Annotated in this window: 57 protein-coding genes and 3 tRNA genes (2 of these 60 only partly in view); 40 read left to right on the top strand and 20 right to left on the bottom strand. The window is 60.4% G+C overall.

Features of this window, described 5'->3' with window-relative positions; translation table 11 throughout:
* Window positions 1-737, top strand: partial view of a chaperonin GroEL gene (groL, locus tag ACJ8KE_RS13865; RefSeq protein ID WP_004929662.1) — the 3' portion only. It extends 910 nt beyond the left edge of the window; the window shows 737 of its 1,647 coding nt (coding positions 911-1,647); the start codon falls outside the window, past its left edge; it ends in the stop codon at window positions 735-737.
* Between the two features lie 244 nt (window positions 738-981).
* A complete protein-coding gene (locus ACJ8KE_RS13870; protein WP_025305007.1) occupies window positions 982-1,326 on the top strand; it encodes a DUF4156 domain-containing protein in 345 nt (114 codons plus the stop codon).
* A gap of 88 nt (window positions 1,327-1,414) precedes the next feature.
* Here ACJ8KE_RS13870 and epmB read toward each other — a convergent pair whose 3' ends face one another.
* A complete protein-coding gene (gene epmB, locus ACJ8KE_RS13875; protein ID WP_028127561.1) occupies window positions 1,415-2,443 on the bottom strand; it encodes an EF-P beta-lysylation protein EpmB in 1,029 nt (342 codons plus the stop codon).
* A 42-nt stretch (window positions 2,444-2,485) separates the two neighbouring features.
* On the opposite strand from epmB, the gene efp reads away from it, so the two are divergent.
* The 4 genes from efp (at window position 2,486) to sugE (ending at window position 4,016) form a co-directional block, all read left to right on the top strand.
* On the top strand, window positions 2,486-3,052 hold the full coding sequence (gene efp, locus ACJ8KE_RS13880; RefSeq protein WP_004929666.1) for an elongation factor P: 567 nt from the start codon (window positions 2,486-2,488) through the stop codon (window positions 3,050-3,052).
* Between the two features lie 70 nt (window positions 3,053-3,122).
* A complete protein-coding gene (locus ACJ8KE_RS13885; RefSeq protein ID WP_004929667.1) occupies window positions 3,123-3,254 on the top strand; it encodes an entericidin A/B family lipoprotein in 132 nt (43 codons plus the stop codon).
* A 120-nt stretch (window positions 3,255-3,374) separates the two neighbouring features.
* Window positions 3,375-3,506: an entericidin A/B family lipoprotein gene (locus ACJ8KE_RS13890; protein WP_004929668.1), complete on the top strand. Its 132-nt coding sequence runs from the start codon at window positions 3,375-3,377 to the stop codon at window positions 3,504-3,506.
* 192 nt (window positions 3,507-3,698) lie between these two features.
* Window positions 3,699-4,016: a quaternary ammonium compound efflux SMR transporter SugE gene (gene sugE / locus ACJ8KE_RS13895; protein WP_004929669.1), complete on the top strand. Its 318-nt coding sequence runs from the start codon at window positions 3,699-3,701 to the stop codon at window positions 4,014-4,016.
* Here the strand turns inward: sugE and blc are convergent.
* From blc to frdA, 5 genes are all read right to left on the bottom strand, one after another.
* A complete protein-coding gene (blc, locus tag ACJ8KE_RS13900) occupies window positions 4,010-4,543 on the bottom strand; it encodes an outer membrane lipoprotein Blc (RefSeq protein WP_028127562.1) in 534 nt (177 codons plus the stop codon). The genes sugE and blc overlap by 7 nt on opposite strands.
* An 84-nt stretch (window positions 4,544-4,627) precedes the next feature.
* Window positions 4,628-4,987, bottom strand: coding sequence for a fumarate reductase subunit FrdD (frdD, locus tag ACJ8KE_RS13905; RefSeq protein ID WP_016929374.1), 360 nt, complete (start codon window positions 4,985-4,987; stop codon window positions 4,628-4,630).
* A 12-nt stretch (window positions 4,988-4,999) separates the two neighbouring features.
* A complete protein-coding gene (gene frdC / locus ACJ8KE_RS13910) occupies window positions 5,000-5,392 on the bottom strand; it encodes a fumarate reductase subunit FrdC (RefSeq protein WP_025305010.1) in 393 nt (130 codons plus the stop codon).
* 14 nt (window positions 5,393-5,406) lie between these two features.
* The gene (locus tag ACJ8KE_RS13915; protein ID WP_004929676.1) at window positions 5,407-6,141 is read right to left on the bottom strand and encodes a succinate dehydrogenase/fumarate reductase iron-sulfur subunit; all 735 of its coding nucleotides are present in this window, start codon (window positions 6,139-6,141) and stop codon (window positions 5,407-5,409) included.
* Window positions 6,134-7,930, bottom strand: a complete 1,797-nt coding sequence (frdA, locus tag ACJ8KE_RS13920) for a fumarate reductase (quinol) flavoprotein subunit (protein ID WP_028127563.1) — start codon at window positions 7,928-7,930, stop codon at window positions 6,134-6,136. The genes ACJ8KE_RS13915 and frdA overlap by 8 nt, the downstream gene beginning before the upstream one ends.
* A 385-nt stretch (window positions 7,931-8,315) precedes the next feature.
* Here frdA and epmA point away from each other — a divergent pair, with 385 nt between their 5' ends.
* Window positions 8,316-9,293 carry an elongation factor P--(R)-beta-lysine ligase gene (epmA, locus tag ACJ8KE_RS13925; protein ID WP_028127564.1) on the top strand — a complete coding sequence of 326 codons (978 nt, stop codon included), beginning with the start codon at window positions 8,316-8,318 and terminating at the stop codon, window positions 9,291-9,293.
* A gap of 68 nt (window positions 9,294-9,361) precedes the next feature.
* On the opposite strand, the gene mscM is transcribed toward epmA, so the two are convergent.
* The 3 genes from mscM to rsgA form a co-directional block, all read right to left on the bottom strand.
* The gene (mscM, locus tag ACJ8KE_RS13930; protein ID WP_442517288.1) at window positions 9,362-12,709 is read right to left on the bottom strand and encodes a miniconductance mechanosensitive channel MscM; all 3,348 of its coding nucleotides are present in this window, start codon (window positions 12,707-12,709) and stop codon (window positions 9,362-9,364) included.
* 13 nt (window positions 12,710-12,722) lie between these two features.
* The gene (asd, locus tag ACJ8KE_RS13935; RefSeq protein WP_110146626.1) at window positions 12,723-13,616 is read right to left on the bottom strand and encodes an archaetidylserine decarboxylase; all 894 of its coding nucleotides are present in this window, start codon (window positions 13,614-13,616) and stop codon (window positions 12,723-12,725) included.
* 77 nt (window positions 13,617-13,693) lie between these two features.
* Window positions 13,694-14,743: a small ribosomal subunit biogenesis GTPase RsgA gene (gene rsgA, locus ACJ8KE_RS13940; protein ID WP_033638924.1), complete on the bottom strand. Its 1,050-nt coding sequence runs from the start codon at window positions 14,741-14,743 to the stop codon at window positions 13,694-13,696.
* A gap of 245 nt (window positions 14,744-14,988) precedes the next feature.
* Between rsgA and orn the strand changes: the two genes are divergently transcribed.
* From orn to ACJ8KE_RS13960, 4 genes are all read left to right on the top strand, one after another.
* On the top strand, window positions 14,989-15,534 hold the full coding sequence (orn, locus tag ACJ8KE_RS13945) for an oligoribonuclease (protein WP_004929689.1): 546 nt from the start codon (window positions 14,989-14,991) through the stop codon (window positions 15,532-15,534).
* A gap of 192 nt (window positions 15,535-15,726) precedes the next feature.
* Window positions 15,727-15,802, top strand: a tRNA-Gly gene (locus ACJ8KE_RS13950).
* A 66-nt stretch (window positions 15,803-15,868) separates the two neighbouring features.
* Window positions 15,869-15,944: transfer RNA gene (locus tag ACJ8KE_RS13955), tRNA-Gly, on the top strand.
* A gap of 54 nt (window positions 15,945-15,998) precedes the next feature.
* Window positions 15,999-16,074 (top strand) — tRNA-Gly (locus ACJ8KE_RS13960).
* A gap of 311 nt (window positions 16,075-16,385) precedes the next feature.
* Here the strand turns inward: ACJ8KE_RS13960 and queG are convergent.
* Window positions 16,386-17,525 (bottom strand): tRNA epoxyqueuosine(34) reductase QueG, encoded by a 1,140-nt coding sequence (gene queG / locus ACJ8KE_RS13965; RefSeq protein WP_016929367.1) that lies wholly within the window; start codon window positions 17,523-17,525, stop codon window positions 16,386-16,388.
* Between queG and nnr the strand changes: the two genes are divergently transcribed.
* From nnr to ACJ8KE_RS14045, 16 genes are all read left to right on the top strand, one after another.
* On the top strand, window positions 17,524-19,038 hold the full coding sequence (gene nnr, locus ACJ8KE_RS13970) for a bifunctional ADP-dependent NAD(P)H-hydrate dehydratase/NAD(P)H-hydrate epimerase (protein ID WP_123867815.1): 1,515 nt from the start codon (window positions 17,524-17,526) through the stop codon (window positions 19,036-19,038). The two genes, queG and nnr, sit on opposite strands and share 2 nt — an antisense overlap.
* A gap of 10 nt (window positions 19,039-19,048) precedes the next feature.
* Window positions 19,049-19,519: a tRNA (adenosine(37)-N6)-threonylcarbamoyltransferase complex ATPase subunit type 1 TsaE gene (gene tsaE, locus ACJ8KE_RS13975; RefSeq protein WP_028127566.1), complete on the top strand. Its 471-nt coding sequence runs from the start codon at window positions 19,049-19,051 to the stop codon at window positions 19,517-19,519.
* A 7-nt stretch (window positions 19,520-19,526) separates the two neighbouring features.
* Window positions 19,527-21,323, top strand: coding sequence for an N-acetylmuramoyl-L-alanine amidase AmiB (gene amiB / locus ACJ8KE_RS13980; protein ID WP_016929364.1), 1,797 nt, complete (start codon window positions 19,527-19,529; stop codon window positions 21,321-21,323).
* 22 nt (window positions 21,324-21,345) lie between these two features.
* Entirely contained in the window at window positions 21,346-23,229 is a 1,884-nt protein-coding gene (mutL, locus tag ACJ8KE_RS13985) for a DNA mismatch repair endonuclease MutL (RefSeq protein ID WP_442517289.1), read from the top strand.
* On the top strand, window positions 23,222-24,163 hold the full coding sequence (gene miaA, locus ACJ8KE_RS13990) for a tRNA (adenosine(37)-N6)-dimethylallyltransferase MiaA (RefSeq protein ID WP_004933679.1): 942 nt from the start codon (window positions 23,222-23,224) through the stop codon (window positions 24,161-24,163). Before mutL ends, miaA begins: the two co-directional genes overlap by 8 nt.
* 114 nt (window positions 24,164-24,277) lie before the next feature.
* Entirely contained in the window at window positions 24,278-24,586 is a 309-nt protein-coding gene (hfq, locus tag ACJ8KE_RS13995; RefSeq protein ID WP_004933678.1) for an RNA chaperone Hfq, read from the top strand.
* Between the two features lie 98 nt (window positions 24,587-24,684).
* Window positions 24,685-25,965, top strand: coding sequence for a ribosome rescue GTPase HflX (hflX, locus tag ACJ8KE_RS14000; protein ID WP_004933675.1), 1,281 nt, complete (start codon window positions 24,685-24,687; stop codon window positions 25,963-25,965).
* A 68-nt stretch (window positions 25,966-26,033) separates the two neighbouring features.
* A complete protein-coding gene (gene hflK, locus ACJ8KE_RS14005) occupies window positions 26,034-27,284 on the top strand; it encodes an FtsH protease activity modulator HflK (protein WP_004933672.1) in 1,251 nt (416 codons plus the stop codon).
* A gap of 3 nt (window positions 27,285-27,287) precedes the next feature.
* Window positions 27,288-28,292, top strand: coding sequence for a protease modulator HflC (hflC, locus tag ACJ8KE_RS14010; protein ID WP_004933669.1), 1,005 nt, complete (start codon window positions 27,288-27,290; stop codon window positions 28,290-28,292).
* Window positions 28,293-28,353: 61 nt separating this feature from the next.
* Entirely contained in the window at window positions 28,354-28,554 is a 201-nt protein-coding gene (locus ACJ8KE_RS14015; protein WP_004933666.1) for a DUF2065 domain-containing protein, read from the top strand.
* A 98-nt stretch (window positions 28,555-28,652) separates the two neighbouring features.
* Window positions 28,653-29,951 carry an adenylosuccinate synthase gene (locus ACJ8KE_RS14020; RefSeq protein WP_004933663.1) on the top strand — a complete coding sequence of 433 codons (1,299 nt, stop codon included), beginning with the start codon at window positions 28,653-28,655 and terminating at the stop codon, window positions 29,949-29,951.
* Between the two features lie 233 nt (window positions 29,952-30,184).
* On the top strand, window positions 30,185-30,610 hold the full coding sequence (gene nsrR / locus ACJ8KE_RS14025; RefSeq protein WP_004933660.1) for a nitric oxide-sensing transcriptional repressor NsrR: 426 nt from the start codon (window positions 30,185-30,187) through the stop codon (window positions 30,608-30,610).
* 59 nt (window positions 30,611-30,669) lie between these two features.
* The gene (gene rnr, locus ACJ8KE_RS14030) at window positions 30,670-33,144 is read left to right on the top strand and encodes a ribonuclease R (RefSeq protein WP_016929356.1); all 2,475 of its coding nucleotides are present in this window, start codon (window positions 30,670-30,672) and stop codon (window positions 33,142-33,144) included.
* Window positions 33,145-33,205: 61 nt separating this feature from the next.
* Entirely contained in the window at window positions 33,206-33,937 is a 732-nt protein-coding gene (gene rlmB, locus ACJ8KE_RS14035; RefSeq protein WP_004933653.1) for a 23S rRNA (guanosine(2251)-2'-O)-methyltransferase RlmB, read from the top strand.
* A 116-nt stretch (window positions 33,938-34,053) separates the two neighbouring features.
* Complete coding sequence (locus tag ACJ8KE_RS14040; RefSeq protein ID WP_048796295.1) at window positions 34,054-35,682, top strand: isovaleryl-CoA dehydrogenase; 1,629 nt, start codon at window positions 34,054-34,056, stop codon at window positions 35,680-35,682.
* Between the two features lie 66 nt (window positions 35,683-35,748).
* Window positions 35,749-36,147, top strand: a complete 399-nt coding sequence (locus tag ACJ8KE_RS14045; protein WP_016929354.1) for a DUF350 domain-containing protein — start codon at window positions 35,749-35,751, stop codon at window positions 36,145-36,147.
* On the opposite strand, the gene ACJ8KE_RS14050 is transcribed toward ACJ8KE_RS14045, so the two are convergent.
* Window positions 36,144-36,419, bottom strand: a complete 276-nt coding sequence (locus ACJ8KE_RS14050; protein ID WP_033633541.1) for a DUF1471 domain-containing protein — start codon at window positions 36,417-36,419, stop codon at window positions 36,144-36,146. The two genes, ACJ8KE_RS14045 and ACJ8KE_RS14050, sit on opposite strands and share 4 nt — an antisense overlap.
* 123 nt (window positions 36,420-36,542) lie before the next feature.
* Window positions 36,543-36,851: a biofilm peroxide resistance protein BsmA gene (bsmA, locus tag ACJ8KE_RS14055; protein WP_016929352.1), complete on the bottom strand. Its 309-nt coding sequence runs from the start codon at window positions 36,849-36,851 to the stop codon at window positions 36,543-36,545.
* 127 nt (window positions 36,852-36,978) lie between these two features.
* Here bsmA and yjfP point away from each other — a divergent pair, with 127 nt between their 5' ends.
* Window positions 36,979-37,731, top strand: a complete 753-nt coding sequence (gene yjfP / locus ACJ8KE_RS14060) for an esterase (RefSeq protein ID WP_033638915.1) — start codon at window positions 36,979-36,981, stop codon at window positions 37,729-37,731.
* A 124-nt stretch (window positions 37,732-37,855) separates the two neighbouring features.
* A complete protein-coding gene (locus tag ACJ8KE_RS14065; protein WP_089185221.1) occupies window positions 37,856-38,230 on the top strand; it encodes a hypothetical protein in 375 nt (124 codons plus the stop codon).
* A 99-nt stretch (window positions 38,231-38,329) separates the two neighbouring features.
* On the opposite strand, the gene ACJ8KE_RS14070 is transcribed toward ACJ8KE_RS14065, so the two are convergent.
* A complete protein-coding gene (locus tag ACJ8KE_RS14070) occupies window positions 38,330-38,596 on the bottom strand; it encodes a DUF1471 domain-containing protein (RefSeq protein ID WP_004933636.1) in 267 nt (88 codons plus the stop codon).
* Between the two features lie 10 nt (window positions 38,597-38,606).
* Window positions 38,607-38,813, bottom strand: coding sequence for a hypothetical protein (locus ACJ8KE_RS14075; RefSeq protein ID WP_126186680.1), 207 nt, complete (start codon window positions 38,811-38,813; stop codon window positions 38,607-38,609).
* Between the two features lie 236 nt (window positions 38,814-39,049).
* On the opposite strand from ACJ8KE_RS14075, the gene rpsF reads away from it, so the two are divergent.
* The 5 genes from rpsF (at window position 39,050) to ACJ8KE_RS14100 (ending at window position 40,963) form a co-directional block, all read left to right on the top strand.
* Window positions 39,050-39,448: a 30S ribosomal protein S6 gene (rpsF, locus tag ACJ8KE_RS14080; RefSeq protein ID WP_004933634.1), complete on the top strand. Its 399-nt coding sequence runs from the start codon at window positions 39,050-39,052 to the stop codon at window positions 39,446-39,448.
* An 8-nt stretch (window positions 39,449-39,456) separates the two neighbouring features.
* Window positions 39,457-39,774 carry a primosomal replication protein N gene (priB, locus tag ACJ8KE_RS14085; protein ID WP_049233092.1) on the top strand — a complete coding sequence of 106 codons (318 nt, stop codon included), beginning with the start codon at window positions 39,457-39,459 and terminating at the stop codon, window positions 39,772-39,774.
* 4 nt (window positions 39,775-39,778) lie between these two features.
* Window positions 39,779-40,006 carry a 30S ribosomal protein S18 gene (gene rpsR / locus ACJ8KE_RS14090; protein ID WP_000135199.1) on the top strand — a complete coding sequence of 76 codons (228 nt, stop codon included), beginning with the start codon at window positions 39,779-39,781 and terminating at the stop codon, window positions 40,004-40,006.
* A gap of 39 nt (window positions 40,007-40,045) precedes the next feature.
* Window positions 40,046-40,498 (top strand): 50S ribosomal protein L9, encoded by a 453-nt coding sequence (gene rplI, locus ACJ8KE_RS14095; protein WP_004933629.1) that lies wholly within the window; start codon window positions 40,046-40,048, stop codon window positions 40,496-40,498.
* 111 nt (window positions 40,499-40,609) lie between these two features.
* On the top strand, window positions 40,610-40,963 hold the full coding sequence (locus ACJ8KE_RS14100; RefSeq protein ID WP_016929349.1) for a DUF488 domain-containing protein: 354 nt from the start codon (window positions 40,610-40,612) through the stop codon (window positions 40,961-40,963).
* A gap of 3 nt (window positions 40,964-40,966) precedes the next feature.
* Here the strand turns inward: ACJ8KE_RS14100 and ACJ8KE_RS14105 are convergent, their stop codons facing one another.
* Window positions 40,967-41,641 carry an OapA family protein gene (locus ACJ8KE_RS14105; protein ID WP_097102919.1) on the bottom strand — a complete coding sequence of 225 codons (675 nt, stop codon included), beginning with the start codon at window positions 41,639-41,641 and terminating at the stop codon, window positions 40,967-40,969.
* A gap of 267 nt (window positions 41,642-41,908) precedes the next feature.
* Here ACJ8KE_RS14105 and fklB point away from each other — a divergent pair, with 267 nt between their 5' ends.
* A complete protein-coding gene (gene fklB / locus ACJ8KE_RS14110; protein ID WP_004933618.1) occupies window positions 41,909-42,529 on the top strand; it encodes an FKBP-type peptidyl-prolyl cis-trans isomerase in 621 nt (206 codons plus the stop codon).
* A gap of 100 nt (window positions 42,530-42,629) precedes the next feature.
* On the opposite strand, the gene ACJ8KE_RS14115 is transcribed toward fklB, so the two are convergent.
* Window positions 42,630-44,582 (bottom strand): bifunctional 2',3'-cyclic-nucleotide 2'-phosphodiesterase/3'-nucleotidase, encoded by a 1,953-nt coding sequence (locus ACJ8KE_RS14115; protein WP_261460127.1) that lies wholly within the window; start codon window positions 44,580-44,582, stop codon window positions 42,630-42,632.
* Window positions 44,583-44,837: 255 nt separating this feature from the next.
* Here ACJ8KE_RS14115 and cysQ point away from each other — a divergent pair, with 255 nt between their 5' ends.
* A complete protein-coding gene (gene cysQ / locus ACJ8KE_RS14120; RefSeq protein WP_004933611.1) occupies window positions 44,838-45,578 on the top strand; it encodes a 3'(2'),5'-bisphosphate nucleotidase CysQ in 741 nt (246 codons plus the stop codon).
* Window position 45,579: 1 nt separating this feature from the next.
* On the opposite strand, the gene ACJ8KE_RS14125 is transcribed toward cysQ, so the two are convergent.
* A complete protein-coding gene (locus ACJ8KE_RS14125; protein WP_025159587.1) occupies window positions 45,580-46,137 on the bottom strand; it encodes a YtfJ family protein in 558 nt (185 codons plus the stop codon).
* A gap of 330 nt (window positions 46,138-46,467) precedes the next feature.
* On the opposite strand from ACJ8KE_RS14125, the gene ACJ8KE_RS14130 reads away from it, so the two are divergent.
* Window positions 46,468-46,674, top strand: coding sequence for a DUF1107 domain-containing protein (locus ACJ8KE_RS14130; protein ID WP_004933604.1), 207 nt, complete (start codon window positions 46,468-46,470; stop codon window positions 46,672-46,674).
* Between the two features lie 69 nt (window positions 46,675-46,743).
* Here the strand turns inward: ACJ8KE_RS14130 and ACJ8KE_RS14135 are convergent, their stop codons facing one another.
* Window positions 46,744-48,075, bottom strand: a complete 1,332-nt coding sequence (locus ACJ8KE_RS14135; protein ID WP_004933603.1) for a hemolysin family protein — start codon at window positions 48,073-48,075, stop codon at window positions 46,744-46,746.
* 180 nt (window positions 48,076-48,255) lie between these two features.
* A complete protein-coding gene (gene msrA, locus ACJ8KE_RS14140; RefSeq protein ID WP_086013601.1) occupies window positions 48,256-48,894 on the bottom strand; it encodes a peptide-methionine (S)-S-oxide reductase MsrA in 639 nt (212 codons plus the stop codon).
* A 307-nt stretch (window positions 48,895-49,201) separates the two neighbouring features.
* Here msrA and tamA point away from each other — a divergent pair, with 307 nt between their 5' ends.
* Genes tamA through ACJ8KE_RS14155 form a run of 3 tightly spaced genes read left to right on the top strand, consistent with a single transcriptional unit; the run spans window position 49,202 to window position 55,085 of the window.
* Complete coding sequence (gene tamA, locus ACJ8KE_RS14145) at window positions 49,202-50,920, top strand: autotransporter assembly complex protein TamA (protein WP_374937321.1); 1,719 nt, start codon at window positions 49,202-49,204, stop codon at window positions 50,918-50,920.
* Window positions 50,917-54,735, top strand: coding sequence for an autotransporter assembly complex protein TamB (gene tamB, locus ACJ8KE_RS14150; protein ID WP_089185224.1), 3,819 nt, complete (start codon window positions 50,917-50,919; stop codon window positions 54,733-54,735). Before tamA ends, tamB begins: the two co-directional genes overlap by 4 nt.
* Window positions 54,736-54,737: 2 nt before the next feature.
* On the top strand, window positions 54,738-55,085 hold the full coding sequence (locus tag ACJ8KE_RS14155; RefSeq protein WP_004933596.1) for a gamma-glutamylcyclotransferase family protein: 348 nt from the start codon (window positions 54,738-54,740) through the stop codon (window positions 55,083-55,085).
* Window positions 55,086-55,137: 52 nt separating this feature from the next.
* On the opposite strand, the gene ppa is transcribed toward ACJ8KE_RS14155, so the two are convergent.
* On the bottom strand, window positions 55,138-55,333 hold the 3' portion of the coding sequence (gene ppa / locus ACJ8KE_RS14160) for an inorganic diphosphatase (RefSeq protein WP_004933594.1). The gene runs 335 nt beyond the window's last position; only the last 196 of its 531 coding nucleotides appear in the window; its start codon lies off the right edge, out of view; the stop codon is at window positions 55,138-55,140.

Below are 55,333 nucleotides of genomic sequence, written 5' to 3' on the forward strand. Positions count from 1 at the left end.
AGATCGGTCTGGAGCTGGAAAAAGCCACCCTGGAAGACCTGGGTCAGGCGAAACGCGTTGTCATCAACAAAGACACCACCATCATCATCGATGGCGTGGGCGACGAAGCGACCATCCAGGGCCGCGTTGCTCAGATCCGTCAGCAGATCGAAGAAGCGACCTCTGACTACGATCGTGAAAAACTGCAGGAGCGCGTAGCGAAACTGGCCGGCGGCGTTGCCGTTATCAAGGTTGGCGCAGCGACTGAAGTTGAAATGAAAGAGAAGAAAGCACGCGTTGAAGACGCCCTGCACGCGACCCGCGCTGCAGTGGAAGAAGGCGTGGTTGCCGGCGGTGGCGTCGCGCTGATCCGCGTTGCAGGCAAAATCGCCGCGCTGAAAGGCGACAACGAAGACCAGAACGTGGGTATCAAAGTTGCGCTGCGCGCAATGGAAGCCCCTCTGCGTCAGATCGTGGTCAACGCCGGTGAAGAAGCTTCCGTTATCGCCAACCAGGTGAAAGCGGGCGAAGGCAGCTACGGCTACAACGCTTACTCTGAAGAATACGGCGACATGATCGCGATGGGTATCCTGGATCCAACCAAAGTGACCCGTTCTGCTCTGCAGTACGCGGCTTCCGTGGCTGGCCTGATGATCACCACCGAATGCATGGTCACCGACCTGCCGAAGGCTGACGCACCGGATCTGGGCGCAGCAGGCGGCATGGGTGGCATGGGCGGTATGGGCGGCATGATGTAATCATCCCCCACACGCTTGTGTGCTGAGAACCCCGGTCAAGTGACCGGGGTTTTTTTATGCCTGAGCGCCGCCGCACTGTATTTGATGATATTTTTGCCGCCGGAGGCGATTTAACTGGTAAACTGGTAAGTCATCAGCTGTCGCTCAAGACGTTGGCCCGCTAGCCGTGGCAACGGATGCTTAAGAGATGGCATCGCTTTCTGATAAGCTTTTGCGTAATTCTCAACATCGAATGGGGAACAAGATGCGGATTAAAGCCTTACTGGGTCTTTCGGCAGCGATGCTGCTGGCGGGTTGCAGCACCACTCATGAACTGACCGCTGCGGGTCAGCAGATCAAGTTCACCGACAGCAAGCCGGCGGCGGAATGCCAGCTGCTGGGGGAAGTGACCGGCACCCAGAGCAACTGGCTGTCCGGCAACGGCGGTGAGGGCAGCTCCATGCGCGGTGCGGCCAACGATCTGCGCAACAAGGCGGCGGCGATGGGCGGCAACGTCATTTACGGCGCCAACAGCCCAAGCCAGAACCTGCTCTCCAGCTTCGCGCCGCTGGACAGCAAAATGGTCGGCCAGGTTTACAAGTGCCCGTAAGGCGCTGAGGCCAAACGCCGCACAGAGATAAAAAAAGAGGAATGCCACGGCATTCCTCTTTTCGTTCCATCGGGCCATGTGGCGCGCGTCATTCCTGCATCAGGCGCAGGTCGATCGGCGTTTTGCTCGGTTCGCCGCCCACTTCACGCGTCAGGCGCGGCACCAGATAACCGGACACCTTGCTCAGCAGCGCCTGCATGATGACGCGCGCTTCATCGTCGCTGACCATGAAGTGCGCCGCGCCCTGCACCTTGTCCAGCACGTGGATATAGTAGGGCAGGATGCCGGCGTCGAACAGCGCGTTGCTGAGCGCCGCCAGCGTGTCGGCATCGTCGTTGACGTCGCGCAGCAACACGCTCTGGTTGAGCAGCGTGACGCCGGCGAGGCGCAGCTGGGCCATGGCGCTCCGCAGCTCGCGGTCGATTTCGTTGGCGTGGTTGATGTGCGTGACCATCAGCACCTGCAGGCGCGAGGCTGACAGCAGGCGGCACAGCGCCGGCGTAATGCGCGCCGGGATCACCACCGGCAGACGGGTGTGAATGCGCAGGCGTTTCAGGTGCGGGATGGCCTCCAGTTCGCCGACCAGCCACTCCAACTCGCTGTCTTTGGCCATCAGCGGGTCGCCGCCGGAAAAAATGATCTCGTCGAGTTCCGGGTGTTGGCGGATATAATCCAGCGCCTGCCGCCAGTTGTTCTTGTTGCCCTGATTATCCTGATAGGGGAAGTGGCGGCGGAAGCAGTAACGGCAGTTGACCGCACAGCCGCCTTTGACCAGCAGCAGCGCGCGATTGCGGTATTTGTGCAGCAGGCCCGGCACCACGCTGCGCTGCTCATCGAGCGGATCGGTGGTGAACCCTGGGGCGTTGATGAACTCTTCTCTGGCGGTCAGCACCTGGCGCAGCAGCGGGTCGTTGGCATCGCCGGGGCGCATGCGCGCAGCGAAGGCGCGCGGCACGCGCAGGGCAAACAGCCGGCGGGCATCTCGCCCCTGCGGTAGTTCCGGGTGCGTATTCAGTGACAAAAGCTGCAGTAATTCATCGGGATCGGTAATAACATCGGCGAGTTGATGCAACCAATCTTCTCTATGTGCCGTACTTTGGGTTATAATGTGTGCCATTTTTTTGGCTAAGCTACCAGTTCAAATATTCAGAGGGCCATCATGGCGACTTATTCTAGCAACGATTTCCGTCCGGGTCTTAAAATCATGTTCGAGGGCGAACCTTACGCCGTCGAAGCCAGTGAGTTCGTTAAGCCGGGCAAAGGCCAGGCGTTTGCACGCGTGAAAATGCGTCGTCTGCTGACCGGCACCCGCGTGGAAAAAACCTTCAAGTCTACCGATTCTTGCGAAGGCGCAGACGTGATGGACACCAACATGAACTACCTGTACAGCGACGGTGAGTTCTACCACTTCATGCACCCTGAGTCTTTCGAACAGCATCAGGTTGACGGCAAAACCGTCGGTGACGCGGCCAAATGGCTGCAGGATAACGCAGAGTGCATCATCACCCTGTGGGATGGCCGTCCAATCGCCGTTCAGCCGCCGAACTTCATCGAAGCGGAAATCACCGATACCGATCCTGGCCTGAAAGGCGATACCGCAGGGACTGGCGGCAAGCCGGCGACCCTGAGCACCGGCGCCGTGGTGAAAGTGCCGTTGTTCGTCCAGATCGGCGAAGTGATCAAGGTTGACACTCGCTCTGGCGAATACGTCTCTCGCGTTAAATAAGTTTCAAAACAGAGGAACCCTGGCGGTTCCTCTGTTTTACCCCATCCCCGTTCGTTGGCAGAAAATCCGCATGTTCAAGAAAACGTTGTTGGCCGTGCTCTCCCTGTTGTTCCTTTTCTCCCTCAGCAGTTGCAATACGTTTCGCGGTTTCGGCGAAGACGTTCAGCATCTCGGCGGCGCCATTTCGCGCACGGCCAGCTGACCCGGCCCTTAACCCGATGTATTCGCGCCACAAAGCCGGTGGCGATTCCACTCTCTGCGCCAATTTTGACTACGCTTAGAAAGCCGTACTTTTTCATCAACGACAAATAAGGACTTTCTTATGCTGAAGAAAAGTATTATCGCGATCTTCTCTTTGATGATTTTGAGCTCGCTGACCGCCTGCAACACCACCCGCGGCGTGGGTGAAGACATTCAGGCCGGCGGCAAGGCTATTCAGCGCAGCGCGGAATAATCCGCATTCCACCCGGCGGCGTTCCGGCTGCGGAGAGCCGCCGCATTTCCACCTCTTGCTTGCGCGTTAACGCTGCTGCTATCCTGCCGCAGTGCGGGTGAGGTTGCCCGCCATTCATCACTCAGCTGAACGGGACGACCCGTTTACGCGTCATTTTATCGGGGACGACCCCAGTGGTAGGGAGGCCGTCTCATGGCCTGGATTATTTTGCTTATCGCCGGTTTGCTCGAAGTGGTTTGGGCTATCGGTCTGAAATACACCCACGGTTTTACCCGGCTGACGCCGAGCATCATCACCATCGCCGCAATGGTGGTCAGCATGTTGCTGTTGGCCAACGCCATGAAAACGCTGCCCGCCGGCACCGCCTACGCGGTGTGGACCGGCATCGGCGCGGTGGGCGCGGCCATCATGGGCATGGTGCTGTTGGGGGAATCGACCAATATTGCGCGCATCATCAGCCTGTGCCTGATCGTGGTCGGCATCCTCGGGCTGAAGTTCAGCAGTCACTGATCGGCGGACTGCTGCACCCAGATCAGCGCATCGGTGGCGAAACCGTAGCCCTTGGCTATCTGCAATAAACGGTCGCGTACGCTGGCGTCAAGCGTCGGCGTGCGCGACAGGATCCACAGATAGTCGCGGTTAGGGCCGCAAACCAGCGCGTAGCGATATTCCGGATCCAGGGCTATCACGTTGTAGCCGCCATAGAAGGGGCCGAAGAACGACACTTTCAGCGCCGCGACCTGCGGTGAACCGATAAAGTAGGCTTTGCCTTCGCTTTCTTGCCATTGCTGTTTTTGCGCATTGAAGCCGCGATTGATGACTTTCAGTCCGCCGTCGGCGCGCGGGCCGTAATGGGCGGTCACCTGCTGCAAACCGCGTTCAAAACGATGATCCAGACGAGCGATCTCATACCAGGTGCCGAGATAGCGCTGGCTGTCGAAAGGGGTCACGACCCTGATGTCTTTAGGCGGGGAGACGCTGCAGGCCACGGAGAGCAGGGCGGAAAGCATGACGCTAAGCTTTGACCATAAACGCATCGGTGACTCCTGTTTACCGGGGGCGAGTAGACAGTGTAGCCGATGAGAAAAGGGCGGCCAACGGGCGTTGGCCACCCGAGCGGTTTACAGCGTGATGACGCCGATGACGGTGACGACGCTGAGTATCGCCGCCAGACCGTAGAACACCCATTTGCCTGCCGGCACGTGGATCTTCAGATCGTGCATCGCATGGTGGATGCGGTGCAGGCCGCACCACAGCGGCAGAATGATCATCAGCAGCAGGAACAGGCGGCCGATCAGGCTCTGGCAGAACGCCAGCACGCGCTCGTAACCCAGCGCTTCACCGGGGAACAGCCCCAGCGGCAGCAGAATGCCGACCAGCAGCACGATGGCCGGCGCGACAATCGCGCCCCACATGCCGCCGGCGCCGAACAATCCCCAGAAAACCGGCTCGTCGGAGCGTTTAGGTGCTTGATTTATCATGATTCCTCCGGATTAGAACAGGGCCACGGCCAGGATGACCACGCTGACGACGATCGTGACGGCCCATAGCCCTTTCACGATGGGGCCCGGTCCCATTTTCTCGCTGTTGACCACGATATTGGCGGCCTTCGGCGCCAGATCGAACCAGGTTTTGGTGTGCAGCGCCGCCGCCAGCAGGGCGACGACGTTGATTAACAGCACCAGCGGGTTCTGCAAGAAGCCGACGAAGCCGGCCCAGCTCTCGGCGCCGCCCTTCAGCGCGAACACGCCGTAGAGCAGCACGATGCTGAACCAGACCGCCAGCACCGAGGTGCCTTCACGCAGCATGTAGAAACGGTAGAAGCCGAGCTTTTGCCACCAGGTGGGCGTCATGGTGCGCACATAGGGCTTACGTTGAGTTGTCATGGCAATTTTCTCCCTTATTGCGGCTTCAACATGGCGATCATGAAGTCTTTGGCGCTCTCCACCTTGCCCTGCTGGATGGCGGCGGCGGGATCGACGTGTTTCGGACAGACTTCGGAGCAATAGCCGACGAAGGTGCAGCTCCAGACGCCGTTTTGGCCGTTGAGCTGCGGCATGCGCTGTTTCTTGCCGTGGTCGCGGTTGTCCAGGTTATAGCGGTGCGCCAGCGTGATCGCCGCCGGGCCGATAAACTCGGGGTTGAGGCCAAACTGCGGGCACGCCGCGTAGCACAGGCCACAGTTGATGCAGCCGGAGAACTGGTGGTACTTGGCCATCTGCGCCGGGGTCTGCACGTTCGGGCCATCCTCTGGTTTGCGATCGTTGCCGATGATGTACGGTTTGATTGCCTCCAGGCTTTCGATGAAGTGGGTCATGTCGACCACCAGATCGCGCTCGATCGGGAAGTTGCCCAGCGCTTCGACCTTCATGCCGCCGACGTAGTCGCGCAGGAAGGTTTTGCACGCCAGCTTCGGCACGCGGTTGACCATCATGCCGCAGGAGCCGCAGATCGCCATGCGGCAAGACCAGCGGTAGGAGAGATCCGGCGCCAGGTTATCCTTGATATAGCCCAGCGCATCGAGCAGCGAGGTCTGTTCGTCGTAAGGCACGGCGTAAGTGACGAAATGCGGTTCGGCGTCGCTTTCCGGGTTATAGCGCATGACGTCGATCTTCAGGGTTTGCATCTCAGCCATTTGCCTGCTCCTTATTCTTTTTCTCCTGCGCTTCGGCTTCTGCGCCGTAGACGCGTTTGGCCGGCGGCAGCTTGGTGATTTTCACGTCGCTGTATTCGAGACGCGGCGCGCCCTGCGGGTTATGGAACGCCAGCGTATGCTTGAGGAAGTTGACGTCGTCACGCTCGGTGCAGCCTTCGTCCAGGCGCTGATGGGCGCCGCGCGACTCTTTGCGGTTAAACGCGGAGTGCGCCATACATTCGGCGACGTCCAGGCCGTAGCCCAGCTCGATGGTGTACAGCAGATCGGTATTGAACACGCTGGAGTTGTCGGTGATTTTGACGCGTTTGAAGCGCTCTTTCAGCTCGGCCAGCTTATCGATGGTTTTTTGCATCAGCTCCGGCGTGCGGTAGATGCCGCAGCCTTCTTCCATCGACAGCCCCATTTCGTCGCGGATCTTCGCCCAGTTTTCGTTGCCTTCCTGCTTCATCAGGTTGCTCAGGCGGGTTTCGACGTCGCGGGTTTGCGCATCCAGCGCGCTGCCGTTGGCCGGCGCGGTTTCCAGCGCGCGGCGCGCCGCATGCTCACCGGCGACGCGGCCGAACACCACCAGTTCCGCCAGCGAGTTGGAGCCGAGGCGATTGGCGCCGTGCAGGCCGACGGAGGAGCACTCGCCGACCGCGAACAGCCCCTTGATGCGGGTTTCACAGTTCTGGTCGGTTTCAATGCCGCCCATGGTGTAGTGCGCGGTAGGGCGCACCGGGATCGGATCTTTCACCGGATCGACGCCGACGTAGGCCTTGGCCAGTTCGCAGATGAACGGCAGCCGCTCCAGAAGCTTTTTCTCGCCCAGGTGGCGCAGATCGAGGTAGACCACGTCGCCGCGCGGGGTGGCGATGGTGCGGCCGGCGCGCCATTCGTGCCAGAAAGCCTGCGACACCTTGTCGCGCGGGCCCAGCTCCATGTATTTGTTCTTCGGTTCGCCCAGCGGGGTTTCCGGGCCCATGCCGTAGTCTTGCAGGTAGCGGTAGCCATCCTTGTTCACCAGGATGCCGCCTTCGCCGCGGCAGCCCTCGGTCATCAGGATGCCGGAACCGGGCAGGCCGGTCGGGTGATACTGCACGAACTCCATGTCGCGCAGCGGTACGCCGTGGTGGAACGCCATGCCCATGCCATCCCCGGTCACAATGCCGCCGTTGGTATTGTAGCGGTAAACGCGCCCGGCGCCGCCGGTGGCCATCACTACCGCGTTGGCGCGGATCTGCACGCGGGTGCCTTCCATCATGTTGAGCGCCACCAGGCCGCGCGCCTGGCCGTCATCCACCAGGATATCCAGCACGAAGTGCTCGTCGAAGCGTTGAATTTGCGGGTATTTCAGCGAGGTCTGGAACAGGGTGTGCAGCATGTGGAAGCCGGTCTTGTCGGCGGCGAACCAGGTGCGTTCGATCTTCATGCCGCCGAAGCGCCGCACGTTGACTGAGCCGTCCGGTTTGCGGCTCCACGGGCAGCCCCACTGCTCGAGCTGGGTCATCTCGCGCGGGCACTGATGCACGAAGTGATCGACCACATCCTGCTCGCACAGCCAGTCGCCGCCGGCGACGGTGTCGTGGAAGTGGTAGTCGAAGGTATCGTGATCCTGAGTGACGGCGGCGGAGCCTCCCTCGGCGGCGACCGTGTGGCTGCGCATCGGGTAGACCTTAGAGATCAGCGCGATTTTCAGTTGGGGATTGGCTTCCGCTGCGGCTATTGCTGCACGTAAACCAGCGCCCCCGGCCCCAATAATGGCAAGATCGGCGTTAAAGGTTTGCACTGCATTCCTCCAATGTTCTTGTTAAGAACGGCAAGTTAAATATCTATGCTTAAAATTTAGCGAACTCTTCGGGTGCTAACTAATTGAACCGATTAATGTTGCTTAAAGGTTAAGGATAGATATCTCCCACCAATAATGGGGAATTAACTATACCTAAAGTTAAGTAGTCGAAATTTGATGTGATCGATTGTTTTGTCGATTAACGCTTGCCCAACAGGCTTGCCTGCCTTTTCGCGTGTTCGGCGTGCTTTACCCTTTTTAACGCACTTTTGCCGCCCATTTGTCGGAAATTGGCGTTCTGGCCGGTTGCGCATCGTGAAGAATTTGTTTGGCTGCAAGGATGCGAGTAGACTGCATCCCCTGTTTGATTTCGGAGTTAATTACCATGAGCGAAACGGCAAGCTGGCAGCCTAGTGCACCCATCGCCAATTTGTTGAAACGCGCAGCGATTCTGGCTGAGATCCGGCGTTTCTTCGCCGATCGTGGCGTGCTGGAAGTTGAGACGCCCACCATGAGCCAGGCGACGGTCACCGACGTTCACCTGTTCCCGTTCGAGACGCGTTTCGTCGGGCCGGGGGCGGCAGAGGGCCTGACGCTATACATGATGACCAGCCCGGAATATCACATGAAGCGCCTGCTGGCGGCGGGCAGCGGCCCGATCTACCAAATGGGGCGCAGCTTCCGCAATGAAGAAGCCGGGCGGCATCACAACCCGGAATTCACCATGCTGGAGTGGTACCGTCCGCACTACGACATGTACCGCCTGATGAATGAGGTGGACGATCTGCTGCAACAGGTGCTGGACTGCGAGAGTGCGGAGACCCTGTCCTATCAGCAGGCGTTCCTGCGCCATCTGGACATCGATCCGCTGTCGGCGGAGAAGGCGCAACTGCGTGAAGCGGCGGCCAAACTCGATCTGAGCAACATCGCCGATACCGAAGAAGATCGCGATACGCTGCTGCAGCTGCTGTTCACCGTGGGCGTGGAACCGCATATCGGCCGTGAAAAGCCGGCGTTCGTTTACCACTTCCCGGCCAGCCAGGCGGCGTTGGCGGAGATCAGCACCGAAGACCACCGCGTGGCGGAGCGCTTCGAGGTGTATTTCAAGGGCATTGAGCTGGCGAACGGTTTCCGCGAGCTGACCGACGGCCGTGAACAACAGCAGCGCTTCGAGCAGGACAACCGCAAACGCGCGGAGCGCGGCCTGCCGCAGCAGCCGATCGACTACCGCCTGTTGGCGGCTTTGCAGCACGGCATGCCGGAATGTTCCGGCGTGGCGCTGGGCGTGGATCGTCTGGTGATGCTGGCGTTGGGCGCCGAGAGCCTGAGCGAAGTCTTAGCCTTCCCGGTCGGGATCGCCTGACGTTTCAGGCGGAGAGAAAAGCAAAAAGGGTCGGCATTTGCCGGCCCTTTTTTTATTGCGAGAAACGCTTACAGCCCCCCGGCGTCGCGCTTGGTGTTCGGTGCCGGCGTAGACGGCGGCGTGCGGCCGTTGTTGGTCAACCGCGACAGCGTCTCGGTGCGCACCTGGAACGGCGGGTACGGCAGCGTGATGCCGTGCTCGCGATAACCCGCCAGGATCAGCTGGTGGATCTCATGGCGCAGCGGCATGCGGTGGCCCATCTCGGCGGCGTAAATACGCATCTCGAAGATCTGGATGCCCTGCTGCAGATCGACCAGGTAAACCTCCGGCGCCGGGTTATCCAACACCAGCGAGCAGCGCTCGGCGGCGTTCATCAGGATCTTGGTCACTTCTTCGCTGTTGGCTTCGCCCGGCGCCGGTACGGTCAGCACCACGCGGGTCAGGGTGTCCGACAGCGACCAGTTGACGAACTGTTCGGTGATGAACGCTTTGTTCGGCACGATGATCTCTTTGCGATCCCAGTCCGAAATGGTGGTGGCGCGGGTGTTGATCTTGGTGACGGTGCCGGTCAGGTTGCGGATCGTCACGGTGTCGCCGATGCGGATCGGTTTCTCGAACAGGATGATCAGGCCGGAGATGAAGTTGGAGAAGATCTCCTGCATGCCGAAGCCCAACCCCAGACTGAGCGCGGTAACCACCCACTGCAGTTTTGACCATTCGATGCCGATCCAGGCGAAGCTGAGCACCGCGCCGAACAGCAGCAGCAAGTACTTGGTGATGGTGGTGATGGCGTAGCCGGTGCCCGGCGACAGATCCAGGTGCTGCAGCACCGCCAGCTCCAGCAGCGCCGGCAGGTTGCGCACCAGCTGCATGGTGATGATCAGCACCAGAATGGCGATCAGCACCGCGCCGAGGGTGATCGGATGGGCGGTCTCCACGCCGTTGACCGTCGAAGTCACGTCCCACAGCGAAATGTTTTCCAGGAAGGCGAACGCGGAGTGGATCTCGGACCACAGCACGATCACCGACACCAGCGCGATCAGCGTCAGGATCGATCGCACCAGCCGCAGCGACTGGGCGCTGATGGTGTCCAGATCGAAGTCCGAATCGTCCGGATCGATGGCGCCTTCGGTGCTGTTCGGGGTGTGCGAGGTTTCGTCTTCGCCGCGGGCGCGTTGGGCCAGGATGTCGGCGCGGCGCTGTTTGGCGCGATCGAAAGCGATGCGCCGCCGTTGGATCAGCATCCAGCGGCGGATGATGTGGTAGATGACCAGCAGCAGGAACCAGATCGCCACCGAGGTTTCCAGGCGCGCCAACAGCGCCTGCGCGGTGGTGAGGTAACCGACGGTCGACGCCAGCGCCGCCAGCAGCGGCGCCGACAGCAGCAGCCCCCAGAAGGCGCTGTTGAGCATGTTGTCGCCGGAGCCGTTTTTATCCAGATACAGCGGAATGCCGGCGCGTTTCAGGCTGTGGGTGACCAGCGCCAGCGCCAGACACAGCAGGATAAAGCACAGCCGCCCCAGGGTGTTGGCGAACTCGCGTTCTTTCAGGCTATCGAAGGTGATCAGTGCCATGATCAGCGGCACGATCAGCCAGATCGACATCTTGTAGTAGCGCATGGCGCGCGAAACCTGCTTCGCCGGCCAGCGGAAGTGCACGATGAACAGCCCCTGCGGGTGGGCGAAGGCGGCGCAGATCATGCAGATCCACAGGATCGGCAGCGTGGCGGTCACCCCTTTGCCGATCGCTTCCGCCACCGGGTAGTTCCAGGCGCTCTGCAGGCCGTAACCGAGCGCGGCCCACAGCACCGGCAGCGGCATTGCCACCAGAATCGACCAGAACACGGTGCGCACCGTCAGGAAGAATTCGTCCTGCGTCACCTTGCCGACGCGGCTGCTGGCGCGCTCGAGGAAGGCGTGATAGTGCTTGCGCGAACTGATGCTGAAAATCACCAGCAGCAGGGCGCCGAAGATCGGGATCAGCGTTTCGCGGCTGGTCACCATCATCATGAAGGCGCCGCCGAGCTGCGACAGCGTGTCCAGCGACAGGACGCGGGTCAGATCGTGCGCCACGTTGAGCGGATAAGAGAAGTTGATCGGATTGACGTCCGGCACCCAGAACAGATAGCGGTGGGTGGCGTCGCGGATCTCGTTCAACGCTTCGATCAACTGGGTGTTGGCCACCTTCAGCTTGGTCAGCTCAAGGATTTGGGTGTCGCAACCGGACAACAACGAGTTGAGCAGCTCGCGCTGGGTGCGCAGCTGAGCATCGACGATGCGCTGCTCCTGGTTGGTCAGCGCGCTGCCGTCGTCGCGCTTGAATTCGCGCTGCGACAGTTTTTCCAGCTGGTTTTCAAACTGCAGGCGCTGCACGCGCAGCTGGGCCATGTCGCCGTCCAGCTGTTGCGGCTTGGGCATTTCCGGCAGCGTCGCCACCTGGGCGCGCAGGGTTTCCCCCAGCGCCGACGACGAGCCGAGCCATTGGGCCTGTTCGATGATGGTGCTCAGCGCCTGGCGCACCTGCAGCGTCTGCGCCGCCGCCTGCCGCTGCTGCGACGAAATCAGATCCATGCGCTGCGCCTGGCTGTTCAGCGCGGCGGACAGTTCGCGGTTGATCTGCAGCTGTTGGCTGATGCTTCTTGGCAAATCGCCGTTCTGCTCGGCCAACTGCTCGGTTTTTTCCAGCGCCAGTTCCGCTTCGCGTTGGCGCTGGGCGTTGAGGTTGTTGCGCAGCGCCTGCAGCTGAACGTCTATTTTCTCGTGGCGCTTTTTATAGACCTCGGCGCGCATGCGCGCCAGCTCCTGCCGGTTGTTGGCCGACAGCTGCGCCAGCTCCAGCTCGTCCACTTTGGCTTTGCGCGCCGCAGCTTCGGTCTGCTGCAGGGCCAGGGCGGCCTGCGCGTACGGCGTGGTCGGGTTGGCGGGCTGCGCCTGCAGGCGGCGCTGCACTTCCGTCAGCGCACGGCGGGCGTCGGTCTGCTGCTGCGGCAACTGGCCGAGCGAATCGCTGATTTCCCGCGTGCGATCCTGTTCTTGCTGCAGCAGGCGCGCCTGTTCCAGCAGCAGGCTGCTGGTTTGCAGGATCTGCTGTTCCAGCTCGGCGGCCGGCAGATCGTCGCCGTTCGGCAGGATCTTGTTGCTTTCCAGCACCAACTGACGGCGCAGTTCCTGCGTCATCTTCGGGAAATCGTCGATCACTCTCTGATACTGCTCGGAGCGAGTCTGCGACTCTTTGCGCTCCGTCAGCCAGTTGAGGGCGCTTTGCAGCGCCTCGGTGGTTTCCGCCTGATTCGGCGCGTTTTTGCTGCTTTCCGCCTGCTTCAGCTCCTGTTTGAGCTGGGTCTCGGTCGGCACGGGGGCGGCCAGCGCCGGTTGCCACAGCAGGCAACCGAGCAAAAGCGTGATGATCAGGCGCACGGCGTCGATTCCTTTAGATCGGGGTCTGTGGTGTTTCAGCGGCGGCCGGGATTTCGGCGAAGGCTTCACCCATGCGGGTGACGGTGCCGTTATGCAGCTGCGGCGCGAACTGCACGCTGCCTGCGGTAAACAGGTTGATCACCGTGGAGCCGAGTTTGAAACGGCCCATCTCGGCGCCTTTTTCCAGCGCGATGGCGCCTTCTTCGCCGGCGGCCGGGTAGGTCCAGCGTTTGATGATGCCTTCGCGCGGCGGCGTGACGGTGCCGGCCCAGACGGTTTCGATACTGCCGACGATGGTGGCGCCGACCAGGATTTGCACCATCGGCCCGATGTCTGTGTCGAAGACGCAGATCACGCGCTCGTTGCGTGCGAACAGGTTAGGCACGTTGGCGGCGGTGAGCGGGTTGACCGAGAACAGATCGCCCGGCACATAGATCATTTCGCGCAGTACGCCGGCGCACGGCATGTGTACGCGGTGATAGTCGCGCGGCGCCAGGTAGGTGGTGGCGAACAGGCCGTTGCGGAACTGCTCGGCCAACAGGTAGTTGCCGGCCAGCAGCGCTTCCAGGCTGTAGTGGTGGCCTTTGGCCTGGAAGATTTGGTCCTCGCGGATCGGGCCGAGCTGGCTGATGGCACCATCGGCGGGCAGCGCCAGCCAGTTGGCGTCGGCGATGATCGGGCGCGCGCCATCGCGCAGCGGGCGCACGAAGAAATCGTTGAAGGTGGCGTAAGACGCCAGGTCCGGGTTTTGCGCTTCCTGCATGTCCACGCGGTAGTAGCGGGCGAAGGTTTTGACCACCAGTTGGGTCAGCCAGCCGGCCCGTTTGTCGGCGCCCCAGCCCGCCAGGCGGGTCAGCGCCAGCTTCGGCAGCCAATATTGCAGTTTAATCTTGATGCTATCCAGCACGTTGAACCTCGTGAATCAGGGTAAAGGGCGCGCATTGTAACGAGGGCGCCGCCGTCGTCAATGCCCGCCCGTCAGTGTCAGTCTGCGGCGTCCGTGAAGTTCTTGCGAACCTTCACCTGCGCCATGCTTTCCAGAATGCGGTGGTAATTGTCGAAACGCTCTTCCGCGATGTCGCCTTTTTCCATCGCCGCGCGGATGGCGCAGCCGGGATCGGTATCGTGGCGGCAGTCGCGGAATTTGCAACCGCCTAAATAATCACGGAATTCGACAAAGCCGCGGGTAATTTGTTCCGGCTCCAGGTGCCACAGGCCAAACTCGCGCACTCCGGGGGAGTCGATCACGTCGCCGCCATGCTGGAAGTGGTACAGCCGCGCGGCGGTGGTGGTATGTTGCCCGAGGCCCGATACGTCGGAAACCTGATTTACCAGAATTTGCTCTTCAGACGGCGGCAACAGCGCGTTCAGCAGGCTGGATTTGCCTACCCCCGACTGGCCGGCGAAGATGCTGATGCGCCCGGCCAGCGCCTGTTCGAATTCCGCCATGCCTTCCCGCGTCTGGCTGGAGACTTCCAGCACCCGGTAGCCAATCTTGCGATAGATATCCATCATGCCGTCGACCAGCTTGCGCGCTTCGGCGTCCAGCAGGTCAATTTTGTTGAGCACGATCAGCGGCTCGACTTCGAGCGTTTCGCAGGCCACCAGATAGCGGTCGATGATGTTCAGCGACAGCTCGGGCAGGATCGCCGACACGATGACGATCTGATTGATATTGGCGGCGATCGGCTTCACGCCGTCGTAGAAGTCCGGGCGCGTCAGCACCGAGGTGCGCTCGTGCACCGCTTCCACAATGCCCTTCACCCCTTCATGGGCGCCCAGGCCGGGGCGCCACACCACGCGATCGCCGGTGACCAGCGAACGCAGCGTGCGGCGGATGTTGCAGCGGTGCTGAGTGCCATCCGGCGCCTCAACGTCGGCGTGCATGCCGAAACGGCTGATGACGACGCCTTCCTGCGGCTCGCCCAGCTGGGAATCATCCGGTTCCGGTTTGTTATCGGCGCGCTTCAGACGGCGCTGATGGTTCGCCTGCACGCGGCGTTGCTGACCTTTGGACAGTTTGTTCTTACTCACTGCGCCTCACTTGAATCGGTTTTATACCTTTACGTATACGCACAGCTGCGGCGAGGGACTAGCCCCGGGCGCAGCCTTGAACCCGTCAGGGTATATGTCGCCCAAGGCGACCAAAAAGACTATGATACACGCTATTTTATATTAAATAACCGTTGTTAGCCGCCGGCTGCGGCGCGTTGCCACCGGCGGCGCCCGTCGTCTCGTCCGCACAGCGTTTTTCTCTCGGCTTTTAGGCAGGAAACATCATGACAGGAAACGAAAATAACCTGATTTGGATCGATTTGGAGATGACCGGGCTGGATCCCGAGCGCGACCGCATTATCGAGATCGCCACGCTGGTCACCGACGCCAATCTGAACATCCTGGCGGAAGGGCCGGTGATCGCCGTGCACCAATCCGACGAGCAGCTGGCCTTGATGGACGAGTGGAACGTGCGCACCCATACCGGCAGCGGGCTGGTGGAGCGGGTGAAAGCCAGCCGCCAGGACGATCGCGCCGCCGAGCTGGAAACCATCGCCTTCCTGCAGCAATGGGTGCCGGCCGGCAAATCGCCGATTTGCGGCAACAGCGTGGGCCAGGATCGCCGTTTCCTGTTCCGCTATATGCCCGAGTTGGAGGCCTACTTCCATTACCGCTATCTGGACGTCAGCACGCTGAAGGAACTGGCGCGCCGTTGGAAGCCGGAAATTCTCGGCGGCTTTAAGAAGCAGGGCACCCATCAGGCGCTGGATGACATCCGCGAATCGGTGGCCGAACTGGCTTATTACCGCGAACATTTCATTCAGCTTTAAGGCGATGGCGGCCCCTGCGGGGAAAAAACGTCGTTTTTAGCCGCTTAATTCGCCAATCTGGCGCTTTAATCGGCAATCAAACAAAAATCGCGTTTTTTTGCTTTCAGGGGCTTGCGGCAAAAAGGATTTCTCGTATAATGCGCACCCCGTACCGATGAAGAATTTCGTAACGTTCCACCATCGATACGCCGGGCGGGAATAGCTCAGTTGGTAGAGCACGACCTTGCCAAGGTCGGGGTCGCGAGTTCGAGTCTCGTTTCCCGCTCCAAATTCAACAATGTCGCGATGCGGCATGATGAATAAATAAAGCAGTATCAAGCAGTACCTATGCGACGCGGGAATAGCTCAGTTGGTAGAGCGCAACCTTGCCAAGGTTGAGGTCGCGAGTTCGAGCCTCGTTTCCCGCTCCAAAAATTCAAAGGTCACGCCAGTGTTTGGTGACCGGATGCCAAAAGCATCTCTATGCGGGAATAGCTCAGTTGGTAGAGCACGACCTTGCCAAGGTCGGGGTCGCGAGTTCGAGTCTCGTTTCCCGCTCCAATTTTCTCTTCGTTTCAAACTCAAGTCCAACGCCTTATCCGGCGCGGATTTTTGTCCCGTTTTACACGCCTGCTAAAAATGTTGTGAACAGAGTTATCCACAGCCTCTGCACATAAACTCGCCTGCCTGAAAAATCAACGTCATACAAATTAAATATTTATCTATTTGATTTATATGCTTATTTATTTATCCCAAAACGTTATGCCGATCACTTGCTCTTTTTGTTGCAGTTGAAAGACAACGTGTTTTTATTTTTATGCACAAATCCACAGAGTGAGTCTTCCGGCGATAAGCCCGCGCGGCGCACGCCGTCAGGCGTCCCTCGGCAAACCTTTTTCCACAGCCCGTATCAGCCGTTTTTTCTGTGCCGTCTGCACCTCGATGCCCTGCGCTTCGCGGCGGGCGAGCTGTTGCGCCAGCGCCCAGTGGATATGTTCGTCCAGCATGCTGTCCTGGCCCAAACGCGTGCGCAGCGCGAGCACGACGCCGTCCTCATAAGGCGCATTGCCCAGCGCCACGGCGATATTGCGCAGCCAGCGAAGGTGGCCGATGCGGCGTATCGCCGAGCCTTCGGTGATGCGCAGGAATTTTTCTTCTGTCCAGTTGAACAGATCGATCAGCTGCGGCGCATGCAGCGCGGCGCGCGGGCTGAAATCGTCTTCGTCGGTGAGCTGCGAAAAGCGATTCCACGGGCAGATCAGCTGGCAGTCATCGCAGCCGTAGATGCGGTTGCCGAGCAGCGGGCGGAATTCTTCCGGGATCGCGCCTTCCAGCTCGATGGTCAGGTAGGAGATGCAGCGCCGGGCGTCGACGGTATAGGGGGCGACGATGGCGCCGGTCGGGCAAGTGGTGATGCAGGCGACGCAGCGGCCGCACTGTTCTTCCTGCGGCTGATCCACCGGCAGCGGCAGATCGATCAGCAATTCGCCGAGGAAAAACCACGATCCGGCTTCGCGGTTGAGAATTAGTGAGTGTTTACCAACCCATCCGATGCCCGCCTTGGCGGCCAGCGCGCGCTCCATCACCGGCGCAGAATCGACAAAGGGGCGGAAATTCAACTCGCCGCAGTATTCCTGGATCTGATCGCCCAGTTTTTTCAGGCGCTGGCGCAACAGCTTGTGATAGTCACGCCCCAGCGCGTAGCGGCTGACGTAGCCCAACTGCGAATCTTGCAAGGTGCTGGCGAACGCCGCCTTGGCCGGCAGGTAGTTCATGCGTACGCTGATCACTCGCAGCGTGCCCGGCAACAGTTCGTGAGGGCGTGCGCGCAACATGCCGTGGCGCGCCATCCATTCCATCTCGCCGTGGTACTGCTTGTCGAGCCAGGCCTGCAGCTTCGGCTCTTCAAGGCTCAGATCGGTATCGCAGATGCCAACCTGCTGGAATCCTAGCGATTGCCCCCATTGCTTGATATGTTGGGCGAGTTGATGAAGATCGAGGGGGTGCGTCATGACGGGCCACAGTGAAAAAGCATACGCTGACAGTTTACCACACTCTGTCTGGCCTGCGGATTGGATCCGTCGCTCGGAACCCGCGGCGGCGGCCTCGCTCGGTATTTCTCTTTACGATTTGATGCAGCGCGCCGGTCAGGCGGCCTACGCGCTGGCGCGCAACGCGTACCCTTCCCGCGACCACTGGCTGGTGCTGTGTGGCCACGGCAACAACGGTGGCGACGGCTATGTGGTGGCGCGTCTGGCGAAGGCGGCGGGCGTGCAGGTGACGCTGATCGCCTGCGAAGGCGCACGTCCTTTGCCACCGGAAGCCGCAGCGGCTCGCGAGGCCTGGCAAGCAGCAGGCGGCGACATTCTGCCGGCGAACAGCCGCTGGCCGGCGTCTGTTTCGCTCATCATCGACGGCCTGCTGGGCACTGGTCTGGGCAGCGCGCCGCGTGCGCCTTACGACGCGCTGATCGAGGCCGCCAACCGCCATTCGGCGCCGGTGGTGGCGCTCGATATTCCGTCCGGCCTGCTGGCGGAAAGCGGCGCGGCGCCAGGCGCGGTGGTGCGTGCCGCGCACACCGTCACGTTCATCGGCCTCAAACCGGGGTTGCTGACCGGCCAGGCGCGTGACTGGGTCGGGCAACTTCATCAGAATGCGCTAGGCTTATCGGATTGGTTGGCTAAGCAACCTGAGCAGATTCAGCGGCTTACCGCCGAGGTGTTGCCGCGCTGGCTGCATCCGCGCCGTCCTTGCGCTCATAAGGGCGAGCATGGCCGCCTGCTGTTGGTGGGCGGCGACCGCGGATTCGGCGGCGCCATTCGCATGGCGGCGGAAGCGGCGCTGCGCAGCGGGGCTGGATTGGTGCGAGTGCTTACTCACATTGAGCACGTCGCGCCGCTGCTGGCGGCCAGGCCGGAGTTGATGGCACAGGCGCTGGACGAGGCGACGCTGCGGCAGGCGATGCAATGGGCGGACGTGCTGGTGATTGGCCCGGGGCTGGGCCAGGCTGAGTGGGGCAAAAACGCCTTGAGCGTGCTGCAAACCAGCGATAAACCAGCCTTGTGGGACGCCGATGCGCTGAACTTGCTGGCATTAAATCCCGAGAAACGGCAGAATCGCGTGATGACTCCGCATCCTGGAGAGGCGGCGCGGCTGTTGAGCTGCAGCACTGCGGACATCGAGAGTGATCGCTTACTTGCCGTGCGCAAGCTGACGGCGCGCTACGGCGGCGTGGCGGTGCTGAAAGGCGCCGGTACGCTGATCGCCGATGAGCAGGGGCAGATGGCGATCGCCGACGTCGGCAACGCCGGCATGGCCTCCGGCGGCATGGGCGATGTGCTGTCGGGCATCATCGGCGGTTTGCTGGCGCAAAAGCTCCCGCTGTATGATGCTGCCTGTGCGGGCTGCGTCGTGCATGGCGCGGCCGGCGATCGCGTAGCGGAAAGACAAGGAACAAGAGGCATGTTGGCGACCGATTTACTGCCGGACATCCTTCATTTCGTTAATCCTGAGTGGGCAAAATAGACTTTATCGAATGAAAGAACTCGTTTTACCTCTGCCGGACGAGGCAGCGACTGTCGCTTTGGGCACCACTTTGGCCAAGGCCTGCGATCGCGCCAGCGTCATCTATCTCTACGGCGACCTGGGCGCCGGTAAAACCACCTTCAGCCGTGGCTTCCTGCAGGCGTTGGGGCATCAGGGCAACGTCAAAAGCCCGACCTACACGCTGGTAGAGCCCTATGCCTTGCAGCCGTTGGCGGTGTATCACTTCGATCTGTATCGCTTGGCCGATCCGGAAGAGCTTGAATTCATGGGCATTCGCGATTACTTCGCGCAAGACGCCATCTGCCTGGTCGAATGGCCGCAGCAGGGCACCGGCGTGCTGCCGGAGCCGGACCTGGCGCTGTACCTCAGTTATCAGGGTGAGGGGCGAGAGGCGAAGATTGAGGCGATTTCCGCATACGGCAGCCAGTTGTTAGACCGCATTCATGGATCACAGGGATGATGCTGCAATGACGCAGGTGTTGAAAAAATTTGCGGTCATCATGCTGATCGCCGTGCTGGGGCCGCTCGGCGCGTTGAACGCGCTGGCGGCGTCCTCGCTGTCCGATATCAAAGTGTCGAACGCCCAACGCGAAGCGACGGTGTCGGTGAGCTTCAATGGTCCGCCGGACTATGCGTTTTTCCCGCTGCACGGCCCGGAACGGGTGGTGCTGGACGTTAATCAGAAGGGCAAGGTCGGCGGTCTTCCGCTCAATTTCAGCGGGCAAAACCTGGTGAAAAGCATTCGTTCCAGCGCGCCGAAAGACGCTCAGAGCGTGCGCCTGGTGTTTGATCTGACCCAGCGCGCCAAAACCCGCGTTTCCACTCGCCAGAACGGCGGCGTGCATACCGTGGTGTTCACCATTTCGGCCGAAGGCGGCGCCAATATCGTGGCGCGTAAAGCGCCGGTGCAAACGCCTCCGCCGGTCGCCGTCAGTCAACCGCCGCGTCAGGCGCCGGTCGCGGTGCGTGAAGCGCCGGAGCCGCCGCTGCGCAAAGCGCCGACGGGATCGAATCCCTTTACCCAAAAACAGACCGTGGTCGCAGGCACCGCCACTGAGGTCACGCCGCGCAGCAGCCGCGTTTCCGCCGGTTCCGGCGATCGGGTGGTGGTGGCGATCGACGCCGGCCACGGCGGCCAGGATCCGGGGGCCATCGGCCCGAGCGGGTTGAAAGAAAAGAATGTCACCATCGCCATCGCGCGTCGCCTGCAGGCGATGCTGGACGCCGACCCGCAGTTCAAACCGGTGCTGACGCGTAACGGTGATTATTTCATCTCGGTGATGGGGCGTTCCGACGTTGCGCGTAAACAGGGCGCCAACGTGCTGGTCTCCATCCATGCGGACGCCGCGCCAAACCGCAGCGCCAGCGGCGCTTCCGTCTGGGTGCTGTCCAACCGCCGCGCCAACAGCGAAATGGCCGGTTGGCTCGAACAGCATGAGAAGCAGTCTGAGCTGCTCGGCGGCGCCGGCGATTTGCTGGCCAATAGCCAGGCCGACCCTTATCTGAGCCAGGCGGTGCTGGATCTGCAGTTCGGTCACTCGCAGCGCGTCGGGTACGACGTGGCGGTGAAAGTGCTGCAGCAGCTGCAGAGCGTCGGATCGTTGCATAAACGCCGGCCGGAACACGCCAGCCTGGGCGTGCTGCGTTCGCCGGATATTCCATCGCTGCTGGTGGAAACCGGATTTATCAGTAATAGCACGGAGGAGCGGCTGCTGGGCAGTAGCGCGTATCAGGAGAAGATTGCCAAGGCCATTCATAACGGCCTGCGCAGCTACTTCCTGGCGCATCCGCTGCAAGCCGACCCAAAGGTGGAAAACCGACCGCTGGACGTCGCAGCGGCGGTTAACACCTCAACACCAGACGTGCGTCAGCCGGAGCCTATCGTCAGCCCGGCCGGCGCGAGCCGCAGCGTTAACGGCAAGACCCAGATCCACGTGGTGAAACGGGCGGAGACGCTGTCCGGCATCGCCGACAGCTACGGCACCACCATGGCGGCGCTGCGGGATCTGAACAAACTGAAGAAAGATGGCGTGTGGGTCGGGCAACGCCTGAAGGTGCCGGCGGGGAAAACCGCCGCCGTCACCGCCGTCGCCAAAGCGAAAACGCCGGCGAAAAGGCCGTCTAAACATAAAGTGGCCCGCGGAGATACGCTGTCCTCCATCGCTTCCCGCTACGGGGTCAGCGTCGGCGATCTGAAACGGGTCAATAATCTGAAGTCGGACGTCGCGCCGCTGGATCGGACGCTGACCATTCCGCAGGCCTAGCGTCACCGCTACAGGAGTCAGCATGCCTATCCAGGTGTTACCGCCACAGCTCGCCAACCAGATCGCCGCCGGAGAGGTGGTTGAGCGCCCCGCGTCGGTCGTCAAAGAGCTGGTGGAAAACAGCCTGGACGCCGGGGCGACGCGCATCGATATCGATATCGAACGCGGCGGCGCCAAGCTGATCCGCATTCGCGACAACGGTTGCGGCATCGGCAAGAACGATCTGGCGCTGGCGCTGGCGCGGCACGCCACCAGTAAAATCAGCACGCTCGACGACCTGGAGGCGATCGTCAGCCTCGGCTTTCGCGGCGAAGCGCTGGCCAGCATCAGTTCGGTGTCCCGTTTGACTCTGACGTCGCGCACCGCCGACCAGAGCGAAGCGTGGCAAGCCTATGCCGAAGGGCGCGAGCAGGCGGTGACGGTCAAACCCGCTGCGCACCCGGTCGGCAGCACGCTGGAAGTGCTGGATCTGTTTTACAACACCCCGGCGCGCCGCAAGTTCATGCGCACCGAGAAAACCGAATTCGGCCATATCGATGAAGTGGTGCGGCGCATCGCGCTGGCGCGCTTCGATGTGGCGATCAACCTCAGCCACAACGGCAAACTGATCCGCCAATACCGGGCGGCGAAGGAAGAAAGCCAGCACGAGCGCCGTTTAGGCAGCATCTGCGGCCCGGCGTTTTTGCAGCATGCGCTGAACATCGACTGGCAGCACGGCGATCTGAGCATCCGCGGTTGGGTGGCGGATCCGGCCGGGGCGCGCCAGCTGGGTGAAATGCAGTATTGTTACGTCAATTGCCGCATGATGCGCGATCGTTTGATCAATCACGCCATTCGTCAGGCCTATCAGGATCAGTTGAAGGACGATCAGCAGCCCGCTTACGTGCTGTATCTGGAGGTCGATCCGCACCAGGTGGACGTCAACGTGCATCCCGCCAAGCACGAGGTGCGTTTCCATCAGGCGCGGCTGGTGCACGACTTTATCTACCAGGCGGTGACCACCGTGCTGCAACAGGCCGGTCAGACTCCGTCGCTGCCGCTGGCGGAAACGCCGGACGAAGCGCCCGCGCCGGTCTGGCAGCAGGAAAACCGCGTCGCCGCCGGCGGCAACCATTTTTCTCAGCCTGCGCCGCGCCGTGAAACGCCGCCACCGGTCGGCACCGCCCGCGAGCGGCCGCCGCAGCCGAGCTGGCAAGCGGCGGGCGGTTATCAGAAACGCGAAGGCGAGCTGTACGGTAAACTGATGCAGCCCGCCGCCGAGCCGCCGGCCGAGGCCGCGCCGGAAGTTTCGATCAAGCCGCCGCTGTTCCCGCCGGCGAAAGCCGCAGCGGAAACGCCGTTGGCGGGCGGCCAGCACAGTTTTGGCCGGGTGTTGATGATCCATCCGCCGTGTTATGCGTTGATTGAACAGCGCCAGCAGCCGGCGTTGCTCAATCTTACGGTGGCCGAGCGCTGGCTGCGTCAGGCGCAGCTCAACCCGCCGACGGAAGGGCTGCGGCCGCAGCCGCTGCTGATCCCAGTCAAGCTGACGTTGGAAAAGAGCGAAGCGGCGGCCATCGCGCGGCATCAGGCGCTGCTGACGATGATGGGGCTGGATCTGCAGGCGGATCACGGCCGTGTGACGCTGCGCGCAGTGCCTTTACCATTACGCCAACAAAATTTACAAAAACTGATACCCGAACTGTTAGGCTATCTGGCCGAACATCAGGAGATGTCGCCCGCGGTGCTGGCCACCTGGCTCGCTCGCCGTCTTGGCAGCGAACATGAACAGTGGAACACCTCGCAAGCGATACAATTGCTGACCGACGTTGAACGACTTTGCCCGCAGCTGGTCAAATCGCCACCGAGCGGACTTTTACAACCCGTTGATTTACAGGCCGCACTGGCGGCCCTCAAGCATGACTGACACTGAAATGACACCACGTCCCCCGGCTATTTTCATCATGGGGCCGACCGCCTCGGGCAAGACCGCGCTGGCGATCGCGCTGCGCGAACGCCTGCCGGTGGAACTGATCAGCGTCGATTCCGCGCTGATTTACCGCGGCATGGATATCGGCACCGCCAAGCCGAGCGCCGAAGAATTGGCGCAGGCGCCGCATCGGCTGATCGATATTCGCGATCCCGCCGAAGCTTACTCGGCTGCGGAGTTCCGCGCCGATGCGCTGAAAGAGATGGCCGACATCACCGCCGCCGGCCGCATTCCGCTGTTGGTGGGCGGCACCATGTTGTATTTCAAGGCATTGCTGGAAGGATTGTCGCCGTTGCCGTCCGCCGATCCCGCGGTGCGCGAGCGCATCGAACGGCAAGCGGCGGAGCAGGGTTGGGAGGCGTTGCACCGTCAGTTACAGGCGATCGATCCGGTCGCGGCATTGAGAATTCATCCGAATGATCCGCAGAGACTGTCCAGAGCACTGGAAGTTTTTTTTATTTCGGGTAAAACTTTAACGGAACTGACTAAAATTTCGGGTGAATCGTTGCCGTATCAAGTTCACCAATTTGCGATAGCACCGACCAGCCGTGAGTTGATCCATCAACGCATCGAGCTGCGGTACCATCAAATGTTGGCGGCGGGTTTTGAGACGGAAGCGCGTGCACTTTTCGCACGGGGTGATTTGCATACGGACTTGCCCTCCATTCGCTGTGTCGGTTACCGCCAGATGTGGTCATACTTGTCTGGTGAAATTAGTTACGATGAGATGGTTTATCGTGGTATTTGCGCAACACGTCAGTTGGCTAAACGCCAAATGACCTGGTTACGGGGTTGGGAGTCGGTCCATTGGTTGGACAGTGAAAAGCCGGGAGAGGCTTTGGACTCGGTGACACAGGTTGTTAGTGCATAGGTTGGGTGATTGTGTACAATTGCTGAGTATTCAGCGCGCAAATTTTTTACGTCGTTTATTTTAGAGCCGACAGGTTCTTAGTTACAAACAACAAGCAAATAAGGAAAAGATAGAATGGCTAAGGGGCAATCTTTGCAAGATCCGTTCCTGAACGCATTGCGTCGTGAACGTGTTCCGGTTTCTATTTATTTGGTGAATGGTATTAAGCTGCAAGGCCAGATTGAGTCTTTTGACCAGTTTGTCATCCTGTTGAAGAACACGGTTAGCCAGATGGTGTACAAGCACGCTATCTCTACCGTTGTCCCGTCACGTCCGGTTTCGCATCACAGCAACAACCCGAGCGGCGGTTCAAGCAACTATCACCATGGCAACAATCCGTCTGCGCAGCAACAGCCGCAGCAGGAAAGCGATGACGCTGAATAAAGCGCGTTGCAAGTCAACCATGACGGGGAGCATAAGCAGCCGCGGGCTGTTTATGTCCCCCAAACTCACGGTGAGTGTCCGTTTGAGAGGTTGCACGCTTGTTTGACCGTTATGAAGCCGGTGAGCAGGCCGTACTGGTTCATATCTATTTCTCGCAAGACAAAGATACGGAAGACCTCAACGAGTTCGAATCGCTGGTCTCCTCAGCCGGTGTCGAAGCTTTGCAAGTGGTGACTGGTAGCCGCAAAGCCCCGCATCCGAAGTACTTTGTCGGCGAAGGAAAGGCCGAAGAAATTGCAGATGCGGTGAAAGCCAGCGGCGCGTCTGTTGTCCTGTTTGATCATTCCCTTTCCCCGGCGCAGGAAAGAAACCTCGAGCGCCTGTGCGAATGCCGGGTGATCGATCGCACCGGGCTGATTTTAGACATCTTCGCCCAGCGTGCCCGCACCCATGAAGGTAAGCTGCAGGTGGAGCTGGCGCAGTTGCGTCACATCGCCACGCGTCTGGTACGCGGCTGGACGCACCTGGAGCGGCAAAAAGGGGGGATTGGCCTGCGCGGGCCGGGGGAAACCCAGCTTGAGACCGACCGTCGCCTGTTGCGCGATCGCATCAGCTTGATTCTGCGCCGCCTGGAGCGGGTAGAAAAGCAGCGTGAACAAGGCCGACGCGCGCGGACCCGTGCCGATGTGCCGACCGTATCGCTGGTGGGCTACACCAACGCCGGCAAATCCACCCTGTTTAACCGAATAACGTCTGCCGAGGTGTATGCGGCGGACCAGCTATTTGCCACCCTGGATCCTACGTTGCGGCGCATTGACGTGCCGGACGTGGGGGATACCGTGTTGGCGGATACCGTAGGCTTCATCCGGCACCTGCCGCACGATCTGGTGGCCGCCTTCAAGGCGACGCTGCAGGAAACGCGCCAGGCATCTCTGCTGCTGCACGTCATCGATGCCGCAGATCCGCGCGTCGATGAGAACATCGAAGCGGTGAACACCGTGCTGGCGGAGATAGACTCGGATGAAATTCCTACACTGTTAGTGATGAACAAAATAGATATGCTGGACGATTTTGTGCCGCGTATCGACCGCAACGACGAAAACCTGCCGATCCGGGTGTGGCTGTCCGCCGCCAGCGGAGAGGGTATTCCGTTGCTGTATCAGGCGTTGACGGAGCGCTTATCGGGGGAGATCGCGCATTACGAATTGCGCTTACCGCCACGGGCAGGCCGTCTTCGCAGCCGTTTTTACCAGCTTCAGGCGATTGAAAAAGAGTGGAACGAAGAAGACGGCAGCATTGGCGTGGTGGTGCGAATGCCGATCGTCGAATGGCGTCGTCTCTGCAAGCAAGAACAGGACCTGATTGACTTTATCGTATGATCATATCCTGTTACATTTATGCTTCGCGAAAGCCTGAAGTACCCAATCACAGAATATGGAGCTAAAACATGGCGTGGAATCAGCCCGGTAATAACGGACAGGACCGCGACCCGTGGGGGAGCAGCAATAATAATGGCGGCAACTCTGGCGGTAACAACAAAGGCGGTCGTGATCAAGGGCCACCTGATTTGGACGATATCTTCCGCAAACTGAGCAAGAAATTGAGCGGTTTCGGCGGGGGCAAAGGCTCCAACAGCAATAGCGGCGGCACCGGCACCTCTGGCCCGGGCTTCAGCGGCCGCATTATCGGTATCGCGGCGGTCGCCGTGGTGGTGATCTGGGCCGCCAGCGGCTTCTACACCATCAAGGAAGCCGAGCGCGGCGTCGTGACGCGTTTCGGCAAGTTCAGCCATCTGGTGCAGCCGGGCCTGAACTGGAAGCCGACCTTCATCGACGACGTGCGTCCGGTGAACGTGGAATCCGTGCGCGAATTGGCGGCGTCCGGCGTGATGCTGACCTCCGATGAAAACGTGGTGCGCGTGGAAATGAACGTACAGTACCGCGTGACCAACCCGGAAGCGTACCTGTTCAGCGTCGTCAATGCCGACGACAGCCTGAGCCAGGCGACCGACAGCGCCCTGCGCGGCGTGATCGGCAAGTACTCGATGGATCGCATCCTGACTGAAGGCCGTACCGTGGTGCGTAACGATACGCAGCGCATGCTGGAAGAGACCATCCGTCCTTACAACATGGGCATCACGCTGCTGGACGTCAACTTCCAGGCGGCGCGTCCGCCGGAAGAGGTGAAGGCGTCGTTCGACGATGCGATCGCCGCGCGTGAGAACGAGCAGCAATACATCCGTGAAGCGGAAGCTTACGCCAACGAAGTTCAGCCGCGTGCGAACGGCCAGGCGCAGCGTCTGCTGGAAGACTCCAAGGCTTATAAGGACCGTACCGTCCTGGAAGCTCAGGGTGAGGTGGCGCGCTTTGCCAAGCTGTTGCCGGAATACAAGTCCGCACCGCAGATCACCCGCGAGCGTCTGTATATCGAAACCATGGAAAAAGTGCTGGGCCATACCCGTAAGGTGTTGGTGAGCGACAAAGGCAACAACCTGATGGTGCTGCCGCTGGATCAGATGCTGCGCGGCCAAGGCGCGGCGGCGGAGAGCGGCAACAAGGATACCAGCCTGATTCGCCTCAATCCGAATCCTGCGCCGGCTGCCAACAGCAGCACTCCGCGCACCAGCGGCGGATCGGTTATGGATCAGCGCCGGGCGAATGCGCAGCGTGACGACACCACTCGCGTAGGGAGAGAGTAATCAATGCGTAAGTCTTTTGTAGTTATTGTCCTCGCGGTGCTGGTGGTGCTGTACGCTTCGCTGTTCGTGGTGCAGGAAGGCCAGCGCGGCATCGTGCTGCGCTTCGGCAAGGTTCTGCGCGACGGCGAAAACAAGCCGCTGGTGTATGCGCCGGGTCTGCACCTCAAGATCCCGTTCATTGAGACCGTGAAGAACCTGGATGCGCGCATCCAGACCATGGACAACCAGGCCGATCGCTTCGTGACCAGCGAGAAGAAAGACCTGATCGTCGACTCCTATCTGAAGTGGCGCATCAGCGACTTCAGTCGTTACTACCTGGCGACCGGGGGCGGCGACGTCTCCCAGGCCGAAGTGCTGCTGAAACGCAAGTTCAGCGACCGTCTGCGTTCCGAAATTGGCCGTCTGGACGTGAAAGACATCGTGACCGACTCGCGCGGCAAGCTGATGTCTGACGTGCGTGACGCGCTGAACACCGGCACCGTGGGTGACGGCGAAGAGGTGGCGACCACCGAAGCCGATGACGCTATCGCCTCTGCGGCGGCGCGCGTTGAGCGGGAAACCACCGGCAAACAGCCGCAGGTGAACCCGAACAGCATGGCGGCGTTGGGCATCGAAGTGATCGACGTGCGTATCAAGCAGATCAACCTGCCGGCCGAAGTGTCCGACGCCATCTACCAGCGTATGCGCGCCGAGCGTGAAGCGGTAGCCCGTCGTCTGCGCTCGCAGGGCCAGGAAGAAGCCGAGAAGCTGCGCGCCAGCGCGGATTACGAAGTGACCCGTACCCTGGCGGAAGCCGAGCGTCAGGCGCGTATCACCCGCGGTGAAGGCGATGCCGAAGCGGCCAAGCTGTTCGCCAACGCGTTCAGCCAGGATCCGGATTTCTATGCCTTTATCCGCAGCCTGCGCGCCTATGAAGCCAGCTTCAAGGACAACCAGGACGTGCTGGTACTGAGCCCGGACAGCGATTTCTTCCGCTACATGAAGTCGCCTGATACCCTGCGCAAATAAGCGGCAGGCAATCTGACCGAGGGCCCGTTTACGCGGGCCCTTTCTCGTTTTTGGGGGATGCATGAACTCAACGATTTGGCTGGCGCTCGGGCTGGTTCTGGTACTGGAAGGATTAGGGCCGATGCTGTTTCCGCAGGCCTGGCGCAAAATGATTGTGGCGATGTCGCAGTTGCCGGACGCGACGCTGCGGCGATTTGGCGGTGGAATAGTGGTTGCGGGCTGCGTGATCTACTACATGTTGAGCGGCCGCACGGGTCTTTAAAGTCTAGCCCAAAATTTATGCAATCGTATGCTAAAAGTGCTGAAAATCGAAAATTACGGTGGTAGAATCCATTTTTAAGCAATCGGTGATTTTGAAAAATGGGTAAGAACGTCGTCGTACTGGGCACCCAATGGGGTGACGAAGGTAAAGGCAAGGTTGTAGACCTGCTGACTGAACGGGCTCAATATGTTGTGCGCTACCAAGGTGGCCATAACGCTGGCCACACTCTGGTAATCAACGGTGAAAAAACCGTCCTTCATTTAATTCCTTCAGGTATTCTGCGTGAAAACGTCACCAGCATCATCGGCAACGGTGTTGTTCTGGCGCCGGACGCGTTGATGAAAGAAATGGGTGAACTCGAAGCGCGTGGCATCCCGGTACGCGAACGTCTGTTACTCTCTGAAGCTTGCCCGTTGATCCTGCCTTACCACGTTGCGTTGGATAACGCGCGTGAGAAAGCGCGCGGCGCGAAAGCGATCGGCACCACCGGTCGCGGCATCGGCCCGGCTTACGAAGATAAAGTGGCTCGTCGCGGCCTGCGCGTCGGCGACCTGTTCAACAAAGAAACCTTCGCCGTTAAGCTGAAAGAGATCGTCGATTACCACAACTTCCAGCTGGTCAACTACTACAAAGTTGACGCCGTCGATTATCAGGCGACGCTGGACTACGTACTGTCTATCGCCGACATCCTGACCGCCATGGTGGTTGACGTTTCCGAACTGCTGGACGGCGCGCGCAAGCGTGGCGACCTGATCATGTTCGAAGGCGCTCAGGGCACCCTGCTGGATATCGACCACGGTACTTATCCGTACGTGACCTCTTCCAACACCACCGCCGGCGGCGTGGCTACCGGTTCCGGCATCGGCCCGCGTTATGTGGATTACGTGCTGGGCATCGTGAAAGCCTATTCCACTCGCGTGGGTGCAGGTCCGTTCCCAACTGAACTGTTCGATGAAACCGGCGAATACCTGTGCAAGCAGGGTAACGAGTTCGGCGCCACCACCGGCCGTCGTCGTCGTACCGGTTGGCTGGACGCGGTAGCGGTGCGCCGCGCCGTGCAGATTAACTCCCTGTCCGGCTTCTGCCTGACCAAACTGGACGTCCTGGACGGCCTGAAAGAAGTGAAGATCTGCGTGGGCTACCGCATGCCGGACGGCCGCGAAGTGGACACCACTCCGCTGGCGGCTGAAGGCTGGGAAGGCATTGAGCCTATCTACGAAACCATGCCGGGCTGGAGCGAAACCACCTTTGGCGTGAAAGAGCACAGCAAGCTGCCTCAGGCTGCGCTGAACTACATCAAGCGCATCGAAGAAGTGACCGGCGTACCGGTAGACATCATCTCTACCGGCCCGGATCGCAGCGAAACCATGATCCTGCGCGACCCGTTCGACGCATAATCAGGCTTTGCGGCATTAAACAAACCGGGCGCGTCCCGGTTTGTTTTTATCCTGACTCCCTCCGATTGCGGTTTCACGTCAAAAAATCCTTTCATAAACCCGCCTTAGGGCGCGGGATTCGCTAAATAATTAGCGACGAACTCTCCGGCTGGTTTATTATCCAATGAGTAATCTTTTGAATAGCGCCGAAAAGCGGCGTATCAGACGGGTAAAGTGATACCCAGAGGTAAGATGTGCAGTTAACAAGTTTTACTGATTATGGCCTGCGGGCGTTGATCTACATGGCCTCGTTGCCGCAGGACAAGATGACCAGCATCTCGGAAGTGACTGAGGTTTATGGCGTGTCTCGCAACCATATGGTGAAGATCATCAATCAGTTGAGCCGGGTAGGTTTTGTCACGGCGGTGCGCGGCAAGCATGGCGGCATACGTTTGGGCAAACCGGCCGAGAGCATTCGCCTCGGTGACGTGGTGCGGGCGCTGGAGCCGCTCGCGCTGGTTAACTGCAGCAGTGAGTTTTGCCACATTACCCCTGCCTGCCGCTTGAAGCAGGTGCTCCACCAGGGCGTACAGAATTTCCTTGAAGAGCTGGATAAGCATACGTTGGCCGACATGGTCGAAGACAATCCGCCGCTCTACAAGCTATTGCTTGTCGAATAAAACGACGTTGAGAAGACAAGGCTCAACGTCATCCTGCTGATGACAACGGAGGAACCGCAATGTCACAAGATCCATTCCTGGAACGAGAAGCAGAAAAATACGAATCCCCTATCCCCAGCCGTGAATATATCCTGGCCCATTTGGCGAAAAGAGAAACGCCGGCCAGCCGCGAAGAACTGGGCAACGAATTGGGCCTCAGCGGCGAAGAACAGCTGGAAGCGCTGCGCCGCCGCCTGCGCGCCATGGAGCGCGATGGCCAGTTAGTGTTTACCCGCCGCCAGTGCTACGCGCTGCCGGAACGTTTGGATCTGCTGCGCGGCACGGTGATCGGCCACCGCGACGGCTACGGCTTCCTGCGCGTTGAAGGCAGCAAAGACGATCTGTACCTGTCTGCCGAACAGATGAAAATGGCGATCCACGGTGACGTGGTGCTGGCGCAGGCCTTGGGCGCGGATCGCAAAGGGCGCCGCGAAGCGCGCATCGTGCGCGTGCTGGTGCCGAAAACCAGCCAGATTGTCGGCCGCTTCTTCATGGACGCCGGTACCGGCTTCGTGGTGCCGGACGACAGCCGTCTGAGCTTCGATATTCTGATCCCGGCGGACAGCGTCAGCGGCGCGCGCATGGGCTTTATGGTGGTAGTGGAGCTGACTCAGCGCCCGACCCGCCGCACCAAGGCGGTCGGCAAGATCGTCGAGATCCTCGGCGACAAGATGGGCACCAGCATGGCGGTGGACATCGCGCTGCGCACCCATGAGATCCCGCATACCTGGCCGCCGCAGGTGGAAAAACAGGTAGCCGATCTCAGCGAGCAGGTGCCGGAAGCGGCCAAGAAGGGCCGTGTCGATCTGCGCAAGCTGCCGTTGGTCACCATCGACGGTGAAGACGCGCGCGACTTCGATGACGCCGTGTACTGCGAGAAAAAACGCGGCGGCGGCTGGCGCCTGTGGGTGGCGATCGCCGACGTCAGTTACTACGTGCGCCCGCGCACCGCGCTGGACGATGAAGCGCGCAGCCGCGGCAACTCGGTGTACTTCCCGTCGCAGGTGATCCCGATGCTGCCGGAAGTGCTGTCCAACGGGCTGTGCTCCCTGAACCCGCAGGTCGATCGTCTGTGCATGGTGTGCGAAATGACCATCTCCGCCCAGGGGCGCCTGTCGACGGCCAAGTTCTACGAGGCGGTGATGAGCTCTCACGCCCGCCTGACCTACAACAAGGTGTGGCACATTCTGCAGGGCGATCAGGAGCTGCGCGAGCATTACCATCCGCTGGTCAAGCACCTGGAAGAGCTGCACGCCATGTACAAGGTGCTGGATAAGGCGCGCGCCGAGCGCGGCGGCATCGCGTTCGAAACCGAAGAAGCCAAATTCATCTTCAACGCCGAGCGTCGCATCGAGCGCGTGGAGCCGACGGTGCGCAATGACGCCCACAAGCTGATCGAAGAGTGCATGATCATGGCCAACGTGGCGGCCGCGCGCTTCGTCGAGAAACGCAACGAGCCGGCGCTTTACCGCGTGCACGATCGTCCGAGCGACGACCACATCTCCGCGCTGCGCAGCGTGCTGAGCGAGCTGGGGCTGACGTTGGGCGGCGGCAACAAGCCGCAGCCGAAGGACTATGCGGTGCTGATGGATGAAGTGTCCGAGCGCCCTGACCACGAAATGCTGCAAACCATGTTGCTGCGTTCGATGAAACAGGCGATTTACGATCCGGAAAACCGTGGCCACTTCGGCCTGGCGCTGGCGTCTTATGGCCACTTCACCTCGCCGATCCGCCGTTATCCGGATCTGGCGCTGCACCGCGCGATCAAATATCAGTTGGCCAAAGAACACGGCGAGCAGAAAGAGCGCTGGACGCCGACCGGCGGCTGGCACAGCGAATTCGAAGAGATGCTGCAGCTGGGCGAACACTGCTCGATGACCGAGCGCCGCGCGGACGAAGCGACGCGCAACGTCGCCGACTGGCTGAAGTGCGACTTCATGCAGGATCACGTCGGTGAAGTGTTCAGCGGCATCATCTCCAGCGTGACCGGCTTCGGCTTCTTCGTGCGCCTGAACGATCTGTTCATCGACGGGCTGGTGCACGTATCAACGCTGGATAATGATTACTATCGCTACGATAATATCGGCCAGCGCCTGATCGGAGAATCTTCCGGCACGGTCTATCGCCTGGGGGATACGGTGGAGATCCGCGTGGACGCGGTGCACATGGACGAGCGCAAGATCGATTTCGCACTGGTATCCAGCACCCGCAAAGCGCGCGGTGAAGGCAAAACCGAACGCGATCGCGCCAAGAAGGGCGGCCAGCGCACGCTGCGCGACAACGGTAGCGTGGGGCGCGGCAAGCGCCGCGGCGGCAAACCGCCGGCCAACTTCGAGCCGGACAGCGCCTTCCGCAAGCAGGATGACGCCAAGCCCGCGGACAACGTGAAGAAGGCGAAGAAGAAAGCCAAGAAAGCGTCCGACAAAACGCGGAAAATCGCGGCGGCGACCAAAGCCAAGCGCGCAGCCAAGAAGAAAGGTGCCGAGCAGGCCTAACCTGCCGCACATCGTTATCATCGGCCGGTTATCGCCGGCCGCACGAATTTAAAAGAGCATCATGAGCGAAATTATTTACGGCATCCACGCCGTCAAAGCCCTGTTAGAGCGCGACCCGCAACGCTTCCTGGAAGTGTTTATTCTGAAAGGCCGCGAAGATCGCCGTCTGCAACCGCTGATCGCCGAGCTGGAAGCGACCGGCATCGTGATCCAGGTGGCGAACCGTCAATGGCTGGATGACAAGGTTGAAGGCGCGGTGCACCAGGGGATCATCGCCCGGGTGCGCGAAGGGCGCCAGTATCAGGAGAACGATCTGCCGGGCCTGCTGGAAAGCGTGGAGACGCCGTTCCTGCTGGTGCTGGACGGCGTGACCGACCCGCACAACCTCGGCGCCTGCCTGCGCAGCGCCGACGCGGCCGGCGTGCACGCCGTGATCGTGCCCCGTGACCGTTCCGCCCAGTTGAACGCCACCGCCAAGAAAGTGGCCTGCGGCGCCGCCGAAAACGTGCCGTTGATCCGCGTGACCAACCTGGCGCGCACGCTGCGTCTGCTGCAAGAGATGAACGTCTGGGTGGTGGGCACCGCCGGCGAAGCCGATCATACGCTGTATCAAAGCAAAATGACCGGCCCGATGGCGCTGGTGATGGGCGCGGAAGGCGAAGGCATGCGTCGCCTGACCCGCGAACACTGCGACGAGCTGATCAGCATCCCGATGGCTGGCACCGTCTCTTCGCTGAACGTGTCGGTTGCCACCGGCATCTGCCTGTTCGAAGCGGTGCGTCAGCGCGGCTGATTCTCCTGACGGGGGCGCTCTGCCCCCGTTAATTCCCTCTCTTGTGATCCCGCCTGCGGCAGAAATCTCTGCGCCGACCATACTTATCCCTGACGCTTTTTTCAGGGAGCACTCTCATGGTCTGGACTACGCACACCGTTTTTAACCAACCCAAGCCGCTGGGCAACAGCAACCTGTTTCTCTCCGATACGCCGCTGCGCGAAGCGTTGCAGCGCGAGCAAGGCGGCTGGGACGCCGAGGTATTGGCTTCGCTGGGCCAGCAGCTCGGCACGCAAGAGTCGCTGGAGCTGGGGCGCCTGGCCAACGCCAACCCGCCGGAGCTGCTGCGCTATGACGCCACCGGCCAGCGGTTGGACGATGTTCGCTTTCACCCCGCCTGGCATATTCTGATGCAGGGGCTGATCGCCAATCGGGTGCACAATCTGCCCTGGCAGGAGGATGCGCGCATCGGTTCCTTCGTGGCGCGCGCCGCGCGCTTTATGCTGCATGCGCAGGTCGAGGCCGGCACGCTGTGCCCGGTGACCATGACCTTCGGCGCCACGCCGCTGTTGCTGCAGGCGTTACCGGCGGAATTCCGTTCCTGGCTGACCCCGTTGCTGTCGGATCGTTATGACGCTCACCTGCTGCCTGGCGGGCAAAAGCGCGGTCTGCTGATCGGCATGGGTATGACAGAGAAGCAGGGCGGCTCCGATGTCTTGAGCAATACCACCACCGCCGCGCCGCTCGGCGCGCGTGGGCCGGGCGAAGCCTACCGGCTGGTGGGGCACAAGTGGTTCTTCTCGGTGCCGCAGAGCGATGCGCACCTGGTGCTGGCGCAGGCCGAAGGCGGGCTGTCCTGCTTCTTCCTGCCGCGCATTTTGCCGGATGGCAGCCGCAACGCCATTCGCCTGGAGCGGCTGAAAGACAAACTGGGCAACCGCTCCAACGCCAGCAGCGAGGTGGAGTTTCAGGACGCCACGGCCTGGCTGCTGGGCGATGAGGGCGACGGCGTGCGGCATATCCTGAAGATGGGCGGCCTGACCCGTTTCGACTGTTCGCTGGGCAGCCACGGCCTGATGCGCCGCGGGCTGTCGGTGGCGCTGTATCATGCGCTGCAGCGGCAGGCATTCGGTAAGCTCTTGATCGAACAACCGCTGATGCGTCAGGTTCTGGCGCGCATGGCGCTGCGGCTGGAAGGGCATACCGCGTTGCTGTTCCGGCTGGCCCGCGCCTGGGAAAGCCGCAGCAATGAGGGCGAGCTGATCTACAGCCGCCTGCTGACCCCGGCGGCCAAATACAGCATCTGCCGCCAGGGCATGCCGTTCATCGCCGAGGCGATGGAGGTGCTGGGCGGCATCGGTTACTGTGAGGAGAGCGAACTGCCGCGCCTGTATCGCGAGATGCCGGTGAACAGCATCTGGGAAGGTTCCGGCAACATCATGTGCCTGGACGTGTTGCGCAGCCTGCACAAACTGCCGGGCGCGCTCGAGATGCTGCAGTTCGAGCTGCAGCCGGTGCGCGGCCAGAATCGGTTGTTCGATCGCGCCTGGCGGCAGTGGCAGCAGCGCGCCCGGCAACCGAGTGAGGAGATGGGGCGGCTGCTCACTCAACAGCTGTTCGACCTGTGCTGCGCCGCACAGCTGCTGCAGCACGCCAGCCCGCAGATCGCCGATGCCTGGTGTCATCTGACGCTGGATCATCGCGGCGAGAGCCTGCTGTCGGCCGAGGTGTGCGAACTGCTGCTGAACCGCGCCATCGGCGGTTAGGGAAAAGGGTGGCGCGCGGCGGCGAAAACCTTTTTAATTCAGCCTCACTCTGACAGGAAAATGCACATGGATATTCTCAGCGCGTTGGCGGCGTTCGCCTCTTACTTCTTCAGCGGTTTCGCCATGATTTTGGTGTTTCTGTTCGTCTATACCCGCATCACCCCGCACGACGAATGGGCGTTGATCAAGGCCGATAATCAATCCGCCGCCTTTGCTTTTATCGGCGCCTGCCTGGGGTATGTGATCCCGCTGGCCAGCGCGGCGATCAACTCGATCAGCCTGCTGGATTACCTGCTGTGGGGCGTAGTGGCGCTGGTGGTGCAACTGCTGCTGTTCGCGGCCGTGAAGATCTACATGCCGCGCATCAGCGAAAAGATCGAAGCGAATCACCTGGCCGCCGGGATTTTCCTGGGGGGCGTCTCCGTTAGCGGCGGCGTGTTGAATGCGGCTTGCATGAGCTACTAAAGGTATAAGATGGCGGAGGCGCGCCAGCCAAGCGGGTGCGCCTGCTCTTCCATCCGCAGGATGCGGTAATAGCTGGCGCCGTGTTGGCCGGCGGTGCGGGCGATGGCCAGTTCCGCTTCCTGCGGCGAGCCGGGCAGATCGCTGAAGGTGATCTCGGCGATTTCACTGAGCGGCGTCACGCGATCGGCGGGCGCCAGCTCGGCGGACTGTGCGCCGGTGCTGAGCAATCCCATGGAAAGCAGGAGGGAGGTGAGTGCGGTGGAGCGTTTCATGGCGTTCCCCTTCGTCAGATCCTGAATCGACACCCGCAACATGCGGCATGCTGTCCCTCAGTGTGCAACACCCTTCTTCAGCCAGTGCAAAGCCAGTGTAAATCTGCTTAAACAATCCCCGCCTTAACGATACAGGAGCGCCTGGGAATACCATTGGCCCGGCACGACGGTTTCGCTGTTCATGATGATCACGTAATAACGGGCGCCGGCGGCGGTGGCCTTGCGCTGGATCTCCGCTTCCACGTCCATCGGGCTGCCGCGCACTACGGCGGTGACGGTGCCGATTTTCACCAGTTTGGCGGTCTGCGCGCGGACGATCTCCTGCGCCTGTGCGGTGGGCGGCGGCGGCGGTTTCGGCGTGGTGGTCATGATGCCGCAGGCGGAAAGCTGTGCGGCCAGCGTCAGAGCGATGAGTGTGCGGACAAACGTCATGGGAACCTCGAAAGAGCCGGTGCGATGGCTTCAGTGTAACGCAATATAAGCTGGAACAGATTGGGCTAACGCTGGCTGGCGCAAGTTTGTCATGATGAATGCCAACAGGTGAGTTGAGGATGAGCGGATGATTGAAATTCATGACGAGCGGGTGGGCGATATTGCGGTGATCCATGCGGTGCCGGCGGGGCAGTATCATCGGCCGCTGCCGACGGTGTTCTTCTGCCATGGTTATACCTCGTCGAAAGAGGTGTACGCCTACTTCGCCTATGCGCTGGCGCGCGCCGGTTTTCGGGCGGTGCTGCCGGATGCCGATCGGCACGGCGAGCGGTTCGACGGCGACGAGACGCGGCGCCTGGCGTCGTTCTGGGAGATCCTGCGCAGCAATATCGACGAACTGCCGCAGATCAAGGCGCATTTTGAGCGGCTTGGCCTGATAGCCGACGGACGCATCGGCGTCGCCGGCGCCTCAATGGGCGGCATGACCGCGCTCGGCGCCTTCGCGCGCTTCCCGTGGATCCGGGCGGCCGCCAGCCTAATGGGCTCAGGTTATTACCGTTCGCTGGCGCAAACGCTGTATCCGCCGTTGGACGAAGAGGGCGAGGCGCTCTCGCCGGCGGCGTTTGCGGCGCGCACCGCCGTGTTGGCGGAGTATGAGCTGGAAGGGCGTTTGGAGACGATTGCCGGGCGGCCGCTGCTGCTGTGGCACGGCGAGACGGACGACGTGGTGCCGGCGGCTGACAGCCAGCGTTTGGCGGCTGAACTGCGGCGGCAAGGCGCGGACGGTCGTTTGACATCGCTCATCGAATCGGGGGTGAAGCACCGCATCACGCCGCTGGCGCTGTCCGCCACGGCCGACTTTTTCCGCCGCGAACTGTGATGCGCCGACGGGCACGATGCATGGAATTGCGCCGCTCTGTGCGGGCTGTTTCGGGCATTGTTTCATGCATGTCGGAGGAGAATGTTAGCGTGAGTTCTTTCAGGGGCAGCAAGGAGCGGAGAGCATGATAAAGGGTATCAGCAATACGGCCGAGACAGCGCGCGGGCTGGCGGGAACGATGAAAGCGCGCGCCGAGCTTAACTCAGCGGCCTTCAGCGAGATGCTGGGGGCAGCCGACGGCAAGGCGCGGCAAAACAAGGCGCATCCGCTGTCGCGCATCACCGCGCAGACGGTGCAAAACATGACGGCGCTGTTCGCCTCCGCGCCGAAAGCGGCGGCCACGCAAACCGCGAAGGCCGGCTCGCTCTCCTTCGAGCAGCGGGCGACGCTGGAGGAAAGCGCCGAACTGCTGCAGGCACGGACAAACTATCTGCGGATGGCGCTGCAATTGCACAATCCGGGCAAGGCGTTCAGTGCGCCGACGTTGCTCAAACTGTGATGGGTGAGGAAGTGGAGCGCCCGACAGGCGGCGCTCCGGTGCGAACTGAACGGGCTTTCTGATGAAGCCCTGGGGATTTCCCTGGCGTGGCGCGTCTTTTTAACGGTACAGCTCGGCGCTAACGTGCATCGTGCTGTTGTCGCCCGGTTCGTGCAGGGCGATGATGCGATAAGAGCTTGCGCCACGTTGATCGGCGATTTTACTGACCTGGCTGCTGGCGTCATCCGGCGAGACCACGTTCTGGTTCAGGGTGACGAAGCCAACGCTCTGGCGTTGATCGGCCTGGTGCGAGGTGATCTCCGTCGCGGCCATCACGTTGGCGGAGAACAGGGCGGCAAGCGCCGTCGCGAGAATGATGCGTTTCATAGTGCCTCTCTTACTTTTTGCCGTTACGGCCTGACAGCGAGTGTCGCTGCGGCAAAAAGTCATTTATCTGCATTGAATAACCTGGGATCTTTTTCGTCGCGCTGTCTGCGGCGGATATGGTTAATTTTAGTCCGTTGCCGGCGATTAAAAAGCGGGGTGTTTTGAAGGCATCTTTCAAAAAAAATGAAATAGATTTGTGACTCAGCGCTGATTTCATTGAAAGATTTTTGAAACTGATGGATCGGCGTACATAGGTTCACTCACGAGCAAATCGTGCTATTTCCCATAGCGCCTCGCATTAACGCGAATAAAACCCACGCAGTCCTTGAGTTTCCCGCCCTGCGTCAGTATGATTACGCGTCATTTTTCAGCCGCACACTAAACACGTTCCTTGCTTCCATGGGCCGCGGTTGACCCTGACAGGAGGCTGAATAATCCGTAAGGAGCAATTCGATGCGTCATTACGAAATCGTTTTTATGGTCCATCCTGACCAAAGCGAACAGGTTCCGGGCATGATCGAGCGTTACAGTGCTACCATCACTAACGCGCAAGGTCAGATTCACCGTCTGGAAGACTGGGGCCGCCGTCAGCTGGCTTATCCGATCAACAAACTGCACAAAGCTCACTACGTTCTGCTGAACGTTGAAGCGCCGCAGGAAGCGATCGATGAGCTGGAAACTAACTTCCGCTTCAACGACGCCGTTATCCGCAGCATGGTTATGCGCGTTAAGCACGCGGTAACTGAAGCATCTCCGATGGTTAAAGCGAAAGACGAACGTCGTGGCGATCGCCGCGAAGACTTCGCTAACGAAACCGCAGATGATGCAGATGCTGGGGATTCTGAAGAGTAATTGCCGCCGTGACGGCTAATCGTCTGGTTTTGTCGGGCACTGTGTGCAAGGCGCCGGTTCGAAAAGTGAGTCCTTCCGGGATACCGCACTGCCAATTTGTGCTAGAGCACCGTTCGCAGCAGATGGAAGCCGGATTCAGCAGACAAGCATGGTGCCGAATGCCCGTGGTTGTCAGCGGACAACAGTCACAAGCACTAACTCAAAGATTAACGGTCGGCAGTCAGATTACCGTGCAAGGCTTTGTAAGCTGCCATCAAGGGCGCAACGGGCTGAGCAAATTGGTTCTGCATGCCGAGCAGATTGAATTGATAGATTCTGGAGACTAGCCAAATGGCACGTTATTTCCGTCGTCGCAAGTTCTGCCGTTTCACCGCGGAAGGCGTTCAAGAGATTGACTATAAAGACATCGCTACGCTGAAAAACTACATCACCGAAAGTGGTAAAATTGTACCGAGCCGTATCACCGGTACTCGTGCAAAATATCAGCGCCAGCTGGCCCGTGCTATCAAGCGCGCGCGCTACCTGTCTTTGTTGCCGTACACTGATCGTCATCAGTAATCGGCCACTGTCCATTAACGACTTTGAGAGGATAAGGTAATGCAAGTTATTCTGCTTGATAAAGTAGCAAACCTGGGCAGCCTGGGTGATCAAGTTAACGTTAAAGCGGGCTACGCTCGTAACTTCCTGGTACCACAGGGCAAAGCTGTTCCTGCTACCAAGAAAAACGTTGAGTTCTTCGAAGCACGCCGTGCTGAACTGGAAGCCAAACTGGCTGACGTTCTGGCTGCTGCTGAAGCTCGCGCAACCAAGATCAACGAACTGGGTTCAGTCACCATCGCTTCCAAATCTGGCGACGAAGGTAAACTGTTCGGCTCTATCGGCACCCGCGACATCGCTGACGCAGTGACTGCGGCAGGCGTTGAAGTTGCCAAGAGCGAAGTTCGTCTGCCGAACGGCGTTCTGCGTACCACTGGCGAGCACGAAGTGCACTTCCAGGTACACAGCGACGTGTTCGCACAGCTGAATGTAGTTGTGGTTGCAGAAGCGTAATTTACGCTGCTGTTAACCCGGTTAAAACGCCAGCCTCGCGCTGGCGTTTTGCTTTTCTGCGCCTGGCAAAACGCGCTACGCTTGAAGACGGGATGAAAAGGAGAGCGTGCGATGGCAACGATTACGCTACAGCGGGTTTACGATTTCAGCGCGCCGGCGCCGGAACATTGTTATCTGATAGACCGGCTATGGCCGCGCGGCATCAGCAAAGAGCGGTTGACGGGCGTGCAGTGGTTGAAACAGGTGGCGCCGGATGACGAGCTGCGCAAGTGGTTCCATCAGCATACCGACCAGTGGGAAGCCTTTGAGACGCGATACCGCCAACAGCTGGCGGCCAACGACGCCTGGCAGCCGCTGGTGGCGCTGTTACGGCAGGGGCAAGCGCTGACGCTGCTGTATGGCAGTAAAGATACCGAGCACAACCAGGGCGTGGTGCTGCGCGAGTTTCTGCTGGCGCAGCTGTAGAGATTAGCGTTCCCGGCGGTAGCTGCCGTCGGCCTGGCGGCGGAACAGCGCCTGGCTATTGTCTGCCGTGGTGACCGACAGTGCGCTAATCACGCCGTTGGCGTCGCGTTCAATGCGCACTTCCTGGCCGGCTTTCATGTTGCTCAGCGGCTTGTCGCCGCCTTCCACCTGCGCCATGGCGAACACTTCATTCACCGGCAGATTGTTGTCGCGAAACAGTTGGGCCAGGGTCTGGCCGGGCTGGATCTGATAACGCTGCCAGTTGCCCGCCGGCGTCGGCTCATTGGCGGGCGTGGCGGCGCTTCCGCCGTTTTGCAGCTCGGCCTGCAGCGGCACGCTGGTTTCCTGCTGAGAGACCGGGAACGGCTGTCTTTCGGGCGAGTAGGGCCACAGCAACGCCAGCAGCAGGATGATGCCGAAGATCAGCACCCAGCGGCGGTGAAAGTAGGGCAGCGGTTCCATCCAATGGAAACCGTCCGGCAGATGCCAGACTTTAATCAGCAGAGCTTTGACCCGCTGCATTTTGTCGTTGGCCGACGGCGGCTCCGATGGCGGTTCCGCGCCTTCAGCCGTGGGTGCGGCGCCCGGTTTCAGGCGCTGGCTGATGTTCAGCCAGATGCGCAGCAGCGGCTGGTAGATGCGGGTGGTTTTCCTTCTCCTGGGCGCGATTCTGCCCATGGTGACCTCTCTTCGACGGCGTAATAATCAGTGCGGCGCGTTAAACGCGTCGCCTGCCCGATATCCTGCCTTCAGTATAGTCCGCTAACTGATTGAAGTGAAAGGCGGCTGAGCGGCAGAGCCGGGGTTTGCGGCTGCGGGCGTTAACAGAAGGTTATTGTTTCTTTTTCTACGACAAAAGTCATCATTCTCCACACAAGATTTTACCCGGCATTGACGCGCTGTTATGCTGCGCTTTCGACTTTTTACAGACTTAAGGAAAACCCCATGACAACCCCTTCTTTTGACAGCGTTGAAGCGCAAGCAAGTTACGGGATTGGTTTACAGGTAGGCCAGCAGCTGCAAGAGTCCGGGCTGGAAGGTTTGCAACCGGAAGCTTTGCTGGCGGGTTTGCGTGACGCGCTGGAAGGGAATGCCCCGGCGGTTCCGGTAGACGTGGTGCACCGTGCGCTGCGTGAAATCCACGAGCGTGCTGACGCGGTGCGCCGCGAGCGCCAGCAGGCGATGGCGGTTGAAGGCCAGAAATTCCTGGACGACAATGCCAAGCGCGACGACGTGACGCTGACCGAGTCTGGCCTGCAGTTCTCCGTGCTGGAGCAGGGCAACGGCCCAATTCCGTCCCGTCAGGACCGCGTGCGTGTGCACTACACCGGTCGTCTGATCAACGGCGACGTGTTCGACAGCTCGGTTGAGCGCGGCCAGCCGGCGGAATTCCCGGTCAGCGGCGTGATCCCAGGCTGGATCGAAGCGCTGACCCTGATGCCGGTCGGTTCCAAATGGCAGCTGTATATCCCGCACAACCTGGCCTACGGCGAGCGTGGCGCAGGCGCGTCCATCCCGCCGTTCAGCGCGCTGGTGTTCGACGTCGAGCTGCTGGAAATCCTGTAATCCCACCGAGGATTGTTCTGGGCGCCTTCGTGGCGCCCTTATTTTATGCGCCGCGCAAACGGGCGATGAATGGCCGGGCGAGCCGGCCAGTGACAGTGAGTTACTTACCGCTTAAATCGATGCGATAAACCGCGAAGCCGATGCTGTCGCTGCCTGCGGCGCTCATCGGATATTGGGCGTGCGCTTTGACAAACCTTGTCGCTTTGTCCGAAGGCGAGGTCTCGAAGCGGATATCCAGCGGTTGCTGGCTGCTGAAGTTCGCCAAACGCCAGTTGTTGTCCGCCTGCGGGCGCACCGCGCCATGCCGCTGAGTTTCGGCGCTGATGTAGGCCGCCAGCACCGAGCGGTTTTCATCCGGCGAAGCGAAGGCGATATGTTTGTCGCCGGTGCCGGCAAACTTGCCGCCGTAGGCGCGGTAGTTGTTGGTGGCGACCAGGAAGGTGGCGTTCGAATCGATCGGCTTGCCGTTGAAGGTCAGCTGCTTGATACGCTCCGCCTTGTCGTTGATCAGTTGGCATTCGCCGTCATAGCGCGCCGGTTGACTGACGTCGATCTGGTAGTTGACGCCGTCGATCACGTCGAAGTTATAGGTGCGGAAGCCGTCCCAGTTGATCAAGCCCTGCGGCTTGGCGCTGTTGACGTCGATCTGGTTGAACTGGCCGGCGGAGCACTCCAGCCACTCTTTCACCTCTTTGCCGCTCGCCTTCACCACCACCAACGTATTGGGGTAGAGATAGAGATCGGCGGCGTTGCGGAAGGTGAGCTGGCCTTTTTCCACTTCGACGAAGCTGGCGGGATCGTTCTTGCGGCCGCCGACCTTGAACGGCGCCGCCGCCGACAGCACCGGCAGATCGGCCAGATCCGGATCGCCCTGGATGTAATGTTCTACGTAGGCTTTCTGTGCATTGTTGACGATTTGCACCGTCGGATCGTCCTGCACCAGCGCCAGGTAGCTGTACATGTTGCCGTCGGATTTACCGATCGGCTGGCTGACGAACTCGCGCGTGCCTTTGTGATCGTCCGCCAATACCTTCACCAGCGCGGCATCTTCCGCCGCCAGCGATTTCTTGTTTTCTTTGTCGTAGATCGGCCGCGCTTCCGCGTTGGCGGCGGTCACTTTCCAGCTGCCGCCATCGTTGTTGAGCTGCAGGTCGACCACGCCGAGATGATCGCCCCATTGTCCCGGCATCACCGCTGGCACGCCGTTCAGCAGACCTTTGTCGATATCCGCGCCTTTTATGTTGGCAAAGTCTTTGCTCGGGAACACCGCATGAGCGTGGCCGAACATGATGGCGTCGATGCCCGGCACCTGGCTGAGGTAATAGACCGAGTTTTCCGCCATCGCCTTGTAAGGCTCGCTGGACAGCCCGGAATGCGGGATCGCCACCACCAGATCGGCGCCCTCTTTACGCATCTGCGGCACGTAGCGCTTGGCGGTGGCGGTGATGTCGTCCACCGTCACTTTGCCCTGCAGGTTGGCCTTGTCCCACACCAGGATCTGCGGCGGCACGAAGCCGATGTAGCCGATGCGCAGCGTATGCGCCTTGCCGTCGCGGTCTTTCACCGGCGTATCGACGATGATGTACGGCGTGAACAGCGGTTTTTGCGTTTTGGCGTCGATGACGTTGGCGTTGATATACGGGAATTTGGCGCCGGCGATGGCGTTCTTCAGGTAGTCCAGCCCATAGTTGAACTCATGGTTGCCGATGTTGCCGACGACGTAGTCCAGCGTGTTCATCGCCTTATAGACCGGGTGCACGTCGCCCGGTTTCAGCCCCTTGGCCGCCATGTAGTCGCCGAGCGGGCTGCCCTGAATGATGTCGCCGTTGTCCACCAACACCGCGTTGGCGGCCTGCTGGCGCGCCTGTTGGATCAGGCTGGCGGTGCGCACCAGGCCGAACTTGTCGGTCGGCGTGTCCTTGTAGTAATCGAAGTCCATCATATTGCTGTGCAGATCGGTGGTTTCCAGCACGCGCAGATCGACGGTGGCCGCTTGCGCGGAGGCGCACACCAGCAGCGCAAGCGCGGACAGCGTCAGTGGATGCTTCATCATTTGGGGTTCTCTCCATTCCATTATTCGAGTGTTATCGCAGAGGGAAATGTAATTAACATTGCTTGCCACAGCAAACTGTGAAGTGTGGCAGAAAACGGCGGCGGGTAACGCGGGGAAGTTCACAGTTGTGCCCAACAAGAACTGAGGAATTCCCGGGGCTTAGGCGGTTGAGATGGATATTCGGCGTAAAAAAAACTAGTCTGCTAGCAGAGACAGGGGGAAATTTCCCACGGAGATGCGGAGTTGAGGTGCATGATGTTAGAGCGAATTTGCCAACTGTCCCGCGAGGCGGGGGCGGCGATCATGGCGGTGTACGACGGTGAACAACCGCTTGATGTCGCACAGAAAAAAGATGATTCACCGGTGACGGCGGCCGATCTGGCGGCGCATCACATCATCAAGCGCGGCCTGGCGGCGCTGACGCCCGAGGTGCCGCTGCTGTCGGAAGAGGATCCGCCGGCGTGGGAAGAGCGCCGCAGCTGGACGCGTTACTGGCTGGTCGATCCGCTGGACGGCACCAAAGAGTTTTTGCACCGCAACGGCGAGTTCACGGTCAATATCGCCCTGATTGAAGACGGGCAGGCGGTGATGGGGGTGGTGTACGCCCCGGCGATCGACGTGTTGTATCTGGCGGAGCGCGGCAAGGCCTGGAAAGAAGAGAAGGGCGTGCGGCAGGCGATCGGCGTCAGCAACGCGCATCCGCCGCTGGTGGTGGTGAGCCGCTCGCATATCGACGACGAACTGAAAGATTATTTGCAGCAGCTGGGCGAGCACCAGACCGTGTCAGTCGGTTCCTCGCTGAAGTTCTGTCTGGTGGCGGAAGGCAAGGCGCAGCTCTATCCGCGCTTCGGGCCGACCAACATTTGGGATACCGCCGCAGGGCATGCGGTGGCGGTGGCCGCCGGGGCGCAAATTCACGATTGGCAGGGTAAGCCATTGCTCTATACCCCGCGTGAATCTTTCCTCAACCCCGGCTTCCGGGTGTCGCTGTTCTGAGTTAGTTCGCCAACAACTGGTGCAGTTTGGACATCACCTGCTGCACCTCTTCCGGCGTCAGCGCGCCGTCTTTGGCGAACTGGATGCGCCCTTGCTTATCCAGCACCACGATGGCGGAGCCTTTCGGCTGCAGATCCCAGGCTTTGCGCACGTTGCCGTCGCTGTCGACGATAAACTGCGACCATGGGAACTCCTTCTTGCTGTCTTCAATGCTGCTGCGCACGAACATCGCCGTGCCCATCAGGGCATCGTCGGTGTTGACGATTGTCGTCGTTTGGTAACGATCGTGTGGTAGCTTCGCTTTCTTGATCGCTTCAATCAGTGGGTCGTTCATGTCTTTGGCGGAGCTGCGGCCGGCAATATGTTGTATCACTCGCACTTTTCCACTGAGCTGCGCGCTGTTCCAGTTTTGGTAGCTAAAATTACCGTCGGCGTAATTGAGCTCTCCTTTGTCGCTGACGCCGACCGGCGCCACGCGCTGCTGGAGCTGGAAGTTGTGCGCGGAAGCGAAAAGCGGGGCGAGCAGCAGGGATACCATCAGCATGCGACTTGTTTTCATGCTTTCTCCTTGTAATGGGGGGAATTTGTGCGACAGCACTTCGACAGCCTAAAGCATAGGATGTGATAAGAGGTCTGTCCTGTTAACCGGATCGCAGATTTTCCCTTGGTTCGCTAATCATCAGATTTTGAAGGGATATCCTGAAAACGTTATAAATTATCATATACAATTCTGTCAAAAAGTGTAAATCCAGCGTAGAAATCCGGGCAGAAGTGAACGTTCTGGTCTTTACTGGGTCTACTACATGCAATCAAGTTGCGTTCTGAATTTCGAGGCTGCCACCTTTGGCGGCTCGCTGAGCGCATGGATCAACGGGAGGAGCGTAAAAGAATGAGAATCTTCCAGCGTTATAACCCTTTGAAAGTGGCAAAGTACGTTAAGACCCTGTTTCGCGGAAGGCTGTATATCAAGGACGTGGGCGCATTTGAATTCGACGAGGGGAAAATCCTGCCGCCGAAGATTCGCGACAAGCGCCATTTCAGCGTGATGTCTGAAGTGAACCGTCAGGTGCTGCTGTTGCAGACCGAGATGGGGTGAACACCTCGCTGACAGCGGTAAAAAAAATGCGGCCCCGATGGGGCCGCTGATGTTTTTGTCTTACCGCCGTCAGGCCGCAGGCGTGTCGTCCGGCGCTTTCGGCAGCACCGCCGCCGGTTTGTCGCTCAGCCGGGTGACCAGCAGCTGGTCTATCTTGTAGCTGTCGATATCCACCACTTCGAACTTGTAGCCGGCGTATTTGACGAAGTCGGTGCGTTTCGGGATCTTGCGCAGCATGTACATCATAAAGCCGCCGATGGTTTCGTAGTTGCCCGCTTGCGGGAACTCGTCGATGTCCAGCACGCGCATCACGTCGTCGATCGGCGTGCCGCCTTCAATCAGCCATGAGCTTTCGTCGCGCGCCACGATCTGCTCTTCCTGGCCCTGGCCGACCAGATCGCCCATCAGCGTGGTCATCACGTCGTTAAGCGTGATGATGCCCACCACCAACGCATATTCATTGAGGATCACCGCGAAGTCTTCGCCGGCGGTTTTGAAGCTTTCCAGCGCTTCGGACAGCGTCAGCGTATCCGGCACGATCAGCGCCGAGCGGATCTGCACGCCGCTGCTCAGCACCAGGCTCTGGTTGCCCAGCACGCGGTTCAGCAGGTCTTTGGAATCGACGTAACCCACCACCTGATCGATATGGCCGTCGCACACCAGGAACTTGGAGTGCGGATGGGTCGAGACCTTCTCCTTGATGCTCTCTTCGCTTTCGCGCAGATCGAAGTACACCACGCTTTCGCGCGAGGTCATCGAAGACGGCACGGTGCGCGACTCCAGTTCGAACACGTTTTCAATCAGCTCGTGCTCCTGCTTGCGCAGCACGCCCGCCAGGGCGCCGGCTTCCACCACCGCGTAGATGTCATCGGAGGTGATGTCGTCCTTACGCACCATCGGCAGCTTGAACATGCGGAAGATCAGGTTGGCCATGCCGTTGAAGAACCACACCAGCGGGCGGAAGATCATGATGGAGAAACGCATCGGGTTGATGATCCGGACGGCGACCGTCTCTGGTGCAATCATACCGATGCGCTTCGGGGTCAAATCGGCGAACAGGATAAACAGGCTGGTCACCAGCACGAAAGAGCAGATGAAGCTGACCTGTTCCGCCAATTCGGGCGACAGGAAACGATCGAACAACACCTTGAAGGTGGGAGAGAAAGCCGCGTCGCCCACGATACCGCCGAGGATGGCCACGGCGTTCAGGCCGATCTGCACCACGGTGAAGAAGATGCCAGGGGTTTCTTGCAGCTTGAGCACTCTGGCGGCGTTGACGTTACCTTCGTCAGCCATCAGCTTCAGTTTGATCTTGCGCGAGGCGGCCAGAGAGATTTCCGACAGTGAGAAGAACGCACTCACCGCGATCAGAAAAAGAATCAGTAAAATACTGTTTAACATAATCTATCCATACGTGCCGACGGGATGACGGCGCTCTTGAGGAAGGGTAGTACATAGTAAAAAAAGCAGCGATAACAACCAGAAGGGAAGCTATCGGGCCGCAGAAGCGGCCCGCATAGTATAGCAGTTGCCCCACAGGGGCCGCCAGCGGTTAAAAAAGTGCCGCCGGCCGGCATCAAATCAGCCCTGCGGCGGCAGGCAAACGCCGATGCCGCCCAGCCCGCAGTAGCCTTCCGGGTTCTTGTACAGGTACTGTTGGTGATCGTCTTCCGCGTAATAGAACGGCAGCGCCGGCGCGATCTCGGTGGTGATGACGCGCTTGTCGCCCGCCGCGTCCATCGCCTGCTGGAAGCGTTGCAGGCTGCTTTCCGCCTCGGCCTGCTGCTCAGGGCTCAGCGTATAAATCGCCGAGCGGTACTGCGTGCCGACGTCGCCGCCCTGGCGCATGCCCTGCGCCGGATCGTGATTTTCCCAGAACAGCTGCAGCAGCTGTTTGTAGCTGACGATCTGCGGATCGAACACCACGCGCACCACTTCGGCGTGGCCGGTCTGGCCGCTGCACACTTCGCGGTAGGTCGGGTTCGGCGTATAGCCGCCGCTGTAGCCGGCGGCGGTGCTGTAGACGCCCGGCTGTTGCCAGAACAGACGCTCAACGCCCCAGAAACAGCCCATGGCGAAGATCGCCACGTCCATGCCTGCCGGCACCTGGGTCATCGAGTGCTCGGTGACCACGTTGAGCGTTGCGACAGGCATTGGCGTGGTGCGGCCAGGCAGCGCGCTTGCCTTATCGACGGTTTGTGATTTATCAAAAAATGGCACCACGGTTGACTCCTGTTGTCACAGTAAGAATTGACCCTACATGGCGGTGGTTCGGTTGTATCTCACCGCGTCTTTGCCCACAATAAGCGGCAAGTTGGATTTTGTATAAGCTTAACGCAGTATTTTGAGCGCCAAAAGTGAAGAATTCGCCTGTTGCGCGGCGGTGGCAAAGCGCGGCGGGCGGCGTCCGGAATAAGGTTGAAGAGGGCTGCCGTCATGATAGCGCGGAGTCTGCCCTGGCCCCGGAGCGAACACCATAACAGGACAGTAAAATCAATAAGGAGAACACGTGCCAAAGTACCCGGTCATGTGCTTGATATCTGTGTTGCTTGCGGCACCTGCAGCCTATGCGGCCAACGTGCGGCTGCAGGTGGAGGGGTTAAGCGGAGAGTTGGAAAAAAACGTCCGGGTGCGGCTGTCGTCGATCACGCCTGAAGAGGTTGGCACCGACGGCCGCTTCCGCGCGCGGGTGGATGAGGCGGTGCGCCAGGGGCTGCGCGCGCTCGGCTATTACCAGCCGACCATCGAGTTTACGCTGGACGATCGGCCGGGGATGTCGCGCCCGGTGCTGCACGCCAAGGTCAATCCGGGCGAGCCGGTGCGCATCGCCGGCGCCAACATCGTGCTGGAGGGCGGCGCAAAGACCGATGAGGACTACCTGACGCTGATAAAGAAGGGGCGGCCGACCATCGGCGAGATCCTCAACCACGGCAAGTATGACAGTTTCAAAGGCTCGCTGACCGGCCTGGCGCTGCGCAAAGGCTACTTCGACGCCGATATGACCAAAAGCCAGCTCGGCGTGGCCGAAGATCTGCACAAGGCGTTTTGGGATATCGATTTCAACAGCGGCGAACGTTACCGCTTCGGCAAGGTGAAATTCACCGGTTCGCAAATTCGCGAAGACTATCTGCAAAATCTGGTGCCCTTTCATCAGGGGGATTACTACAGTTCGGAGGATTTGGCCGAGCTGAATCGCCGTTTGTCCGCCACCAACTGGTTTAACTCGGTGGTGGTGTCCCCTGATTTCAACGATGCCAAAGAGAACAAGATTTTGCCGTTGGACGCGCTGGTGACGCCGCGCACGCGCAACACCGTCGAAACCGGTATCGGTTATTCCACCGACGTCGGCCCGCGGGTGAAAGGCACCTGGAAAAAGCCCTGGCTCAACGATCGCGGGCATAGCCTGGAAACCAGCGCCAGCGTGTCGGCGCCGGAGCAGCAGCTGGATCTGACCTATAAGATCCCGTTGCTGAAGAATCCGCTGGAGCAGTATTACCTGCTGCAGGGCGGGCTCAAGAACGTCGATCTTAACGACACCAAATCCGTGACCTCCAAAGTGGTGGCCTCGCGCAACTGGGATCTCTCCAGCGGCTGGCAGCGGGCGATCAACCTGACCTGGCGCTGGGATAACTTTACCCAGGGCAACGTCAGCAATACCACTATGCTGCTGTACCCCGGCGTCAGCTTCAACCGCACCCGTTCGCGCGGCGGGCTGATGCCGACCTGGGGCGACAGCCAGCGCTATTCCATCGACGTGTCCGACACCTCCTGGGGCTCCGGCGTGGACTTCGCGCTGATGCAGGCGCAGAACGTCTGGATCCGCACTCTGGCCGACAAGCACCGTTTTGTGGCGCGCGGGCAGGTGGGCTGGATCGAAACCAACGACTTCGACAAGGTGCCGCCGGATCTGCGTTTCTTCGCCGGCGGTGACCGCAGCATTCGCGGCTACAAGTACAAAGACATTTCGCCGCGCGGCGACGACGGCAAGCTGACCGGCGCCTCCAAGATGCTGACCGGCTCGCTGGAGTACCAATACAACGTGACCGGCAAATGGTGGGGGGCGATGTTCGTCGATTCCGGTGAAGCGGTGAACGATATCAAGCAGAGCAACTTCAAGACCGGCGCCGGCGTAGGCGTGCGCTGGCAGTCGCCGGTGGGGCCGGTGAAGCTGGATATCGCCGCGCCCGTGGGGGACAAGGACACCCACGGGATGCAGTTCTACATCGGTTTGGGGCCTGAACTATGAGCCTGATTAAAAAGATTTGCCTTGGATTTCTGGTCGTCCTGCTGTTGCTGATCGGCGGCCTGGCCTTCCTGGTGGGGACCACCACCGGTTTGCATATGGTCATCAACGGTGCGGCGCGCTGGGTGCCGGGGCTGGAGATCGCCGGCGTCAGCGGCGGCTGGCGCGATCTGACGCTGAAGGGCGTGAAGTATCAGATGCCGGGCGTGACGGTCAACGCCGGGCAATTCCATCTGTCCCTCGATCTCTCCTGCTTTAAACGCAGCTCGCTGTGCGTTAACGCCTTGACCGCTCAGGACGTGGACGTGGCGGTGAACACCAAAGAGATGGCGCCCTCCGCGCCGGTGGAGGAGAGCAGTGAGCCGACCACCAATCTCAGCACCCCTTATCCGATCACCCTGCGCCTGTTGGCGCTGAATAACGTCAAGGTCACCGTCGACGATACCGCCATCTCTCTGGCCGAGTTCCGCACCGGCGCGCAGTGGCAAGAGCGCGCGCTGACGCTGATGCCGACCAAGATCGGCTCGCTGCTGATCGCCTTGCCGAAAACGCCGCAAAATCCGTTGCCGGAAGCGGTGCAACCGGCGGTCGAGGTGGCGAAAAAGGTCGGCGAGCAGGTCACCGACGCGGCGAAACCGGCGCCGCAGCCGGAAGAGAAGCCGCTCGGCGAAACGCTGAAGGAACTGTTCGCCAAACCGCTGTTGCCGGATCTGCCGGACATCCGCCTGCCGCTGGATATCACCGTGAAAGAGATCAGCGGCGAACAGCTGCGCTTGACCGGCGATACCGACGTGCTGATCACGAGCCTGTTGCTGCAGGCCAGCACGCAGGATCAGCATATCCAGTTGGACAATTTCGACGTGAAGTCGCCGCAGGGCACGCTGTCGGTGCAGGGGCAGGCGACCCTGACCGGCGACTGGCCGGTGGCGCTGACCGCCAACAGCGCGTTGAACATTGACCCGCTGAAGGGCGAGAAGGTGAAGCTGAACATCGGCGGCGGGTTGCGCGACGAGCTGAAGGTCGCGCTGAACCTGTCCGGCCCGGTCGGCGCCCAGCTCGATGTGCAAACTCGGCTGGCCGAAGCCGGCCTGCCGCTGGCGCTGACGCTGCAGAGCAAACAGCTGAAATGGCCGCTGAGCGGCGAGGCGCAGTACCAGGTCAACGATTTCCGCCTGCGCTTTAACGGCAAGGCGACCGATTACGCGCTGTCGACGCGCGCCAATCTGAAAGGCCAGGATCTGCCGCCGGCGGTGCTGACGCTGGACGGCAAAGGCAACGTCGAGCAGTTCAAGCTGGAGCGCCTGCGGCTGGCGGCGCTGCAGGGCAATACCGATCTCACCGCGCTGGTGGACTGGAGCAAGGCCATCAGCTGGACCTCGCAATTGACGCTGAGCGGCATCAATACCGCCAAGCAGTGGCCGGAATGGCCGGCGAAGCTGGATGGCAAGATCACCACGCGCGGCAGCCTGCACGGCGGCAGCTGGCAGTTGCAGGTGCCGGTGCTGCAGCTGGACGGCAACGTGAAGCAGAATAAGGTCACGGCGCGCGGCACGCTGAGCGGTAACGCCGCCGGGCAGTGGAAAATCCCCGGCATCGATCTGACGCTGGGGCGCAACCAGCTGAACGTCAAAGGGCAACTGGACGAGAAGAGCTGGAACCTGGACGCCAACATCGACGCGCCGCGTCTGGACGGCGCGCTGCCGGGCCTCGGCGGCACCGCCAAAGGGCTGTTGAAACTGCGCGGCAATCTGCAGGCGCCGCAGCTGCTGGCGGATTTGACCGCTTCCGGCTTGCAGTGGCAGGCGCTGCGCATCAACCGCGTGAAGATCGACGGCGACGTGCGCTCCACGGATCAGATTCAGGGGCAGTTGGCGGTACGTGTCGAGCAGCTGAAGCAGGACGCGCTGGAGGTCAGCTTGCTGACCCTCGACGCCAAGGGCAGCGAGAAGCAGCACCAACTGCAGTTGAAGATCGACGGCAAACCGGTCTCCGGCCAGCTGGCGCTGCAGGGCAGCTTCGATCGTCAGCAGCAGCGCTGGCGCGGCAATTTGAACAATACCCGCTTCGATACGCCGGTAGGGGAGTGGCGCCTGACGCGCGCCATTGCGCTGGACTACCTGAACGCCGAGCAGAAAATCAGCGTCGGGCCGCACTGTTGGCAGAACCCGAACGCCGAGCTGTGCGTGCCAAAGACCATTGAAGCCGGCCAGAGCGGCCAGGCCAGCGTGGTGCTCAACCGGTTCGATCTGGCGATGATCAAGCCGTTCCTTGGCCCGGAAACCGCCCTGAGCGGCGTGTTCACCGGCCGGGCCGACGTCAGCTGGAAGCCGGGCGGCGCGCTGCCGGAGGCGAAAGTCACGCTCGCCGGCAACGGCGTCAAGGTGGTGCAGCAGGTGCAGGGCAACGCGTTGCCGATCGCCTTCGATGCGCTGACCCTCAACGCCGGCCTGAACAACGGCCGCGCGCAGGCCGACTGGCGGATCAAACTGACCAACAACGGCCAGTTCGACGGCAATATCCAGGTGGCGGATCCGCAGGTGCGGCGCACTATCAGCGGCAACGTCAATATCACCAACATCTCGCTGGCGCTGATCAACCCGGCGCTGATGAAGGGCGAAAGCGCGGCGGGCATGCTGAACGCCAACCTGCGTCTGGGCGGCAGCGCGCAGAAGCCGCTGGTGTTCGGGCGTCTGGCGTTGGATCGGGCGAAGGTGCAGGGGCACTGGATGCCGTTCGACATGACCGACGCGCGGCTGGCGGTGAATTTCAACGGCATGACCTCGACGCTGGAAGGGCTGCTCAGCACCACGCGCGGCCAGCTGAATCTGGCGGGCGATGCCGACTGGCGTGACATCAACGCCTGGCGCGCGCGCATTGCCGCCAAGGGTGACAAGCTGCGGGTGACGGTGCCGCCGATGATCCGCATCGACGTATCGCCGGATCTGGTGTTCGAAGCCACGCCGCAGCTGTTCTCGCTCAACGGCAAGGTCGACATTCCCTGGGCGCGCATCACGGTGCAGGAACTGCCGGAAAGCGCGGTGGGCGTCTCTTCCGACGAAGTCATGCTGGACGATCAGCTGAAGCCGATTCAACCGAAGACCGCCTCGATCCCGATCAACAGCAACCTGATGATCCACGTCGGCAACGACGTGCGGCTGGACGCCTTTGGCCTGAAAGCCCGCTTGAAGGGCGATTTGAAAGTGGTACAGGACAAGAAAGGGCTGGGCCTCAACGGCCAGATTGACATCCCTTCCGGTCGCTTCCATGCTTATGGTCAGGATTTGATCGTGCGTAAAGGGCAGCTGATGTTCTCCGGCCCGCCGGATCAGCCGCTGCTCAATATCGAAGCGATCCGCAACCCGGAATCCACCGAGGACGACGTGACCGCCGGCGTGCGCGTGACCGGCCTGGCGGATGCGCCGAAGCTGGAAGTGTTCTCCGATCCGGCCAAATCGCAACAGGAAGCCCTGTCTTATCTGCTGCGCGGCCAGGGCTTGAACAGCTCCGGCGCCGACGGCAACGCCATGACGTCGATGTTAATCGGCATGGGGGTTGCACAAAGTGGTCAACTTGTGGGTAAAATCGGCGAGGCATTCGGCGTGAGTAATTTGGCTCTGGACACCCAAGGGGTTGGCGACAATTCCCAGGTTGTCGTGAGCGGCTATGTCCTCCCAGGCTTACAAGTAAAATATGGGGTGGGCATTTTCGACTCGCTGGCCACGCTGACGTTGCGTTATCGCCTGATGCCTAAGTTGTATCTTGAAGCGGTGTCTGGTCTCGACCAGGCATTAGATTTGCTCTATCAGTTTGAGTTTTAGCGATGCGAATAATTGTCTACGGCAGTTTACGGCGCAAACAGGGAAACAGCCATTGGATGACCAACGCCCAATGGCTCGGCGAGCACGAGCTCGAAGGCTATCAGATTTATAATCTGGGCCATTACCCGGCGGCGATCCCTGGAGAGGGCACGATACATTGCGAAGTGTATCGTATTAACTCATCGATTCTGGCAGAGCTGGACGAACTGAAAAGCAACACCAAGGACTATAAGCGCGAGCTGATTCAGACGCCTTATGGGAGTGCGTGGATCTACCTGTATAAACACAGCGTGGACGGTTACCCGCGAATTACCAGCGGTGACTGGCTGAAACGCCTCGAAGATCAGTAATAAAAAAACACCGCTCAATGAGCGGTGTTTTTTCATCGGACGGCGGCGAAAATTACTTCTTGGCAGCGCGTTCGAAGGAGGCGATGATTTCCGCTTTAGCCGCAGCAGCGTCTGCCCAGCCTTCCACTTTCACCCATTTGCCTTTTTCCAGATCTTTGTAGTGCTCGAAGAAGTGAGCGATCTGGGCTTTCAGCAGTTCCGGCAGGTCGTTCACGTCTTTCACGTGATCGTACTCTTTGGTCAGCTTG

The sequence above is a fragment of the Serratia sp. CY56464 genome, from assembly GCF_052168435.1.
Taxonomy (GTDB): domain Bacteria; phylum Pseudomonadota; class Gammaproteobacteria; order Enterobacterales; family Enterobacteriaceae; genus Serratia; species Serratia marcescens.

Bases quoted from the DNA above. Each gene is read 5' to 3' on its own strand.
- ACJ8KE_RS13870 (WP_025305007.1), top strand. From the start codon at position 982: ATGCGGATTAAAGCCTTACTGGGTCTTTCGGCAGCGATGCTGCTGGCG.
- epmB (WP_028127561.1), bottom strand. From the start codon at position 2,443: ATGGCACACATTATAACCCAAAGTACGGCACATAGAGAAGATTGGTTG.
- efp (WP_004929666.1), top strand. From the start codon at position 2,486: ATGGCGACTTATTCTAGCAACGATTTCCGTCCGGGTCTTAAAATCATG.
- ACJ8KE_RS13885 (WP_004929667.1), top strand. From the start codon at position 3,123: ATGTTCAAGAAAACGTTGTTGGCCGTGCTCTCCCTGTTGTTCCTTTTC.
- ACJ8KE_RS13890 (WP_004929668.1), top strand. From the start codon at position 3,375: ATGCTGAAGAAAAGTATTATCGCGATCTTCTCTTTGATGATTTTGAGC.
- sugE (WP_004929669.1), top strand. From the start codon at position 3,699: ATGGCCTGGATTATTTTGCTTATCGCCGGTTTGCTCGAAGTGGTTTGG.
- blc (WP_028127562.1), bottom strand. From the start codon at position 4,543: ATGCGTTTATGGTCAAAGCTTAGCGTCATGCTTTCCGCCCTGCTCTCC.
- frdD (WP_016929374.1), bottom strand. From the start codon at position 4,987: ATGATAAATCAAGCACCTAAACGCTCCGACGAGCCGGTTTTCTGGGGA.
- frdC (WP_025305010.1), bottom strand. From the start codon at position 5,392: ATGACAACTCAACGTAAGCCCTATGTGCGCACCATGACGCCCACCTGG.
- ACJ8KE_RS13915 (WP_004929676.1), bottom strand. From the start codon at position 6,141: ATGGCTGAGATGCAAACCCTGAAGATCGACGTCATGCGCTATAACCCG.
- epmA (WP_028127564.1), top strand. From the start codon at position 8,316: ATGAGCGAAACGGCAAGCTGGCAGCCTAGTGCACCCATCGCCAATTTG.
- orn (WP_004929689.1), top strand. From the start codon at position 14,989: ATGACAGGAAACGAAAATAACCTGATTTGGATCGATTTGGAGATGACC.
- nnr (WP_123867815.1), top strand. From the start codon at position 17,524: ATGACGGGCCACAGTGAAAAAGCATACGCTGACAGTTTACCACACTCT.
- queG (WP_016929367.1), bottom strand. From the start codon at position 17,525: ATGACGCACCCCCTCGATCTTCATCAACTCGCCCAACATATCAAGCAA.
- tsaE (WP_028127566.1), top strand. From the start codon at position 19,049: ATGAAAGAACTCGTTTTACCTCTGCCGGACGAGGCAGCGACTGTCGCT.
- amiB (WP_016929364.1), top strand. From the start codon at position 19,527: ATGACGCAGGTGTTGAAAAAATTTGCGGTCATCATGCTGATCGCCGTG.
- mutL (WP_442517289.1), top strand. From the start codon at position 21,346: ATGCCTATCCAGGTGTTACCGCCACAGCTCGCCAACCAGATCGCCGCC.
- miaA (WP_004933679.1), top strand. From the start codon at position 23,222: ATGACTGACACTGAAATGACACCACGTCCCCCGGCTATTTTCATCATG.
- hfq (WP_004933678.1), top strand. From the start codon at position 24,278: ATGGCTAAGGGGCAATCTTTGCAAGATCCGTTCCTGAACGCATTGCGT.
- hflK (WP_004933672.1), top strand. From the start codon at position 26,034: ATGGCGTGGAATCAGCCCGGTAATAACGGACAGGACCGCGACCCGTGG.
- hflC (WP_004933669.1), top strand. From the start codon at position 27,288: ATGCGTAAGTCTTTTGTAGTTATTGTCCTCGCGGTGCTGGTGGTGCTG.
- ACJ8KE_RS14015 (WP_004933666.1), top strand. From the start codon at position 28,354: ATGAACTCAACGATTTGGCTGGCGCTCGGGCTGGTTCTGGTACTGGAA.
- ACJ8KE_RS14020 (WP_004933663.1), top strand. From the start codon at position 28,653: ATGGGTAAGAACGTCGTCGTACTGGGCACCCAATGGGGTGACGAAGGT.
- rnr (WP_016929356.1), top strand. From the start codon at position 30,670: ATGTCACAAGATCCATTCCTGGAACGAGAAGCAGAAAAATACGAATCC.
- rlmB (WP_004933653.1), top strand. From the start codon at position 33,206: ATGAGCGAAATTATTTACGGCATCCACGCCGTCAAAGCCCTGTTAGAG.
- ACJ8KE_RS14040 (WP_048796295.1), top strand. From the start codon at position 34,054: ATGGTCTGGACTACGCACACCGTTTTTAACCAACCCAAGCCGCTGGGC.
- ACJ8KE_RS14045 (WP_016929354.1), top strand. From the start codon at position 35,749: ATGGATATTCTCAGCGCGTTGGCGGCGTTCGCCTCTTACTTCTTCAGC.
- ACJ8KE_RS14050 (WP_033633541.1), bottom strand. From the start codon at position 36,419: ATGAAACGCTCCACCGCACTCACCTCCCTCCTGCTTTCCATGGGATTG.
- bsmA (WP_016929352.1), bottom strand. From the start codon at position 36,851: ATGACGTTTGTCCGCACACTCATCGCTCTGACGCTGGCCGCACAGCTT.
- yjfP (WP_033638915.1), top strand. From the start codon at position 36,979: ATGATTGAAATTCATGACGAGCGGGTGGGCGATATTGCGGTGATCCAT.
- ACJ8KE_RS14065 (WP_089185221.1), top strand. From the start codon at position 37,856: ATGATAAAGGGTATCAGCAATACGGCCGAGACAGCGCGCGGGCTGGCG.
- ACJ8KE_RS14070 (WP_004933636.1), bottom strand. From the start codon at position 38,596: ATGAAACGCATCATTCTCGCGACGGCGCTTGCCGCCCTGTTCTCCGCC.
- ACJ8KE_RS14075 (WP_126186680.1), bottom strand. From the start codon at position 38,813: ATGAAATCAGCGCTGAGTCACAAATCTATTTCATTTTTTTTGAAAGAT.
- rpsF (WP_004933634.1), top strand. From the start codon at position 39,050: ATGCGTCATTACGAAATCGTTTTTATGGTCCATCCTGACCAAAGCGAA.
- rpsR (WP_000135199.1), top strand. From the start codon at position 39,779: ATGGCACGTTATTTCCGTCGTCGCAAGTTCTGCCGTTTCACCGCGGAA.
- rplI (WP_004933629.1), top strand. From the start codon at position 40,046: ATGCAAGTTATTCTGCTTGATAAAGTAGCAAACCTGGGCAGCCTGGGT.
- ACJ8KE_RS14100 (WP_016929349.1), top strand. From the start codon at position 40,610: ATGGCAACGATTACGCTACAGCGGGTTTACGATTTCAGCGCGCCGGCG.
- ACJ8KE_RS14105 (WP_097102919.1), bottom strand. From the start codon at position 41,641: ATGGGCAGAATCGCGCCCAGGAGAAGGAAAACCACCCGCATCTACCAG.
- fklB (WP_004933618.1), top strand. From the start codon at position 41,909: ATGACAACCCCTTCTTTTGACAGCGTTGAAGCGCAAGCAAGTTACGGG.
- ACJ8KE_RS14115 (WP_261460127.1), bottom strand. From the start codon at position 44,582: ATGATGAAGCATCCACTGACGCTGTCCGCGCTTGCGCTGCTGGTGTGC.
- cysQ (WP_004933611.1), top strand. From the start codon at position 44,838: ATGTTAGAGCGAATTTGCCAACTGTCCCGCGAGGCGGGGGCGGCGATC.
- ACJ8KE_RS14125 (WP_025159587.1), bottom strand. From the start codon at position 46,137: ATGAAAACAAGTCGCATGCTGATGGTATCCCTGCTGCTCGCCCCGCTT.
- ACJ8KE_RS14130 (WP_004933604.1), top strand. From the start codon at position 46,468: ATGAGAATCTTCCAGCGTTATAACCCTTTGAAAGTGGCAAAGTACGTT.
- ACJ8KE_RS14135 (WP_004933603.1), bottom strand. From the start codon at position 48,075: ATGTTAAACAGTATTTTACTGATTCTTTTTCTGATCGCGGTGAGTGCG.
- tamA (WP_374937321.1), top strand. From the start codon at position 49,202: ATGTGCTTGATATCTGTGTTGCTTGCGGCACCTGCAGCCTATGCGGCC.
- tamB (WP_089185224.1), top strand. From the start codon at position 50,917: ATGAGCCTGATTAAAAAGATTTGCCTTGGATTTCTGGTCGTCCTGCTG.
- ACJ8KE_RS14155 (WP_004933596.1), top strand. From the start codon at position 54,738: ATGCGAATAATTGTCTACGGCAGTTTACGGCGCAAACAGGGAAACAGC.